Genomic DNA, 57,671 nt, shown 5'->3' on the forward strand with positions numbered 1-57,671 from the left:
TGCGGTTTTAAGAAACTCATGAAAGAGCGTTTCTTAAACCGAATTGGGGTTATTAAATTCAAAGTGTGACGACATTACGACATAAAACAGAAATAAAGATATAGGGAGTGAGGAGAATTGCTCATATTTTCTAACCTCTCTCTTCACACCTCAGCCACAATAAGCGCGCCAGCTGACGCAATAAGGCTTTCAGCTGACAGCCTTATTGTATTTGAAAACGCAATAAGGATATTTACGATCAAACCCTATATACTCCCACACTAAGATTGACTCTAATTGCATAAAGAAATGAAAATGTGACCATTTCCAAAGGAGGAAGAAGAAAGTAATATGTGTGTATGGAAATTTATTTTTACCTTTGCCGCATATTTGTCTTGATATGTTCGGAAGATTACGACACGTACTGCTCACAATCGCTTTTCTGCTCATTGGTAGCACCACTACTTGGGCCGATAAAAACTTTATTCTGGTAATCGATCCAGGTCATGGCGGACATGATGCAGGAGCAGTGGGTGGTTTCTCTAAAGAAAAGGATATAAACCTTCAAGTGGCACTCGCCTTCGGTAATTTGGTGGAGCAAAACTGCCCCGATGTAAAGGTGATTTATACGCGCAAGACGGACATTTTTATTCCGCTCGACACGCGCGCCGATATTGCGAATAACGCCAAGGCGGACCTTTTCATCTCTGTACATACCAACTCCTTACCAGCTGGACGCATAGCTTACGGCTCGGAAACTTACACTCTCGGTATGGCGCGTGCTGGAGCTAACCTCGAAGTGGCAAAACGCGAAAATAGTGTTATCACCTACGAAAAGGATTATCAGACACGCTACCAAGGTTTTGACCCCAACAAAGCGGAGAGTTATGTTATCTTCGAATTTATGCAGGACAAATTTATGCGACAGAGCATAGACTTGGCACGCTGCATCCAGAAACACTATGTACGCGCCAATCGCAAGGACAAAGGCGTGCATCAAGCGGGATTCCTCGTACTTCGCAAAACCAGTATGCCCGCTGTGCTAACAGAATTAGGCTTTATCTCAACGCCTGAAGAAGAAACGTTTCTCAACTCCAAAGAAGGAATCAACACGCTCAGTACGGCTATATATAATGGTTTTATAGACTATCGCAAGCAGCACGGATACGTAGGGAAGACTCTACCACCTCCCATCTTCAGCAACTATTCCGCAACGGAGACTACGCCGAAGGAGGATGCCACAGTGGTACAGGTTGTGCCAGTAGAAACAAGCAACACTCCCATTGTTGCTCCTCAAGAGAAAGAGGATACAGAAACAACAATCATTGCCGAGAAAAGAAATACCAAAGCTGCAGAGAATGCTCCAGCAAAGCCAACCCACAGAGAAACGGCAACGCCACGCAAAGAACCCACAAAACCGAAACCTCGCAAAGAGGAAAAACAAGTTACAACGATCAAGCCCACTCCCGCAGCAAAAACTCCAACAGGCCCAACGTATACAATCCAGTTTGCTGCTACCTCAACGGAGGTTTCGCTCAAAGATCCCACTTTCCGCGGAATGGAAGATGTGAAATGTACGAAGCGAGGTAACCTCTATATCTACACAACGGGGCACTACAATAGTAAAACCGAAGCCGAACAAGCAGCTAAGAAACTACCAGCGCGATATAAGAGTTATCTCATCGTAAAAGAAAAAGATCTGGCAGTTTCCGCACAGTCGTCCGCTAACTCGGAAAAGCATTCCGCAGCGAAAAAAGTTGAGAGAAGCGAACCTGCTAAAGAGCAAAACAAGCTCACCTTCTGCTTGCAGTTTGCCACCACGCCAACAAAACTCCCCACCACTGATGCACGCTTTAAGGGACTCCCCGATGTGCGATGCTATCACGAGGGGAAACTCTACAAATACACGTCGGGCAACTATGCCTCTCAAGCAGAAGCACGCAGCGCACTCAAAGAGCTGCAAAAGAAATATCCCGATGCTTTTATCGTCAAGTTTCAAGGTAACGAGAAAAAATAATTATACATACATTCACCCGACAATCAACACATACAGAACAATATGCGTTTTTTCACAAAAGAAGTAAAGATTGCTTTGACAGCCATTGTAGCCATCGCTGTGCTCTACGGCCTAATCAATTTCATGAAAGGTGTTAACATCTTTAAGTCGTCTAATACCTACTATGTAGAGTTTGAAAACATTCAAGGACTAACGGTCAGTAACGCCGTCTATGCCAATGGGTATCCCGTAGGCATTGTACGCAGTATTGAATACGATTACGATCGCACTAATAAGGTGGTAGTTGCTGTAGAACTCGATAAAGAAATGCGCGTCCCCAAAGGGACAAAGGCAGAACTTGAAACATCGCTCATGGGCGGTGTGACGATGAATCTCGTCCTCGGTCCTAACCCCACACAATATATAGAACGAGGCGACACGCTCAAAGGAGGTCCACACGAGGGAGCTATGTCAAAAGTGGAGCAGAGCGTTCCGCAAATGGTAGCTCTCATTCCGAAGATTGACTCTATCCTAACTAATTTCACACGCCTCACCAGCGACCCTGCTCTACAACAGATGCTACACAATGCAGCAGCTATCTCGGCAAACCTCCGCACCACGAGTGCACAACTCAACACGATGATGGGGCGCGATGTGCCACAGATGATGGCAAAACTCAACCAAGCAAGTACAAACCTGAATAAACTTAGCAAAAACTTGGCAGGCGTGGATGTACAATCCACTATGAAACAGGTGAATTCCGCACTGAATGAAGTAGAAGGTTTCTCCCGTAATATCAACAACCTGTCTGGACAGCTCAATACCAAACTCAACTCAAAAGACAACAGTTTAGGAATGCTCATGAACGATCGTGGACTTTACGATAATCTCAACCGCACTGTTCAACATGCTGACTCTCTTGTCACCGACCTCAAGGCGCATCCGAAACGCTACGTCCACTTCAGCGTGTTTGGCAGAAAAGACAAATGAGAATAGCTCCTTCGGATGCTACAAAGATAGACTAAGAAGCTACATAATGCATAGTGCCGGCCACCACACACCATGGTAGTCGGCATTTATCTGCCTCTTCCATCACCCACTAAAAAGCTAAGAATAGCAGAAGGAAAAGATACGAATACACAAGCTTAAAATTTTGCTCTTTAGGTTTTTTTTGCGAATTTTGCAACCACTTCTCTAAACAGAAGGAAGATATACATAATGAGTAACACCCATCAGCAAGACCAGTGGGAGGTTTTCCTCTCCATCCTTAAAAGAAGCATTTCCGAACAGGAATTTAGGACGTGGTTCTCTGCCGTACAGTTCGTAAGCTATGAAAGCCACGTGCTGAGAATTGGTGTTCCCAATCGTTTCCTTACAGAATATATCGAGGGGCATTTCCTTAAAGAGATGACCAGTGCGATTGAGCAAGCGTTCGGCGTTGGCACTTCGTTGCAATATACGATCATAACTTCTCCCGATGATGAAAACCAACCACAACGCCCTGCCGCACATCCCGAGCCGAAACTACCGCCTCTGGATTCGAACCTCAATCAGAATTTTACGTTCGACAATTTTGTGGAGGGACAAAGCAATAAGTTGGCACGCACTGTGGCTCTTTCCATCGCAGAGCATCCTGGAAAGACATTCAACCCTTTCTTCCTCTACGGTCCCAGCGGAGTGGGCAAAACTCACCTTATTTCTGCCGTTGGGCACAAGCTCTTGAAGCTCTATCCCGATAAGCGTGTACTCTATGTTCCTGCACATCTTTTCAAAACGCAGTTTATTGATTCTGTGCGCAATAACACTCAGAATGACTTCATACACTTCTATCAAACGATAGATGTGCTTATCATCGACGACATTCAAGAGTTTACTACCACCAAGACTCAACAAGCTTTCTTCCATATCTTCAACCACCTGCAGCTGAACGGCCGGCAGATCATCATCTCCAGCGACCGTGAACCGGCAAAGTTTGAAGGGATTGAAGAACGCATGTTAACGCGTTTCCGCGCGGGAATGATGGCTCCGATAGAACGACCTGATTTAGCTCTGCGCCGGGCTATTCTTCAGACGAAGATTCGTCGCGACGGACTCAAGTTTCCCAAAGAAGTAGTCGACTTCATTGTGACCCACGTAGATAGTAGCGTTCGCGATTTGGAAGGTATCATTAGTTCTATCATGGCCTATTCCATCGTAGATTTCTGTGGAGAAATCACACTACCTCTGGCAGAACGCATCGTTTCTCAAGCCATCAATTTGGCAAAAAAGGAACTTTCGCTCAACACCATTACGCGCCATGTTTGCACATATTTCGGCGTGAAAGAAAAAGAAGTCATGTCGAAAACTCGCAAGCAGGGCATCGTACAGGCTCGCCAAATCTCTATGTACCTCAGCCATAAATACACGGATTTGTCTTACGCCGAAATAGGACGACAAATGGGCAAGAAGGACCACTCCACTGTGCTCCACTCTTGCAGTATGGTGAAGCGTCGCTTGTCAACTGAAAAGAACTTCCGCCACCAGGTGGAAGAAATCGAAGCAGGTTTTAAGAACTAAAATCTGTTTTTATTAAGGAAAGGGCTTCTACTCATGTCTCCCCTACAAGCTCTCAAAAAATACTTTGGTTATAATAGCTTTCGCCCCAAGCAAGCCGAAATCATCGACACAGTACTTGGCGGGCGCGACTGCTTTGTGCTGATGCCTACTGGAGGCGGGAAATCGGTGTGCTATCAAATACCGGCAGCACTTCTTCCGGGTCTAACCATCGTAGTTTCCCCACTCATCTCGCTCATGAAGGACCAAGTGGAAAGTCTCTTAGAAGCAGGCATTCCCGCTTGCGCCATCAACAGTTCACTCCCGCTTGAGCAGAGCGTGCAACTCCAAGAGGCGTGTGTAAACGGGAAATACAAACTCGTCTATCTTTCCCCCGAAGCATTATTAGCTTCCTTGCACGGGTGGATTTCTCGCGCTAAAATTTCGCTCATCGCTATCGATGAAGCTCACTGCATTAGCCAGTGGGGGCACGACTTCCGCCCCGAGTATACGCAATTAGGACAAATCCGTCGCGGACTACCTGATGTCCCGATGATGGCTTTAACTGCCACGGCGGACAAGGTGACGCGTGAGGATATTCTCAAACAGCTCGGGTTGCACAACCCTTATATTTCCGTTTCCTCCTTCGATCGTCCCAATCTTTCTCTGACGGTCATTCGCGGCTTTAACGGAAGCGAAAAACTCAAAGCCATTCTCCGATTCTTGCGCGAACGCCCCGGACAAGCAGGCATTATATATTGCATGTCGCGCAAGACAACGGAGAGCGTAGCTGAAAAACTCACAGCAAAAGGCGTTCGCGCACTCTCCTACCATGCTGGACTATCAGCCGATGTTCGCGACAAAACACAAACGGCATTTATCAACGATGATGTTCAAATCATTGTTGCCACCGTAGCGTTTGGTATGGGCATCGACAAGAGCAACGTACGCTGGGTCATCCACTACAACCTCCCCAAAAGCATTGAGAGCTACTATCAGGAGATAGGACGTGCTGGGCGCGATGGCGACCCTGCCGACACACTCCTATTCTACAATTATGCCGACATCATTCAGCTTGAACGTTTCGCTCAGGATAGTGGTCAACAGAATATCAATATGGAACGCCTCAACCGCATGCGAGAATATGCCGAAGCCAGTGTCTGTCGCCGCCGCATCTTGCTCAACTATTTTGGTGAAGAAACAAGCACCGACTGCCACAACTGTGATGTTTGCAAAAATCCTCCGACACGCTTCGATGGCACTACGCTCGCGCAGAAAGCCCTCTCGGCCATCGCCCGCACCGAGGAAAGCATCGGTTTCAGCACAGTTATCGACATCTTGCGTGCCACCTATTCGCCCACTGTCCGCTCCTCCCACTATGAACAACTAAAGACATTTGGCGCAGGGCGGGACGTAACGGCTCACGACTGGCGCGACTATCTGCTACAGATGCTCCAACTCGGGCTTGTGGAGGTGGCATACAACGAGGGCGACCACCTAAAGATTACCACCTTAGGGCGCGATGTCCTCTTTGGCCGTCGCCCCATCGAATTTGCCCAAATTCAGCACGAAGATTTCCAGAGAAAGGAGAAAGAAAAAAAGGCAGCGCGCCAAAAGGAAAAAGATACCCTCTCTCTCTTCGATGCGGAAGAAATACAGCGTGGGGTCACAAACGGAGAGATGTTCGAACGCCTCAAAGATCTCCGCTTGCGCTTGGCTCGAGAACAAGGATTCCCGCCCTATGTCGTATTCAACGACCGCACACTCCACGCCATGGCAACACTCCGTCCACACACGCTGGACGATTTCGACCGCGTCCCTGGCGTTGGCGACTTCAAAAAAGCAAAGTACGGAGAGGTGTTCTTAGAAGAAATCAACAGATAGGAAGCACTCCTCCTGCAACATTCACAATCAAAGTTCTTGGCTAAATCATCACACAGATTTAGGAAAGGCTCCATTATATTTGCACCCAGAAGCAGAAAGGATACTAAAAGATAACAAAGATGAAACAAAAGGTAATTATCCTGACAGGTGCCAGTAGTGGTATAGGGTATCAAACAGCAGAAAAATTAGCTAAAGAAGGACACATCGTTTATGGCGCAGCACGCCGGATTGAAAAGATGGAAACACTAAAGGCTTTTGGTGTAAAACCTCTGTGGGTGGATGTAACATCAGAAGAAAGCATAAACAAAGCCATAGAAACAATCATTACCACAGAAGGTAAAATTGATGTATTAGTAAACAATGCTGGATATGGTTCATACGGTGCCGTTGAAGATGTCGATATAGAGGAAGCACGCAAGCAGTTTGATGTCAACTTATTCGGTGTTGCTATGCTCACCAAAAAGGTTCTCCCGTATATGCGCCAGCAAGGTAGCGGAACGATAATAAATGTAGGTTCTATGGGCGGACGCTTAACAATCTTTTTCGGAGCTTGGTATCATGCCACTAAATACGCCTTAGAGGCATTTAGTGATGCTCTACGCATGGAAACAAAGCAATTTGGAATAAATGTAGTTATTATCGAACCTGGTGGCATCAAAACACCATGGGGATACATCGCAGCCGATCATTTAGAAGAAAGTTCTAAAGGAGGAGCATACGAAAAGCAAGCTCACAAAACAGCAGAAGGAATGCGCAAACAATATAGTGGCAACATGATGAGTAACCCCAAAGTCATAGCAAATACTATCAGCAAAGCAATCAATGCGCATCGGCCTAAAGCACGCTATCTCATCGGATTCGGAGCAAAGCCTCTTGTCTTCTTACATACTATTCTCCCCACACGATGGTTCGATTGGATCATGATGCATGTTTTTCAAACTTAGGTATATACGTTCTTAGGATCTTACACTCAAAGCGTGACAACGTAACGGCAAAAAATAAAAGCTTGGGGTGAGGAAGGTGGGTGCTGTGCGACACCAGCGGTGTCGCATAACACCCACTCCTACTCATACCCATCTTCACTCATCTACGCCTGCTGTACGAGGACTCAACAAAAATCTGCAATACCAACTTAAGGATATTGCGGAAATGAACCACTCTTTTAAGAAACGGCTTTTTATCTATTTCTCTTCAAAAAGGGTGCATATTTATGCAAAAAGGAGTATTTTTACCTGCCAAATAGGTGATAGAAAAATATGACGCTTCCATTAGATTTAGCCACAGATAAATGGCAACAAAACTTCAGATCGAAGAAAAAGGAATCAGACTTTTTGATGCAAATAATAGAACAAGAATAAGTATTCTCTTTATAATAACAACCTAAACAAACACATGAAAAAAGCTACATATACCATTGGTGAGGAGTCTTTACAAGAATGGGAAAGTAAGAATGGATCTCCTGTATATATTGTCTTGACCGGCAATGTCTCTGCTGACACTTTTACCCAGTTAGCAAAAGAGTTTGACTACACTAAATATCAGCGTATCTCATTTGAAAATCTGGTTATATCTGATTATAAGTATGATAACGGCTTTACTTGGTCGTTCGAAGAGGAACTGTATAGCTACATGACGGAAGACGGCGAAAAACTTTATGTTTTATTAAAACTCTTTCTCAACTCACATCACACAAAGGATTTCGTAGTGGCAGATAATTGTGTATTCTCAGATGATCGGAAAACACTTGTTCACATTCCTGAAGCAAGGAGCGTGGTCATCCCCCCGCATGTGGAACACATTGGTGTTGGCACTTGTTGTGGCTATGAAATGATGTCTGAAATCAAACTAAACCAAGGATTGAAGAGTATAGGGAAAGGTGCGTTTATCTTAGCTGGCATAACTCAGCTATGTATGCCGGATTCCGTTGTGGAGTTAGGAGATAATGCCTTTCTGATGTCAGACCTCGAAAAGGTACGACTTTCCAACTCTTTGGTGTCCATACCATGCGGCTGCTTCAATCTCTGTTGCATAGAAAAAATTAACCTTCCTTCAAGTATCAAAACGATAGGAACCAAAGCGTTAGCAGGATTGTTATGGATTGATGAAATAGACATTCCAGAAGGCGTTGAACGAATAGACTTCGATGCTTTTGAAGCAATGTGCCGAGTGTCTCTTCCTTCTACCTTGAAAGAAATAGCACCCGACTTCTATTATGAAGAATGTATAGACAATCCTCAAGATGTTCCTTACATCACGGTGCATCCTGATAACAAAACCTTTGTATCAATAGAAGGAAGCTTATATTTTAGAGATTCGGGAGAGCTTGCTCTTGACGCTAAATATAATGATTCGGAATACTTTGATTAAGCAACAAAGGCAGCGATGATTCTACACCTAAAAGAGTTGTTACCAGTCGAGACCGCGATAAGGTTTCATTAGGTTATGATTTTCAACTTGATAAGGATTGAAGCCCTCACGCTTAGAGGCTTCAACACTCAAACCGAGCGAGAAGCTGTCGCTCACCTTCCAGTTGGCTCCCATCCCTACGCGATATTTCGCAGGAGCGTCCCAATAGTAAGGACTCCATAATAGTGCGCTTTTGGGCACTAAACTTGCCGTGGCATAGGCGTACACATCGAGTTTTTCTGTAGCTCGATAGGCTGCAAGAACACCCACTCCCAGTTCAGTACCGCCATATCCGCCCCATTTCATGTGGTTGGCGAAAACACCAGCAGCAAAGAGCAGTCGCGTACTGACAGGTTTTACATACGCCAACGCCACGTTTTGGCCAAAACCAACCCCACTGGGTGCATGTTTCCCGAAAGCTACAGAAGCACTCATGCCGAACTGTACGTTCAGGCCAGGATGTAGCGACCAGCTACCGCCCCAGAAATTGCCATAGAACGGAGAGAATGCACTATATGCGGGATTGCGCACCTCGAGAATCGGCTGCAAAGCTTCGTTTTGGGCCAGCGGTTTGTGGGCTGCGACGGCAACGGTTGTTGTATCAACAGAGAGGGATTCAACAACATCCTGTGCACTGAGAGTTTGGCACAAGAAAAACAATATCAAGAATAAACTTATCAGATGCTTCATCGGATTTGCTTTTGCTTTTGTGGCAAAGATAGAGACTTTACCTTTTTTGCGCTACTAACAAAAGCTAAAAAAACATGTAAAACTTTATCAGTTGGGATTTTCCGCGTAACTTTGAACGAAAATAATGTAATGAAAATCTCAACGATACGGCTCTTGCCACTACTTTTATTTTGCCTTTACACGGCAACAATTGGGCAAGCACAAACTTTGCGCCAACGCCCGTTGCGCGGCATTAGTGCCGACAGTGTAGTGTTCTTGAGCAAGGATCAAACAAACCTCCGAATGGCGGGCATGATTGGGACTACTCCTGCCATGCCTCGACCGCTCGCGGAATGGCGAAAGAAAGACGTGAAAGCTCTGTTGAGAACTGCCCCTACACCGCAGCAGTCTACGCTCACAGCTCCGCAATCCGTTTATGAAGCTATCAGCACCATTCAGCATTGTTTACCGCTCCTACGATGGACGGGTGAGGCGCGCTACTGCGATTCGCTCAACGAAGCTCTCTTCAATCAGCTCATGCCGGCCTTGCTAACAAAAACATTCGAGCAGCATCTGGCGCAACAAGCCGTGGTAGATGCTACACAGTGGATGTATCTCACAGACGAGCAGGGTGTTTCTATCAATCTCTATCTCAACGTCTTTGCTCGGATTGTCACACCAAAATTTGCGCTCACGCTGGATCAGACCAGTAGGATGCCGTTTGGAAGTCGGGTGCAACTGCGCATTGGTGGCTTGAAGAGTCAGACACCGCTGGAGCTCCGATTTTTCATTCCGTCGTGGCAGAAAACGATGCCACTCATTTATGTGAATGGGCGCGAGGAGTTTTGCACCATCGAAAAGGGCTACGCCGTCATTCGTCGAAAATGGAATGCAGGCGATGAAGTGTTTTTCGATTTCGATCTCACACCACGCATTGAGAGGTCGCTTCTCCGTGTGGGTTCTCTCTTTTATGTGCCAACAGCAGAACCTTCATTGCCCGCCTATCCCAGCAATGAGCTGAACCGCTATGAGCACCCTATCCTGCAAGGCAAAGGCTTTACAGCAGAACCTATTACAGACAAACCTATACTGCCATAAGAGAAAAACCCTTTGCTCCATCGAGCGCAACTGCCCCACTCTCACCTCCTTTTTTCTCTCTCTGATTCTCCACAACACATGCTTTCCCTACAACAACAAAAACAACTGCTTCAGAAAGAATATGAGTTCGAACGCAATGAGTTCCGCCGCGAAACGGAGGCGTTCGGTATCGGACGAAAGGTGAAACGTGGCGATTGTTGGTTTCCCGTAACCGTGGGGCGCAGCTATTACAACTCGCTCGATCGCTTAGTGGTGGAAATTCATCGCTCGACCGACTCTGATATTGAACACAACTTTGAATATGGTCGCTCTGTCTGCTTTTTCTCACAACAGAACGGCGATAACTTGACATACCTCAACTTTAGCGGCACAATCAGTTATGCCGAAGCCGACAGGATGGTGGTGGTTCTGCCCAACGAGCAGGCACTGTCCCAATTGCAAGCATTGGAGAATGGCGGTGTTCAACTGAATTTTGACGAGACTTCGTACAAGCTTATGAACGAAGCCCTTGATGCGGTCATCAGTGCCCGTGGAAACCGCTTGGCAGAACTGCGCGACATCATTCGCAGTAGGAATCCCGTGAGCAGAACGGAGAACCTGCTCCGTCTGAACCTACCATGGCTCAATGCCTCTCAGGAACAGGCCGTTAATGATGTGTTAGCGGCACGCGATGTTATGATAGTACACGGGCCACCGGGAACGGGAAAGACCACAACGCTTGTGGAAGCTATCATGGAGGTGATGCGGCGCGAACCACAAGTGATGGTGTGTGCTCAGAGCAACATGGCTGTCGATTGGATTTCGGAACAACTTGCTGATCGCGGAGTAAGCGTGCTTCGCATTGGTAATCCGTCGCGCGTGACAGACAAGATGTTGAGTTTCACCTACGAGCGACGCTTCGAAAGCCACCCCGACTACTCCACCCTGTGGAGCATACGCCACACCATTCGCCAACTCTACTCCACACCGCGCAAAGGTCGCAGCGAGAGTTTCCACCAAAAGATTGCGCGTCTTCGGGAGCGGGCTGACGAACTGGAACTTCGCATCCGCAATGCTCTCTTCGATCAATCACGAGTGGTGGCTTGCACCTTAGTGGGCAGTGCCAACCAACTCCTGCAAGGCATCCATTTCCATACCCTTTTCATCGACGAAGCTGCACAGGCTCTCGAACCGGCGTGTTGGATAGCGCTGCGAAAATGCGACCGCTTCGTGCTGGCAGGTGACCACTGCCAGTTGCCCCCGACTATCAAAAGCAACGCAGCGCGCTATGGAGGCTTGGATAAAACGCTCATGGAAACGCTCGCGGAGACACATCCCGAAGCTGTACGCCTACTGACGGTGCAATACCGAATGAACGAAGCACTGATGCGATTCAGTTCCGAATGGTTCTATGAGGGAAAGTTACAAGCCGCACCAGAAGTAAGCCACCGCGGCATTATGGCCGACATGGATGAGCCACTTGTGTGGGTTGATACGGCGGGAGAAGACAACGAAGGGCAAGAGGATTTTCACGAACAATTTATTGGAGCGAGCTACGGCCGTATCAACAAGGCGGAGGCACGGCTCACACTCGCCACACTCATTGACTACGCCGAGCGCATAGGGCGACAACGCCTCCTCGAAGAGCGCATCGACATCGGCATCATTTCTCCCTACAAAGCTCAAGTGCAGTATCTCCGCGCTCTGCTAAAGAAAAATTCCTATTTGCGCCCTTTGCGCAAGTCGATCACTATCAACACTGTTGACGCCTTTCAAGGGCAAGAGCGCGATGTTATCCTCGTGTCGCTCGTGAGAGCTAATGAGGCGGGCGAGATTGGTTTTCTGAACGATCTGCGCCGCATGAATGTTGCCATCACACGAGCGCGAATGAAACTCATCATTTTAGGAGCGAGCACGACGCTTTGCCGACATAAATTCTATAAGAAACTATACGATAATTGCAGCAAACTGACCATCCAGTCCCTCCGCCAAAACGAAGACTCAGCAGAAGCGCGCGCCTAAGAGGGCGATAAGAGAGAAGGAGGTTTAGCTATATCTATTGGCATCTTTCCTTTTGCTGTTTTGCAAAAGGAAAGATGCCATATCCTCCCATAAATAGCAAGACAGACTTAGAAAAGTAGAAAAGAAGAATCCTTATAGTACGATTTTTGAAACTATGGTTTGCATTCTTCGTTGTTTTGACTATTTTTGTCCAAAATTTCCCACCTAATCATTTAAAATGAAAAAAATTACTTACTTGTTATCCGCTCTGGCCTTGTCGGCAGCACCGGTGATCAGTAGTGCACAGAGCCAATTCTCTCTGCAATCACAGACGCTGACAAATTCCGACAACGAACCAGGACCGGTATTTCCGCTCCCTACCGAACGGCAACTGAAATGGAACGAAACAGAGTTCTACGCTTTCTTCCACTACGGAATGAACACCTACACCAACTTGGAATGGGGTAATGGCGACGAAGCCGAATCTATTTTTGCACCAACAGCAGCCCCCAACCCTGAACAATGGCTCAAAGCAGTACAAGCTGCCGGCATGAAGGGTGGTATTGCTGTTGTCAAGCACCACGACGGTTTCTGTCTTTGGCCTACTTCTTCGACAACCCATTCTGTTGTCAAAGCTGGTAACGCCTTTGGCCGAGAGACCAATATTCCTCGCGATTTCGCAGCAGCAGCTCAGAAATTAGGTTTGAAATATGGTTTCTACGTTTCTCCTTGGGATCGAAACTCAGCGCTTTATGGTACTGACAAATATGTGAAAGATGTTTTCCTCCGTCAGTGTGCCGAATTAGCTACTTATGGTACGGATCAGTTCGAAATGTGGTTTGACGGCGCGAATGGTGGCGACGGCTACTATGGCGGACGCAAAACAACAATTAGCGTTGACCGTGAGACATACTATGATATTCCGAACTTGCGCGACTCCATCCACAAAGTTTGTCCTAACATCATCCTCTGGGGGGTTGGCGGAGAAGCGCGCTGGATTGGTAACGAAGCTGGTTGGGCTGGTGAAACCAACTGGGCAACAGAGAACCTCGGTTATGCACCTGAGCGAAACGGTATGTACGGTACTGAAGATGGCTGGATTTGGTTCCCAGGCGAGAGTGACGCTAAGATGACCGACCAGGGATGGTTCTGGCACAGCAACGAATCGCCACTGAGCGCAGAACGCCTCTTCCAGATGTATTTGGAAACAGTGGGACGCAACGCTACACTCATTTTGAACTGCCCACCCAACAAGGCCGGTGTTTTGCCCGAAGCCGACGTAAGAGTACTCAAACAACTCGGAACGATGCTTAAGAACAGACTTGGCAACGACTTAGCTAAGAATGCACACATCGAGGTGAGCAACACACGTACGGCAGGTGCTCATCGCAACTACGAAACAGCGAACCTAACAGACGGCGATGCTAAGACATACTGGGCAACAAATGATGGTGTGAACAATGCCACTATCACACTGACTTGGGACACTCCCCAAACCGTGCGCTACGTTATGTTGCAGGAATACATCCGCCTCGGACAGCGTATCAAGAGCTTCAAGATTGAAACCTCCGCTGATGGCACAACGTGGAAAGCAGCAGCCCCCGGTGTGACCACTACCACAGTAGGTTACAAGCGTATCATTCCACTCAATGGTTCTACTGCAAATAGTTACGGCAACGGCACTTCTGTTAAAGCAGTTCGTATCACGCTGACAGATTCAAAGTCTTGCCCTACACTCTCCACCCTTTCAGTTTTCTAAGATTCCATAACAATGAAACACCCCATCATATCTGGTGCTTTACTCTGTATGGCAGCACTTCCTGCCACAGCGGTAGCACAGTCCATCAACTTTGAGACTCAGGACTATAAATCAATCGGTGTTTACGACACATGGGAGAACTCTCCTTTCCGTAAAGGCCAACTGCAAGGAAACGTAGCAGTGGTTGACAACCACCTTACTGCAATGGATTCCGTCCTTTCTATTGTTCCCAATAGCTCTGCAAAGATTCTTGGCTTCCAGCGTTCGCGCTATGGTAGCAACACGTTCGGTGCGCGCATCGACTTAAAAGAGACCTTCGAACTTACGCCAGAGACTAAGTACGTACACGTGCTCATCAATAAGCCTGTAAGTGGTCGCGTTATGCTCATTGGTTTGGGTAAACGCAAAGACCGTGCTGGTCAAAATGCTGAGACGGAACAATTCTGGGTTTTCTCCAACAATACGGTAACACCGGATCAGTGGTGCGATGCAGTATTTCCAATCAAGGGTGCTGGCGGCATAGATATTTATAGCCTTGTGGTAGTGCCCGATGCAGAGTCTTCTCACACGCGTTCGGCCGACTTTGCGTGCTACATCGACAAGATTGTCGTAAACGACAAATCGACCTCCGATATCGAGCGCGAGGATTACCCCACGAGCTTTAAGAAAGACCAAACTTACACCCGCGGAGACCGTGGCTTGAAGGCTGTAAAACTGCAAGCTTCTACGATCAATGTGGCGGCTTCTATTACAAAGGGAAAGACTCCTGTTTACTCAGATCTCACCTCTAAGCAGTTCCAGGTGAAACCAGGTCAAACAGTAACTCCTGCCTTCGACTACTCTGGTACATGGATGAGCGGTTACGTTTACCTTGACTATGGACGCGATGGAAAGTTCTCCTACGACATCCAAGCTAATGGTAAACCCGACAACTCCGACCTCGTCACTTATTCGTTCTATAAGAACAAGAACAGTAAGGGAACTTCTGTAAATAATGGTAACACTCTCGTTCAACCATCATTTACGATTCCTGCAAACCTGCCGATAGGTTTCTATCGCATGCGTTACAAAGTGGACTGGGATAATATAGACCCACGTGGTAATGCCTCACACGACAACAACATTGTGAACAACGGTGGTGCAATTGTGGATGTACGCCTCAATGTACACGGCGACAGCGTCAACGTGAACGATGCCAACCGTAATGGTGAGGTATTGGCTGCAGACGGCTCTAAACTCAACAGCTATCGCATTCCGTTCGGTAAGAGTTTCACCATCAAGATGAACCCCGAGCGCGGTTTCACTTATAGCGGTATCCGTCTGCGCCATGGTTACAACTTGGCTGGCGATTCTCTTGTCCACAGCACTCCACAATACGAAGATGTTATCTTCAGAAAGTCACAATTCAAGAAAGACGACACCTTCACTATTCCCGCAATCTATGTTGACGGTGATCTCGAGATTGAAGGGCTCTTTATCAGTAGTACAAGTACTGTTGTAAACGACTACCCCGTAAATTTTGATAAGGCCACAAAGCGTACTCGCACCGACCGCGTTCTCAACGGAGTTGGCTTGGGCGAAATAGCTCACAACGTGGCCAACACTGAACTCATGTACCACAACTTGACAAGCAAGTCTTTCATTGCTCGCCAAGGTAGTACAGTAAAGCCTTTTGTTAATTACAGTGCAGGCTGGATGAACGCCTATGTGTACCTCGATAAGGAACAAGATGGAGATTTCAACGTGGAAGAAGTAGGTGCCAAAGGAGCACTCACAGAAAGCACGGATCTCGTATCCTTTTCAGGCTTGACACTGAGCGATCAAACACGCTATAACAGTGCGGGTACTCAACTTGACAACCTGAACACTCTCAACACTCCTGCATTTAAGATTCCTGAGAACCTCGCTGACGGTTTCTATCTGATGCGCTATAAGGTGGACTGGGACAGTGCAGACCCTGCTGGCCGCATTGATGAGCAAAACAACATCGTAAACAATGGCGGTGCCATTGCAGATATTCGCGTGCTCGTCACTAAGAGAGAGAAAGTGACCGCTAAAGTTTTTAGCAATCACGGTCTACTTACTTCTTTCAATGGAAAAGATCTCAACAATGCAGAACTTCCATTAGGAAAAGGCCTCACGGTTTTGGCTAAATCTGAAAAAGGCTACAAACTGACAGGTTTACGCCTGCGCCACGGCATCCTTGGAGGAGACAGCATTGCAAACAAAGTGGCGCAATATGTCGACACATACTTCAGCGCTAACGACCTCAAAGGCGGAATACTGCAACTCAATGGTGGCTACGTTGACGGCGACCTCGAATTCTACCCTACCTTTGAACCAGCAACAGCTGCTGAAGAGGCTGCAGGAGAATACATCCTCGTTTTCGATGATGAATTCAATCAACCCAACGGTACTCAGCCCGACCCTGCACGCTGGACACGTTCTATTCGCTACGGCGCTGCTTGGAACCGCTGGATTAGCAACTCCAACGACGTCATCTTCTGCCAAGATAGCTGCCTCGTTGCTCGCGCCATCCCCAACCCCGACAAAAGCACCGACAATGTTGATATGCTTACAGGTGCTGTTGAAACGCGCGGTCTTTACAGCTTTACTTACGGCAAAGTAGAAGTTCGCCTTCGCACCAATCCTCATCGCGGCAATTTCCCCGCTGCTTGGATGATGCCACAACCACCTGCTGAAGGTTGGCCAAAGGCTGGTGAAATCGACATTTTCGAAACTATCGACACACAGAATCGCGCTTACCACACCATACATTCTAATTGGACCTACACGCTCGGAAACAAAAGTAATCCACAGTCTGGTTTCAATGAAGCCGTTAATGTGGCCGACTGGCACGTATATGGTGTAGAATGGGATGCAGAGCGCATCACGTGGACTGTAGACGGACAAGAGGTGGGTAGCTACGCAAAGAGTACCGATCAGAACGCACTCGACAATGGACAGTGGCCATTCACAAAACCGTTCTACCTCATTCTCAACCAGAGTGTGGGCAACGGTAGTTGGGCCGCTAATCCTGATGTCAACCACGTTTATGAAACTCGCTTCGACTACATTCGCGTTTATCAGAAAGTGCCTACAACGGGTATCATAGAAGTGACACCAAATACAAATAACTCAAACGTAGTTTACGACCTAAGCGGACGCCGCGTGAACAATCCCAGCAAAGGCCTCTACATCGTGAATGGAAAGAAAGTTTACATCAAGTAATTCCCATTTCCCATAATATCTTCAAAGGCTGCCTCAACAAAAGGCAGCCTTTTTTGTGCATATAAAAAAGGGATGTCCTCATCTGAGAACGAACGATTCGGACGGAACGGAGAATACCACCTCAGCCCTGTTAGACGAATCAGAGACGTCTGAGGAGGAAGTCCTCTCAATCATAATTTCCCTTATTATGTTTGCAAATACAATAAGCGCGCTGGCCAACAGCCTTATTCTGTCAGCTGACAGCCTTATTGTATTTTCAAACGCAATAAAGCTACTGACGAACACAATAAAGAGGGACAAAAATAAGCTTCTTCCACCAGAAATCCACATAGTTTTCCACAGGTTTTTCCACAGCTTTCAAATGGACATCCTTATTGTATCTCAAGGCTTTTGAGACTATTGTAGAAAACTGTTTTGAAAAAAGCAACAACCAAATAAACCTATCCGAAAAGAACCAGCAGATACATATTGACAAACACAAAAAGAAAACCGCTACAAATCTTTTGACTTGTAGCGGCTAAATTGTGTTGGGGTACTCGGATTCGAACCAAGAATGACAGGACCAGAATCTGTAGTGTTACCATTACACCATACCCCAATTCCTTTGAGCTTTCGGGCTTTCCTTCCCGATTGCGAGTGCAAAAGTAGTACTTGTTTTCATAACCACCAAATGTTCCCACAACTTTTTCTAAAAAAATTGCTGACAGCCTTATTGTATCAGCCTAAAATTTTATTTTCCTCCTTTCGGCACGCTCTTTGTTGATCAGCCAAATAAACGAAAATCGCAACGTCCTTATTTTATTCCATTATCGGCACAAGGTCGTTCGGAAAATAAGCACTAAATTTGTTCCCCAAATAATTGTACTCAAAAAAAGATGACAGAAACGACCCAACTAGTGGATTCCATCGTTCGAGGAATCCAAGAGAAGAAAGGATTTGATATTATAACAGCCAATTTAACTTCAATTGGCACAGCACCTGCCCAATATTTCGTGATTTGTACAGGCAACAATCCTCAGCAGGTGGAGGCTATCGCTGAATCGGTGGCGGATACATCCCGAAAGGAAATAGGCGAAAAACCGGCCGCTGTACAAGGAGAGCAGCAAGCCGAATGGATTGCACTGGATTATGGCACTGTCATGGTGCACGTCTTTGTGCCTTCTGCGCGCCAATATTACGACTTAGAGCATCTCTGGGAAGACAGCGAACTGACGGAGATTCCCAATTTAGACTAACACGCAAAACATGAAACAGAACGGTTCAAAAAATAAGATGCCTAAGTTCAACCTCACTTGGGTTTATCTCCTTATCGTCTTGGGGCTTAGCTATGTACTCTTCACGGGTACAGGTTTTGGCGGCTCAGCAGATAAGGACATCGACTATACTACCTTTAAAGCCTACGTTCAAAAAGGCTATGCAAAGAGTATCACGGTCAATAAGAGCGAGCAGAATGCAAAAATCCTTATTGATAGTGGTCACATCCGCGATGTGTTTGGCAAAGAGAGCGGTAAGGTTGGACAAAACCCAACGGCCACAGCTGGAATCCCCTCTACGGATGACGTACAGGGCTTCTTGGAGGCTGTCAAATATAGAGGCCCTATTCGATACGAGATATCCAATAGTTTCTTTTCAAACCTATTAACGAGCTTCCTCCCCCTGCTACTTATCATCCTTTTCTGGTTCTGGGTGTTCCGCCGCAGCAGTGGCGACGGCGGAGGAGGTGGCGGCATCTTCAACGTTGGTAAGAGCAAAGCCAAACTCTTTGAGAAAGGCGACGGCGTACACGTAACGTTCAAAGACGTTGCAGGACAAGAGGGCGCAAAACAAGAGGTGCAGGAAATTGTAGAGTTCCTCAAAAATCCGGGGCACTATACCGAATTGGGTGGTAAGATACCCAAGGGCGCGCTTCTCGTAGGACCTCCGGGCACTGGTAAGACTTTGTTGGCAAAAGCAGTAGCCGGAGAAGCCAACGTTCCCTTCTTCTCCATGTCTGGATCCGACTTCGTTGAAATGTTTGTCGGTGTTGGTGCTAGCCGTGTGCGCGACCTTTTCCGACAAGCTAAAGAGAAAGCGCCATGTATCATCTTCATCGACGAGATTGACGCCGTGGGACGTGCCCGCGGTCGCAATGCTGCGTTCGGTGGAAATGATGAGCGCGAGAATACGCTCAACCAGTTGCTCACCGAGATGGACGGCTTCGGCACTAACTCAGGTGTAATCATCTTGGCAGCTACTAACCGCGCTGACATCCTTGACCAAGCCTTGCTTCGCGCTGGCCGCTTCGACCGCCAGATACATGTAGATCTCCCCGACCTGCCCGAACGCGTGGCTATCTTTAAGGTACATCTCAGTCCGCTGAAGTACGACACCTCTCTCGATATTGAACTCTTAGCTCGTCAAACTCCTGGATTCTCTGGAGCCGATATCGCCAATGTCTGCAACGAAGCTGCACTCATCGCTGCCCGCTATAAGCACGAGTTGGTGGGCAAGCAGGATTTCCTTGATGCCATCGACCGCATCATTGGAGGTCTCGAGAAAAAAACAAAAGTGATGACGGAGGACGAAAAGAAGGTCATCGCACTCCACGAAGCTGGCCACGCCAGTGTTTCCTGGCTACTGCAATACGCTAACCCGCTCGTAAAGGTCACCATTGTCCCACGCGGTCAAGCACTCGGGGCAGCTTGGTATCTGCCCGAAGAACGTACCATCACAACGAAGGAACAAATGCTCGACGAGTTATGCTCCTTGTTGGGCGGACGTGCTGCTGAAGAACTCTTCACGGGCCACATCTCGAGCGGTGCACTCAACGATTTGGAGCGCGCCACCAAGAGTAGCTACGGTATGGTGGCTTACCTCGGTATGAGCGATGAACTTTCCAACCTCTGCTATTATAATAATGATGAATATAACTTCTCCAAGCCGTATTCAGAAAAGACGGCCGAGAGAATTGATGCTGAAGTGCATCGCATCATCAAAGAGCAATATGAGCGCGCCAAGAAGCTGCTCACCGAGAACAAGGAGAAGCACGCTCGCCTGGCCCAGTTACTCGTGGAGCGCGAGGTCATCTATCGCGAGGACGTAGAGGAAATCTTCGGTCCGCGCCCATGGAAGAGTCGCGGCGACCAGTTGCTGGAAGAGCAAGAGGCTGCCAATCGTAAAAAGGCGGAAGAAATGGCTCAACAACACGCCATGGAGAAACAGAAAGCTGCTGAAGCGGCCAACTCCCCACAGCAGGAAACACCGCCCACTCCTCCAACCACTACTGACAGTGAGCTTCCGCCCATCCCAGTAGTGCCTCCTGTCGCCGAAGAAAGTTCTTCCACTGACCATCAGGACGAAGAAAAACAATAACAAATGAGTTCCGCAGAAACGCCGTAAGGTGCTTCTGCGGGACTTCTCTATTTTATACCCATCTGCCCATAATGAACAATTTAGTTACTCGCGCCATCACTGGCACACTCTTTCTTTTAGTCGTCATCGGGTGTATCATTGGCTCGGCTCTATCTTTCACACTGCTCTTTGCCCTTATCACGGGAGTCACCGTATGGGAGTTCGGCACCAATGTCAATAACCACACGGGAGCTAACATAAACCGCCTCATCAGTACGACGGCTGGCGTTTATCTTTTCTTTAGTTTCGCCTTCGTCATGTCAGGGATAGTCGACATCAAAGCTTTCATCCCCTATCTGCTCACTATCCTCTACCTCCCCATCAGCGAACTTTATCTAAAGGACGAGAACCCGCTGCGAAATTGGGCTTATGCCTTTGCTTCTCAGCTCTATATTGCCCTGCCGTTCTCTATGCTCATCGTCTTGTCTCAATTTAGCCAAGCCATTTTTAGCGGGGATAGCACGAAGTATTGGGTACTCCCGCTGAGCGTTTTCATCTTCATCTGGACGAGCGACACTGGAGCATACTGCTGCGGAAGCCTGCTCCACAAGCGTTTTCCCGCAAAACTCTTCGAGCGTGTCTCTCCCAATAAGAGTTGGGTGGGAAGCATTGGTGGCGGAGTGTTCTGTCTCATTGCAGCCGTACTATTGAAAACAGCCTTTGGTGGTAACATGACGGTACTCCAGTGGATGGGACTTGCACTCACTGTATGCGTGTTCGGCACTTGGGGTGATCTCGTGGAGAGCCTCTTTAAGCGACAACTCGGCATCAAGGACAGCGGCAATATCCTGCCAGGACATGGCGGTATGCTCGATCGCTTCGACAGTGCCCTACTGGCCATCCCTGCCGCCACCATCTATCTCTATTCGCTCGAAGCCTTCTGCTATTGATCATTCTGAGCTTTCTCGCTCATTGAGAGCAAAGGATCTTGGCTCACCCCATAAACAACGCCACGCCTCTGATTCTTAGAATCGGAAGCGTGGCGTTTCTTTTATTTGAGAAATGGGTCGAAACGATGAGCCGAACTATTGCAACAGTCGCTTTGCGGTTTCCATCATGAAAGGCATGAGGGCCTTGTACGGAACCACAAAGTTGGGCTGTCCATCAGCATAACTACATATTTCGTAGGACTGATACTGAAACAGAACGCCCTCTTTCGTGAAAAGCGGTCCACAATGCGGCAGAGGAATAGGCCCTTCTGGATTGTCTAAGAACGCCAGACATTCGGCAAGCTCCTTATCGGTTTTCACATTGAAGTAAACTTTCAAAGAGTCGCTCATCAGTTTCTGAAATTCATCAGAATTGGTATTGAAAACATCCCACCCTATCCGACGACCGTCCGACTTACGAAATGTTGCGCCGCGCAGTACAGATAATCCGTGAGGTCCGCCAGCAAACTCATCAGACATATCAGTCATAGTCAAATACGACTTTCCTTCAGCCAACTTTTCCACAGTAATTTCTGAATAGAGTTTTATCCCATCGAGATTCCATTCGGCAGACTCTTTCACAAGTGGCTTCATTTGCTCTTTCACATAGAAAGTTGCCATTCCTTTCACATCGGAATAGTCGCCACTATAAGAACCACCCAGCTCTTCACTGATCCATTCACGCACACTCTTCGTCAATGCCTCACCTGCCCCTTTGGGCGTGCTGAGACGAACGGAGGACCAACAGATACCTGAATCCATTCGAGCAGAATCAACCACCATCTCAGTTGTATCAGCCGCTGCAAGTTCTGCACTGACTTTGTTTTCACCTTTCGGAGTACATCCGAACACCATTCCGCAGACTCCCAGCCACAGCAGAATAGGCAAACTTTTACGAATCCGTATCATCTTGTTTCAAAACTTTAGTTTGCAAAACTAAAACATATTTTCTTTTCGCCACAACACACTTATACATTCTTTTAGTATTTTTGCGAATGGATAACAAATAAACAAAATATATGATAAGTTTCGTCATCAGTTTGGTAGCTCTTATCCTCGGATATCTGCTCTATGGACGCGTTGTAGAATGCATCTTTGCCCCCGACAACCGCCCAACGCCCGCCGTGGCTCAGGCCGACGGAGTGGACTACATCGTAATGCCTTCGTGGAAGGTCTTTATGATTCAATTTCTCAACATTGCCGGAACAGGCCCCATCTTTGGCGCAATCATGGGCGCGAAGTTTGGCCCTGCCGCCTACCTCTGGATTGTTTTCGGCTGCATCTTTGCAGGTGCTGTCCACGACTATTTTTGCGGTATGCTTTCCATGCGCCATGGCGGCTCATCACTGCCCGAGCTCGTCGGCATCTACCTCGGCATTTCCGCTAAAAAGATTCTGCTTGTGTTCAGCATCATTGTGCTGCTGATGGTGGGTACTGTCTTTGTCTATTCCCCAGCTCTCATCTTGGGTGGAATGACTGCACCAGCCGCTGATGCCAAGACCTTCCACATCATGCTATGGGTAGGTATTATTTTCATTTATTACATACTGGCCACGATGCTCCCCATCGACAAAATCATTGGCAAGATTTATCCCATCTTTGCTTTCTCGCTTCTCTTCATGGCTGTGGCCTTGGGCGGTTACCTACTTGTGAAATGGCCCTCACTACCTGAAGTGTGGGACATGGCTTCAACGCCCAATCTCGACGGTTCTGCTCTCTTCCCCTGCCTTTGCATCACGATAGCCTGCGGAGCAGTCAGCGGTTTCCATGCTACGCAAAGTCCGCTCATGGCTCGTTGCATAAAATCAGAAAAGAGCGGTCGCGCCATTTTCTATGGTGCCATGATAACGGAGGGAATTGTGGCCCTGGTGTGGGCATCTGTTTCGAGCTATTTCTTCTACGATGGCGGAGCAGCTGCTGTGGGTAGCACAATGCTGGCACAAGCGCCCGAGGTGGTAACGGCTGTGAGCAAAGGTTGGTTGGGCATCGTGGGTGGCATCTTAGCTATCCTCGGCGTTGTTGCAGCTCCCATCACGAGCGGCGATACTGCATTCCGCAGCGCACGCCTCATCATTGCCGACTTCCTCAAGTTTAGCCAACGCTCCATTATCAACCGCCTCATTGTGGCTGCTCCTCTCTTTGTGGCTGCGGGCTTCTTGCTCTGGTTCAATATAGCCGATGCAAACGGTTTCAATATCATTTGGCGCTACTTCGGGTGGTCGAACCAAACGCTTGCGGTCTTCACGCTCTGGACGGCTACTGTGTATCTGGTACGCGAGCACAAGCCCTACGTCATGACGCTTGTTCCCGCACTTTTCATGACAGTGGTGTGCACTTCCTTTGCTTGCTATTCCGACACAATGCTCAACCTCGGACTGACAGCTTCCTACTGCGCTGGCGCCTTTGTTTTCGTTGTCACCACAATATGGTTCTTCTGCTGGCTCAAGAAGTATAACGCCAAGTCGGGACGATAAAAAAATTCATACTTGCATCACTGCCACCTGCACACTTTGTGTGGGTGGCAGTTTTTTTGTCTAAACACAAGGTTTTTCCTGAAAAATTGCAGGTACAAAGAGTATGTTTTACAACATATCAAGAGAGAGCAGCAGAGAAAACATACTTTGTAAAACATATTCTTACTTTTCGCTGGCGAGAATCGCACAAAAAGCGTATGGCAAGTACTGTGGATACGAAGAAAGGCAATAGGAAAAGAGACAGAATAGGACTGTTCGGAAATACAATAAGGCTATCAGCTGACTTCCTTATTGCGTTGGCAGATACAATAAGGATGCTGGCTGACAGAATAAAGATATCCACCACCAGAAATAGACTATTTTTTCCTTCAAAAAGGCTAAAACAGAGCTTTTTCTCTATGTTTTGGCACACAAAAGAGGTGGTGAACGCACAAATATTTAGGAGATAGAGCTAAGACCATCCTGTTTTTTATTTCTTTAACACCTATTTTCTCTCTTGCTATTGTAAACTATTTACGCATTAAAGAGAAAATATTTTGAGGTTATACAGATCGAAAAACACCCCAAACATACTTTTTAACGCTCCTTTATTTTCCTCTGAAAAACAAGTTTCCGCTATCATTATGTAAGTTTTTACCCCAAATTATTTTGTAACTCTAAACACTTTTCTATACTTTTGCGAAAACAGACCAAAATAAATCATCAAGCTATGGACAAGAATTTAGCGCTTAATCCGAATCGCGTAGTAAGTTTCTTGGGCAAAGATCCAAAGGAGTTTACGTTCGACGACATGATCACCTTTGTAGAAGAAAACGAAATTAAGATGATCAACTTCATGTATCCTGCTCAAGACGGACGTGTGAAGACCCTCAATTTCGTTATTAACTCGCGCGCATATCTCGAAACAATCCTAACGGAGGGCGAGCGCGTTGATGGTTCGAGCCTCTTCCCAGCCTTTGTTGAAGCAGGCAGCAGCGACCTTTATGTGATGCCGCGTTTCCGCACAGCTTTCGTTGATCCGTTCTCCGAAATCCCTACACTCTGCCTCCTTTGCTCTTTCTTCGACAAGGATGGCGAACCTTTCGATGCTGATCCGAGCCAGTTGCTGACGCGTGCCAATCGCGCTCTCCATGCTTCGACGGGACTGGATTTTGAAGCCATGGGCGAATTGGAATACTACGTTGTAGCACCAGAAAATCCCCTCTACCCCGCAGTGGATCAACATAACTATCACGAAAGTGAACCTTTTGCAAAGCTCAACGAGTTTAGGAAAGAGTGTATGATGGGTATTGCGCAAACTGGTGGACAAATCAAATATGGACATAGCGAAGTGGGAAACTTCACGCTCAACGGGAAGGTGTACGAACAAAACGAGGTGGAATTTCTGCCCTGCTCTGTCGACACCGCTGCCGACCAGTTACTACTGGCCAAGTGGGTCATCCGCAAACTGGCCTTTGAGTATGAACTCGACGTGACCTTTGCACCCAAAATCATCGTGGGCGAAGCGGGTAGCGGACTTCACATCCACATGCGCCTGATGAAGGATGGTGTCAACGCCACGCTTGGAGCCGACCGACAACTGAGCCGCGAAGCACGCCGCGCTATAGCGGGCTTGATGAAGCTGGCACCAGCCATCACGGCCTTTGGCAACAAAAACCCAACGTCCTACTTCCGCCTTGTGCCACATCAGGAAGCTCCCACCAACGTGTGCTGGGGAGATTGCAACCGCTCTGCACTCGTCCGCGTTCCGCTGGGCTGGACAAGCGGCAAGGATATGTGTGCAGTTCTCAACAACGAAGCACCGCGCAAGGACTTCCATCCTGAACTGAAACAAACCTTTGAGATGCGGTCGCCCGATGCTTCGGCCGATATTTATCAGCTCATGGCTGGACTCTGCGTGGCTTGCCGCATCGGATTGGAAATGCCTGAAGAGGAGGCTCTCAAAATCACGGCGGAGAAATACGTGGATATGGACATCCACAAGAGTGAAAACACAGAGCGTTTGGCAGCTCTCGATGCCTTACCCACTTGCTGCTCCGAATCGGCCAACTGCTTGGAAGAGCAACGCAAGGTGTTTGAACAAGCTGACGTTTTCCGTCCGCGCATGATTGATGGCATTTTGCAACAACTCCGCAGCTTCAACGATGCCCACTTACATGAGCAGGCAGACGCCGATAAGGGGTTGATGGAAAGTTTGGTGAAGCAGTATTTCTACTGTGGATGATGCACTGAGGAAATAATTTTGCATGATTTTAGTGGTAGAGTAACAAATGTGGCCAAAGACTTGGTGAGCATCTTGTAACTTTGCCACAAAATCATTTATACAATAAAAATTATGTTCCCAGATAATAAAGATTTTGAGACATGGTCCACACGTGAGTTAATCAATTACGTACTCGAATACCACCACCCCATTGGTCGCCGCCGCGGTCATGTTCTTCGCAACCAAGCGCGCACAACGCTCGAAGCTGCTGGCGCACAACGCCACATTGTGGAAAAAATCGTAGAGCAATTGGAAATTTCTATTCCCGACCTCGATAGCCATTTCGACCGCGAAGAAGCTGTTCTCTTTCCCTATCTGATTGAACTCTGCACGGCAGAAGAGAACAAACAGCGCATTGAGGCGTTCCACTGCGGTACGATTCTCAACCCGATCCATGTGATGATGAACGAACATGCTATGGAGCAGGATCGTTATAGTTTTCTGGAGAAACTAACAGATAATTTCACCGCACCAGCGGAAGCTACCGAGGAGTATCGCAACCTGCTGGCTGATTTGAAAACCTTTGTAACGGATCTGCGTGAGCACATCCGTTTGGAGAACGACTTCGTTTTCCCACAGGCTACTGAGTTAGAGGCACAATGGGCATAAATTCAGTGGGATATTTACACTGAAAAATCCTCATAGCATTTAGTATTGTTGGTAATGTTAGAAGTCCGTCAACGCTCTCAAAAGGGAGAGCGAAGCGGACTTCTAACTTATTTATTGTTTAATCTAATGGTTTTATTCGGTGTGGACTTTCCAGCCCTCACGCCCTACTCTGCAGCAGGCAAACTATTTGTTCCAGAAATGCGCGTGATAGTGACATGAGCCGCAGAGAACTCTCGAGCTGTCATCGGATTGCGACGGAAACTGGACGCGGTGGAGAAGCCATAGGAGAGCAAGCCTCCTTTCTTCACCTGAACAATCATAGAGAACGGCATCCATGATGTTTTCATCAGATTCCCCTCTATACCTTGCGTGTTGGCATCTGGCGCTAAATCCGCAAGGATTCTGCTGTTCGCTTCGCTACTGATAAAAACTCCTGGCTCAAACTCCTGTGTCTTCACTAAACTGCTATCCAAGACGGCATAAAGCGTGATGCCTTGCCCGTCCACTCGACGCATACCTTGAATCTTGTAAACACCTGGCGAAACAGCAAGCGTTTTCTGGATTTCGAAGTCTAAATTTTTACCTTCATCAGCTTCCAAGTGAAGACCTTCAACCTCCGGACAATCTTCGGCATTGTCAGAATCGTAAAGTGGATCGTCGAAAGAATCAGAAGCCTCATCCGTACCGCTCAATCTAACTACTTTCCATCCTTCACTATCGAGATAGCGCCAGCTACTATTATCGAGGAAAACGCCATTGCGCGTATTCTCCTGATGATAAACGATGCGCTGCTTCTCATTGTATTTGTCGGCAAATTCTTTTGTGCGCATCACACCTGTAATGGTTGAGAATAGAGCCAAACCAAAGGCAATGACCCAAATGATCGTTAAGGTGGCTTTTGTAGCTATCGACATTGGCGCACTATCGGGCTTGCGAAACATTGTGCGTACGAGAGTAACAAGAGGAATAACTACGAGTATCAAACCTGAAAAGAGACCAATCCATATCCACCACTTCACATCGGGCATCTGGCTCTGAAATTCGCTCAACTCTTCAAACGGCCCTCCCCAACTGGCAGATCCTACACCAGCCATTGCGGCTGCACCAAAGGCTATCATAGAGATAAGAATCGTGAGAAGTATGCTACCAAGAACCAGAATAGCGAATCCCATCACCAGGAATAGGACGATTTTCACCATAATGCCCAGACAACCTGTGGCTTGAGATTGCACATTAGGATTCGTTACAAAATCTTGAGTGGCCTTTACGCCGCGCATCACTTCGTCCCGAATGGTGGAAGGATTCACGGGTTCGCCGCGCATCTGCAAGCGTTCCTCTGCTGTGCGCGCCTCAGGAACTAATGCCCACACCACTAAATAGATGAAACCAAGTGTGGACCATGTAAAAATAACAGCCAGCACGAAAAGAATACGCCAAGGCAGCGGGTCGGTTCCTCCAAAATATTTTGTAGCACCTGAAATAACACCACCGAGCATACGGTCTTCAGGGTCGCGGAAGAAGCGACGCGTAGTGCCTCCTCCATAGATAGGGGGCGGCATAGCACCAGGAGCAGTTTCTTCGCCTTCTTCTGCATCCTCCATCTCCTGCGGATCGCCAATGCGATTGATGATGCTCTCCACCTGCTCTATCGTGATGGCCTCCACGCCTTGTTCTTTGAGTTCGGCAAAAAGCTCAGCCACGCGGTGCTCTACATCATCGGCCACTTCCTCACCTCCTTCACGACGAGAAAAGTAGCTGCGGATATTTTTCTGGTACTTCTCCAACAATTCGTAAGCATCCTCATCAATATTGTAGAGCTGTCCGAAAAGATTGATCGTTATATTCTTTTTCATAAGTAAAGATGTTTGATTGTTAAACTTGATTTTGTTTGAGCAGATCTACTGTGCGTGTCAGTTGTGCCCACGCGCTGTTGAGTTCCTGCAAGGCTGCACGACCGTCCTCGGTAAGTTCATAGTACTTTCTGGGAGGCCCTTGTGTCGACTCCTGCCACTGATAAGAGAGAAGCCCATCCTTTTTCAAGCGAGAAAGCAATGGGTAGAGCGTTCCCTCTACAACAATCAGCTCTGCCTCCTTCAACTGCGCGATGATGTCCGTCGCGTAAGAAGCTTGTCGGCTCAGGAGCAAGAGAACGCAGTATTCCAGCATCCCTTTCCGCATCTGCGATTTCGCGTTGTCTGTATTCATAAGCTCATAAGTTTATATTACCAACTTGTTTGTACTGCAAAGATATTGACTTTTATAAATACCTTGCAATACAAAGTACTTGAAATGTTTGTTTTTTAAGTTTTTTTAGAATTAAAATAGGTTATACAAAAACACAGCATCAATCTTGGTAGCTACAAACAGAATACAGAGTGAAGAAAGGTGTTAATGCATTTCAAAATCATATAAATAAACGAATGAAAGAGTATAACATGCCATTTTTTTGTATTTTTACACCGAATATTATTCAAGGCATGAACATTTTATAGCTGTCATTCCTCCATTTTACCCTAATGAAGTCAAGAACAACCATAAAACTCATTTATGCATGGACATTAGTTATAATGTACATGGCTGCCGTTGTTCTTAAAAGTTTCCACTATCACGACACAACTTATTATAACGTCAAGGCAAAGGTTTCAACTAATCATGAAGTCTCTGTAAAGCCGATTTGCTACTTGTGTGACTACATCATGCACGTGTCCACAGTTGTCGAACCAACTGTATTTATGGCCATTATAGCGGTAAGTTGGGTCGTGAAAATTGTTTTCACAGAACAGACAGTTTATCGAACTGTAGCATCAATCAATAGTCATTCTCCTCCAATAGTTGGCTGATTAACTCCTCACCACATATAGGGAGAAGTGTGTATTTACGCGTACACACAGAGCCTTATACCAACCGACATAACAATAAAAAAACAGAAAATCTTAATTGTGCACTGACCCGTGCACACAAGACCTCGTTTTCAGGATTTTACTGGTTTTTTCGTGCGAGTGAATCACAAAAAACCAACTATTGAATTTATTATCAGATTATGATGCTCAATTTTAAATTAGGTAGGCATCAGTTGACAGGCGTTTTGTGCGTATGTCTGTGCTGGTGTACACCCTCAGAAGCACAGAAGAGGCCTTCCTATAAACTTGTTCACGACTCCATAAGCCTACATGAAGCCGTGGTTTCAGGCCGCCGTCAAGTGACGGGAGCAAACCAAGTGGGCAGTCAAATTAACCAGATTACAATCTCAGAAGCCATGGGACGATCTTTGGGAGCATTGCTCGAAGGCGTCAGTGGTATGAGTTCTATCCAGACTGGAACAATCGTTTCGAAACCCGTCATACATGGAATGTATGGCAACCGTATTCTCATGGTAAGCAATGGTGCCCGACTAACCGGTCAACAATGGGGGGCAGATCATGCGCCCGAAGTAGATAAGAATAACTACAGTAACATTGGTGTGGTGAAAGGAGCAGATGCTGTTAAATATGGTTCCGAGGCACTTGGTGGTATCATTCTCTTGCAACCAGCGCCCCTACCCTATGAAAATAGTGGCTTTCGTGGCATGGTTTCAACATTTTACGGCACAAATGGCAGGCGTTTTGGTGCGTCTGGTTATATAGAGAACAGTTTCAAATGGCGCGGAAACTGGGCGTGGCGACTACATCTACACAGCGAGAATGGTGGAGATAGAAGCACAGCCCATTATCTATTGAACAACACGGGAATGCGTGAAAATAGCCTCTCAATGACTCTTGGCTACAGCCACAAGCCATGGCGATTAGAAGCAGGCTACAGTCTATTTGCACAGAAACTTGGCGTTATGCAGAGTGCACAAATGGGCAATGAGCAGTTGCTCCAGGAGCGAATAAGACTGGGGCGACCAGTTGATTTCACTCCCTTCAGTCGGCATATTGGCTATCCTTTTCAAGAAATCACCCATCACACGGCTTTTTTCAAGGCTTTTTTCAATCATCAAGCTCTCGGCAATTTCTCCTTTCAGTCTACCTTTCAGCAAGATAACCGACGGGAGAATCGCATCCGACGCATGAACCATTCTAACATTCCTACTGTCAGCCTGCATCTAAAATCATTGCAGAATGCTCTTGTCTGGAACAAAGGTTATGGACGATGGCAGAGCGAAGCAGGAACCCAAATGCTTGTCACGGACAACCATAATGAGCGTGGGACTGGCGTCGTTCCCATCATTCCCAATTATACCGAAGTGGCTTTCGGGCTCTATGCATTGCAGAAACTCACAACCAATCGCTGGGGATTTGAGGTCGGAGCACGTTTCGACGGGCAACAGACTAAAGCCGATGGCTACGACTGGACAGGACAACGATATGGTGGAAAGCGTAATTTTACAAACTTTATTTATAGCCTTGGCGCTCATTATCACATCAACAGGCAATTAAAAGTGACATCACATTTCGGTGTAGCCTGGCGGGCGCCACACGTCTATGAACTTTATAGCAACGGTAATGAACTAAGCTCTGGCATCTTTGTCAAAGGTGATTCTACACTTCGTTCCGAACAGAGTTACAAATGGATTACTTCTCTGAAGTATGCCAATAAGTATTTCAACATTCAGCTTGACGGCTATCTCCAATGGATCAACAACTACATCTACGACCAGCCGACAGGCCGAAACATCACTGTTGTATCAGGTGCTTATCCTGTGTTTCAGTATAGGCAAACACGTGCTTTCTTTAAAGGTGTAGACTTAGATGCACACATCAGCCCGATTAGTTCGCTCGACTATCACCTTGTTTCGGCCATGATATGGGCATACGAAAAACCTTCTCATGCCTTTCTGCCCTACATTCCGAGTTTCCGTCTAACGCATTCGCTGACATGGGCGTTACCTTTCTATAAAGCTTGGTCGCCCAAAATTGGTATTAGCCACCGCTTTGTGGCCAAACAAACTCGCTTCAATCCCGCCACCGACCTCATTGCTTTCACGCCCGATGCCTATCATCTCGTAGGCTTTGAAGCAAGCTTTTCCGTGCCAATGAAAGAGGGAATGTCACTACGAATAAGCCTGATGGGCGACAACATTCTTAATCGCGAGTACAAGGAATACACCAATCGCAGCCGCTATTACGCCCATGACATGGGGCGTGATGTGCGCTGCATGATTACATGGAATTTCTAATAAAAACATAACACAATGAAGACAAAGAAATTTATAAACACTTTTGTGCTTTTCATAAGCATTGTTGCAACTAGCTTCTTCATGGCCTGCAACCCTGAAAATCCTGAAAATGAGAAAAAGAACAAGCTGCACGAAGATCCAGTCCGTGCGGTATTCATCCTGCAAGAAGGTACTCTCAATGATAATGCAGCCTTCGACAACACACCCAAAATGGCTAATTTCATTCCCGCGTCTACTTCTCCACAGGTGATTGAATGGCAGACAACGAAGGGTAAGGGCTGGCACGTAACAAGTAGTACCAAGGCCTTCCAGGTGAAGAACAGCATTGACTCTCCTTCTGCTGTCTATCTCCTAAAGATGGAATACTACAACGACAAGGGCGAAATGATGAACAATCAGTTCTTTACTCTCGGTCAGGACAAGATACATCAGCACTTCTTTTCGATGTTCAAATCAGTGAATTACAACGGAGGACTGAGTTCTGTCCGCGTCACGAACAAGGCAGAATTGCCCTACGACTACCGTTATGTTGATGAGCTGAACGGCACTTTCATCGGTGATACCAACCCGATGGGCTTCCAGGGACTCATCAAATTTGTGAAACCTGGGCAACGTTTTGAACTCTCCGTCGACCTGCTTCACGCTGCAGAAAGCAAATTCGGAGACGATGGAAAACCTTCTCCTTTCTATAATCCTTCCAGAAAACTGCTCAGCACAGGACTGTGGGACATCAACGTAAAACTGCCAATCGTGATTGATGGGCAGTCAGATGAAAGTGCAGAACTCGATCCTTCACTCTTCAGACCAGCCAAAGCTGTGATTGAAATCTACAACGGACACCTGCATGGACCACATGCTTTCCATCAGAACCCTACACCGAAAGAACTCAAATATATCGGGAAGAATTACAAACTCACCTATACCCTAAATGATGGAAAGTGGATAGCTGATACCGAAAATCCCTCAAGTGTGAACCTCATGGGAAGCAGCCAAGGCTATTATGTGTCGGCTTTCGTCATTCATTATTATGACAAATCAGGAAAGGACATCACTTCACAAATCGAAGAAAACGATGAGAACAAACACTATCAACACTTTTTCCTAGCCAAGAACATCCGTCCTTCTTATGGTGGAGAAAAAGAGAGTGACGATGAAAACTCCAGCAAGTTTTTCAAGTATATCTATTGCGATACAACACCATGGGACAAAACCAATAAGCACGACGGAGCCAAATTCACCGGTGAGGAAAATCCTATCGGCCAGAAAGGTTACTTCTGCTTTCTGCACACCCACAAGCAGTTCAATCTCGAAATACGCTTGATGCGTGCCCGCAATTCCAAATTTAATGCTGGTAAGGCAAGTGAATTCTGTGCTCCTTCTGCCAGTCAGTTACAGGATGAAGCATGGATGCCGACCCTCTCTATTCCGATGAATATCTATATGGACAGCGATGAACGAGAACTCGATAGCAGCGTTTTTGATAAGGACTTTGACAAGTTGAGCAACGATGCAAAGGACTATACACAGAAAGATCTGACATCAATTCGCTCGCTCATGGAAGCTTTCAGAGTGACTGAAATCAAGACTGCTGTCCTCGATTTCTGGTGGAATTTCCACGGTGACAGTAAGCACAGCGATGCTGGTTTCTGGTTTTAAGCGGAAACCCCATACTCTCTCTTCTCTTAAGGAGGAGAGTTAATAGCACAAGACATAAAGGTTCATCCCCGAATTGTACAGGTATTTATGAGTAAAGAAAAGTGCCAACACAATTCGAGGATGAATCATTAATCTTACGAAGAGATAAGGGGATGAGTAAAAGAAAGAGCAAAGATAGCAGAGCTAACAAAACTTTCCAAATCATACTATGCACACAGTAGATAAGACTTTTAGTTTTCTCGTAATAGATAACTATATTTACAATATAAAATTAAATCATAATGGATTTAGTAAATTTATGTGATAAGCTCAAAAAAGGAACAGTTTATCTCAAAGATGACTACGAGGATATAGTGTTAAGAATGGAAGCTATTGACAATTCTACACGTTGTTTTATCAAGCGTAGAGGACGCAAGGAAACAGAGGTAGATTCAAGAGAAAAAGATATTTTTGAGTCTAAGATGAATGGCAATGAAATAAGCAAAAAAGAATATGAAAAATTTCACTAAACTTCGAGAAAGAGCTATGCAGATTGCTGAAAAAGTACATAGAGATCAGGTTGATAAAGCAGGAAAACCGTACATCGGACACCCTATTAGAGTTGAACGAATGTGCTCCAGACAAGAAGACAGACTGGTTGCATTGCTCCATGACACAGTAGAAGATGGAGATATAACATCTGAATATTTACTCATGGCTGGTTTTCCACAAGAGGTAGTAGATGCAGTCCTATCAGTGTCGAGAAAGAGAGGCGAGGATTATTTGGATTTCATTCAGCGATGCAAAACTAATCCTATCGGGCGTAGAGTGAAGATTTGCGACTTAAGAGACAACATGGATATAACAAGGCTGAATGAATTAACAGAAAAGGATATAGAGCGATTGAAGAAATACCACAAATCATATAAGATTTTAAACGAATGATACTGTCCTAAAAAATAGAAGAGACGTATGTAAGACGGCTACCGTATTTTGGGGAATGGAAATTTAGGTAAAATGGCAAAGAAATATCAACATCATTTGCACCGCCGTCATTATGGATTTTTATTAAAAACCGTATCTATTTCCACATAATTTTACTTTTGTTTGTTATATTCGCAACATATTCTAAGAAGAAGAGTTATGACAGCAAGCATAAACTTACAACCTATTCACGATCTAATTGTGCAACACCCCGTTGCTTCAGTGTTCACAGTGGCAGTCTGTCTTGTCGTTATTGCTGCTGGGCTCTTGTTCTGTACATCCGTCATTAAGGATAAATAACTATTATTCCAGTCCTGTCCCCTTTTTTGCCATTCTATATATCGCAGTATTTTTTTCGCGGTCTGGAATGTCCTCACTGGCTTTTCCTTTTGTATCGTCCCATGTCGCTCTAAACTACAGCATTGGTGAGGCCATGCTTGGAGTTTCCAACTTAGCATCCCTCGCACGTGCTCCAATGCTTTTCAGACATTACCGTCCACGATGAGCAATGGTAGTAGAAAGAGTAAGTGAACAACAAGCAAAATTTGCATCTTCTCCTTCTAACAGAAAAAGGATACTCCCGTTTTGGAGTATCCTTTTATGATATTGTAGCGTCAGAATGGTTTAGTCTTCTTTAGCTTCTTCGTCCTTTTTTATTTCTGCCTTAGCTTGTTGACGGATTGCCTTGATTTTTTCGGTAATCTCGGTCAAATCTTCCTTTAGGCGAGCCACTTTCTTCTCGATGTCAGCAACAAGCGAATTGCCAGAAGATGATTTTGCACTAAAGAACGAAAGGTTTGTTTCATAGTTCTGAATCTCGGCCTTCTTAGCTTCGAATGCAGCTTGGAGACGTGCACGCTCACGATCGAGTTCGTTACCAACCTTCTCGCTTACCTTACGACGGAAATTGTCTACATGGCGGCGACGTGCTGAGACATGAAGTTGATCATAGAGCTTATCGCAGATAGCGCGGTACTGCTGGTAGATTTCCTCTTTCTTACGGAAAGGAACATGGCCTACCTCATTCCAACGTGCTTGCAAATCGCGCACCTTTTGCAATAGGTCATCGCCAGTTTCAGTGAGCAAGTTGGTAAGTTCAGCTATGATAGAGTTCTTCTTTTCGAGATTTGCTTCTTCTTCGCGGCGCTGGTCGCCAGTGGCTTCGTTCTTTTTGTCGAAGAAATAATTGCAAGCTTCGTTGAAGCGTTTCCAAATGGCCTCGCTCACCTTGTGGGGTACAGGACCAGATTCTTTCCATTGCTTTTGCAGTGCAATGAGTTTGTTAGTCGTAGCAGCCCAATCTGTACTCTCTTTGAGGGCTTCAGCAGCCTCTGCCAATTTGTTTTTCACTTCGATGTTGGCACTAAACTTCTCGCGCTGTGTCTTGAAGTGTTCGGCCTTACGCTGGAAGAAACGATCGCAGGCGGCGCGGAAACGTTCGAAGATTTGCGTATTGTCCTTTTTCGGAGTAAAACCAATAGTGCGCCATTCAGCTTGCACCTCCAGTACGCTCTTGGTGAGTTTGTCCCAGTCGGTGTTACCCTTCACATTATCAACGTCGATAGCTTCCACTTTTTCGCAGAGCGCGGTCTTGAGTTTGAGATTTTCTTCTTCCTTCTCTTTGAGTGCTGTGAAATGGTCTTGATGACGCTTGTTCACCACTGTTGAAGCCTCCTTGAATCTATTCCAAACTTCCTCGCGGTGCTCTTTATCAACAGGACCTACCTCGCGAAACTCTTGGTGGTATTGCTGGAGCTGATGGAAGGCAGAAATCACATCAGATTCTTCTGCTAATTTTTCCGCAGCCTCACAGAGGCGCAATTTTGCTTCGAGATTCTTTTTAAAGTCGTATTGGCGTGCTTCATAGTTGAGATGGAGCTGATCATAGAACTGCTCACAGTAGAGCTGATAAGTCTTCCACAACTCAGTAGCATTCTCAGCCGGAACCTGCTTAATCTCTTTCCATTCAGCTTGAAGCTGTTTTACTTTTTCATAGTTCTTGTCGGCCTCTTCAGGAGAAGCGGCAGCCGTTTTGATTTCCTCAATGATGGCTTGTTTGCGCTTAAGGTTTTCCTGTTTTTCAGCCTCCTCTTCAGCAGCCGATTTGGCGCGAAGTTCGCGAATCAGGTTGTATTCTGCCTTAAAGGTTTCTTCATCGGCATCGGGAGCTGGCTTGAAATCTTCAGCAGCACCGCCGTTTTTAACAAACTCCTCGCGAGCAGCCACAACTTCTGCGCTGTGATAGCGATAGTAAGCCTGCTTGAGGGCTTCGAGGTCGGGGCGACGGATGTTACCACCTTCTTGGGCTATTTCTTTCAGACGCTCCAAGACTTCTGCCTTAGTGGCGGGGGCGGGGCGTTCGGATTCAGCAACTTGGGCTTGCGCCTCAACAGCTTCTGCCGCTACGGGGGCAGTTTCCTTAGATTGAGCCTCTACAGACTCGTTCTTTACTTCTTCAGTAGTCTTGTTTTCGTCCATTGTAACAACGTATAAACAATTTAATGTGAGAGAGATGTAAATTTTCTTCCGATGTATATACTTTAACAAGGGGACATAGCATCGGACACTTCTTTTTTATCGTTGCAAAAAAAGTTATTTTTTATGTATTGGCAAAGTTTTTTCAAATCTTTTTGCCTTTTACGAGCCGAGGCAAGAAAAAAACGGACAGTTTTCATAAAAAAGGTGCAGAGACAGTTACACTTTCTGCTTGTTTTCTCAACAAGAGTAGAAAAACTGTCTTTGCACCTTGCTTTTATATATAATATAGGTATGGAATTGACCCCACCTTATGGCATCAAATCCATGTGCGCTTGCGGAACAACCAATAGAAAATTCCAGTGACAACGAGCGAAGCTAACACCACTATGGGGAAGCCCCATGCCCAAAGCTCCATGCCGTTGATGAGGTTCATACCAAACAAACTGGCGATAAGCGTAGGGAACATCAAGATAATGCTGACGCTGGTCATCTGCTTCATCACGTCCGACATATTATTGTTAATAATGTTGGCGTAAGTATCCATCGTCGAATCAAGAATGTTTGAGTAGATATTGGTGGTTTCCCGTGCCTGATTCATCTCAATGTTGACATCCTCGATGAGGTCGGCGTCCAACTCATCTACAGGGAGCTTGAACTTCAGTTTACTCAGCAGTGTTTCGTTACCACGAATGGAGGTGATGAAGTAGGTCAAACTATCTTGTAGACGGCTCAAACCAATGAGGTCCTCATTGTCGATGCTATGATCGAGGTTGCGCTTGGCGTCTTCAATCAGCACGTTGATTTGTTTCAGGCGTTTCAGATACCACACCGCACTGGAAAGGAACAGTCGGAATACGAGATCGACGGAGTCGGTAAAGCCACTATTGCGTTTTTGCTGATAGCTGACGAAATCAATCATCATATTGGTTTCGTAGTTACACACCGTCACGCAAATGCCTTTGTTGATAATGATACCAAGCGGAATTGTGGTGTGCGGCGTACGGCTTCGCACTTCCTTCACATAAGGGATACGAAGGATAATCAGTGTCCAACCCTCGTCATATTCGTAGCGAGAGCGCTCATCCTTATCTCGGATGTCGTCAAGAAAGTAAGTAGGGATTTCAAGTTCGTTGAAGAGAAAATCTTCATCATCGGGAGAGGGACACGTCACTTGTGTCCAGCAGTTTGGTTCCCATTTCTCAATCGTGCGCAGGCCTTGATTGATATTCCAGAATGTTCGCATTAGGCTTTCCTCCAAGTTTGTTACGACGGGGAAACACCTTAGAGCGAATCCCTGTCTTGTCAATCGTTATTTTCCGCGTGATAATCGTCCATTTGTGGTCGGTAGAGAAGCGATGCAAGCTCCAAAATTGATATTTCTTTCTGCTTTTTAGAGGCCATTATAGAAACATCGGAGCTGGGCACAAGCGCCACAGAGCATTGTCTTCGTCTGTAATTTGATTTTAGTGCCACAAAAGTAATACTTACGGATTGAAATAGCAAACGAAAGGCTGGAAAACCGCTATTTCTCTGAGCTGCATCAACTTTTCTTTTATCTCCACTTACCACCCTTTATCTTTACAATCTACTTTTCTCAGATAGAATCGAAAAAATTAAAGAGTTCTTCAAAAACAGCTGGGTAGCCACAAAAAAGAGTATTTGTCGAAAACTTTACCTCCAATTTTCAGAGGGAAAAGCGGGAAATGCACCTATTTCCTACAAATTTAGTGCTCAACACGTGCCAAAAGGCCTCTTTTTTCCTTATTCTGTCAGCCAGCACAATAAGGGTGTCAGCTGATAGCCTTATTGCGTTTCCAAATTCCCTTATTGTATCTATTGAAAGCCTTATCAGACAGGTCAGATCTATAGGACACTCCAAACGATTCCCTTACTTCAAGTTGCATTTCGAGCGATTCTCGGAATCATAAAACACGAAGATTCTTGACGAAAACTTTCAAAAACACGAACATATTATCGCTACTTCCGAAACAGGTAAAGACATTGCTAATGGAGAATGCTCCTATTGGGCAAAAAACTGTCCGCAACACATATTACTATGAGTTGCAGACAGAGAGGGAGGAGATGTTTATATCTTTTTAGCAAGTAGAGATTATTTGTATCTCAACCATTTTATCATCTCTTTGAGAGAGGGTTTCTTACCATACATCAAGATGCCAACACGATAAATCTTGGCGCCCACCCATACCATGCCGATGGCTGAAGCATAGAGAATCACGATGCTGAGAGCTTCCTGCCAAAGAGGAACACCGAAGGGGATGCGCACCATCATAACGATGGGAGATGTCAGCGGAAAGATACTTGCCCAGAAAGCTAAGGGACCGTCCGTATTGTTAACGCTATACATGGCGGCATAAAGTCCGAAAACCATGATAAGCGTGACGGGCAGCACGAACTGGCTACTATCTTCTTGCTCATTAACGCTTGCACCTACAGCAGCAAAGAAACTTGCATAGAGCAGGTAGCCTCCGATGAAGTAGAGCACGAACATCAACATCAGTTCCAGATAAGGCAGATTCTTCAAGGCGGAGAGAATCTCAACAGTATCGCCCGACACTTCGCTCATAGGCATCTGCGATGCTGCTCCCATCATTGGCTGAGTCGCAGCTGCCGACTGCGTGACTTCAGGACCAAAGATAGCTGTGGCTACAGTGAGGATAATCGTGAACAAAATACCCCAAATGATGAGTTGAACAAAGCCAACGAGGGCTATACCTATGATTTTTCCCATCATGAGCTGGAATGGTTTGACGCTGCTCACCATGAGTTCTACAATGCGATTGGTTTTTTCTTCGATCACACTTTGCATCACCATACCGCCATAAGCCATGACAAACATATAGATGAGGAAAGTGAAGATGAAACCTGCTCCGATAGCTATTTCAGTATTGGAGGAGGTAGCTTGTCCCTCTTTGTCCCACTTCACTGTGGAAATACTAATATCTCGATCTATGTCGTCGATGATTTTGTCCAATTCTGGCACACCAGAGGCGGCAAGTTTGTCCTTGCGCACTTGCTCATTGATTTGCGACTCTACATAGGAGAGCAGCCCTCCCGAAACTTCTTTCCGACTGAAAATGGTGATAGCGTTCGGGTTCTTACTCAGATCGGCCGTTATGTTCACAACGGCTTCAAAAGAAGAGCTGTCGGACTTCATATCGGGAAGGACTTTGGGCATCAACACAAAATGGAACGTTTGCGTGTCCTTCAGCACGGGGAAATAGTGGCCCGTATTGTCGACAACGGCAATGTTGGACTGCTCATCGTTCTCGATAGTGGAAAGCCACAACGGCACCATAACGAGTGCGGCCAGAATAAACGGCATCAAAATCGTGAGTACGATGAAACTCTTCTTCTTTACGCGCTTCAGAAATTCGCGCTGGATGATAATCAGAATTTTATTCATGATGATGCTTGCTTATTTATTTTCAATTTGTTGATCAGCCCAAGTGGCGTCTTGGCCTACTACGTTGAGGAACACATCGTTCATCGTGGGCATTTGCTCGGCAAAACTGCGGATTTCAACTTGGCGCGCCAAAGCTTCCACCAGTTGGTTGTTGTCCACAGCTTCTGCTTTGCGCAGCGAATAGCGATGAACGCCGGAAATGCTTCTGTTGCCGATGATGCTAAACACGCCGTCGACAGGTTGGAGAGATGCGCTGGTGGTCACGAGGTCGTAAAGCCCAGTGCGGAACTGACTCTTCACTTCTTGCACATTGCCTTTGAGCACCACCTGGGAGTGGTTGATGAGCGCGATGGTGTCGCAGATTTCTTCCACACTACTCATATTGTGAGTGGAGAAGATAATGGTGTGGCCCTTCTCCTTGAGTTCGAGGATTTCCTGCTTAAGCTGCTCGGCATTGACGGGGTCGAAACCAGAAAAAGGCTCGTCGAAAATGAGCAAATCGGGTTCGTGGAGCACCGTGATAATGAACTGCACTTTCTGAGCCATACCCTTGGAGAGTTCCTCTAATTTCTTGTTCCACCAAGGCATGATGTCGAACTTCTCAAACCAGGTGCGGAGGCGCATCTCGGCTTCGCTGCGCGAGAGGCCTTTGAGCTGTGCCAAATAAATAGCTTGTTCGCCCACTTTCATTTTCTTGTAGAGTCCGCGCTCCTCTGGCAGATAACCTATGCGCTGCACGTCGGTGGGCTCTTGCAGTCGGCCATCAAAAAAGACTTCTCCCTGATCGGGAGCTGTTATGCGGTTGAGGATGCGGATAAGGGTGGTCTTTCCCGCACCATTCGGACCTAAGAGTCCGAAGATTTGGCCGCGAGGTACTTCCACACTCACATCGTTGAGTGCCGTATGTTTGGCAAAACGCTTCACGATGTGACGGGCTTCCAAAAAGTTTTCCATAAATAAATGAATGCTTATATATTGTTATTGTATAGGCGTACCCTTGTAGAAATCAAGGATGATGTTGCGAAACACGTATTCGTACTGAGCATTGATGCGGTTGGTCTGTGCGTTGGCATACTTTGTCTTTTGCTCGTTATATTCTGTGGCATTGGCCTTCCCGTATTCAAACTTTTTTGTCATCATCACGAAACTCTCGTGAGCCACTTCTTCTGCGCTGCGCGAAGCTTCGTATTTCTTCTGTGCTGCAACGGCGTTGTACCAAGCTGTTTGTATCTCTTTGTACAATTCCTTCTGCACCTGATCGAACTGCACACGCTGTCCCTCGTAGTTGATCTTAGCCATGCGGATATTATTGCGAGTTTGGAAGTGGTCGAAGATAGGAATGTTTAAAGATATACCTATACTCTTGTTGAAGTTGTCTTTGAACTGACGCCCAAAAGCGGGATTTGTGCCTCCATTGACATGGTAATAAGAAGTACCTATACCGCCGTTGAGAGAAAGAGTTGGCCAATAGCCTGCACGGGCTATATCGATGCTTTTCTGCGCGCTTTCGATACGCAACTTCTGTGCGCGGATGGCGGGTTTACTCATGACGGCTTCTTCAAATATCGCCTCGGGATTTCCACCTACTGGCTGTGGTTGCATCATTGCGGGCGCGATGACGTCGAGAGAGTCGGGCGTGCTCATCTCTATGAGTTGACTCAAATCGAGCAGTGCCAATTTGTAGTTATTCTCATTCTGAACCAGAGCGAGTTCGTCCTGCGCCACAGTGTTCTTGGCTTCGTTCACCTCCAGTCCGCTTGCTTTTTGTGCTTCATACACTCTCTGAATGCGGCTGTACTGAAAGCGGCTGAGCGAGAGTTGTTCTTTTGCCACACTGATCATTTCTTTCTGATAGAGTGCCTGCAAATAGGCTTGGACAATCTGCACACTCAAATCCTCACGCACTTTCTCTAAGTCGGCCGTAGCAGCTTGGAGATTGAGTTCGGCTTGCTTCTTCTGGTTGGGAAGACGAAAACCTGTAAAGAGTGGCAGAGAAGCACTTACGCTTACGCCTGTGCTGGCCGTGTTGCGGCTCACATAGGTGTTTTGTGCCGTCAGACCGCGCCCGAAACTAAAGCTCTGATTTGCGCCGCCGCTCACTTCGGGCAATCGAGCATTCTTGGCCGTCGAGAGGTTCACTTCTTCCTGCTGCCGTTGTAGCGCACTCTGTTTCACCTGCACGTTGCGATTGAGCGCATAATCTATACACTCACGCAGCGTCATAGGTTTCTGAGCAACTGCCGTTAGGGACAGCAAACTCAGTATGGATAGGATGGTTCGTTTCATTAGTCTTGGATTTTAAGCATGAGCTTCAACTTATGAACTATACTTTATTTTTCGTCAGTTCCTTTACTGGCTTGGATGGATTCTTGCGCTTTCTGATTGCCACGCACTTTCTCTCCTTTCTTCAAACCGGAAAGAATCTGGATATACATACCATCACTCACACCAGTCTTTACCTCTCGTTTAGCAAACGTTTGCGGTGTGGCTGCCGTAAGCACCTGCACATAGGCGCGTCCGTTCTCATAAGTCACTGCACCTTCAGGAACAGAGAGCACATTGGTCAGACGATCCAGCACAATCTCGGCATTAGCGCTGTAGCCTGAACGAATGTTGACTCCGTGGGGCATCTTCACCGCTGCCTTGATTTCAAACTTGTTGGCGCTGGATGTAGTGGCTGCTTCCACCTTCGGAGAGATGTATTCCAAAGTGGCCGTAAATGATTGGTCTTGCAGAGCGCCCACTGTAATCTTCATAGGCATTCCCGTGTGAACGCGCCCCACCTCGGTCTCGTCTATCTGACCTTTGAAAATAAGGTCGCCCATGTTGGCAACAGTGGCAATCGTCGTACCATCATTGAAGGAGTTCGACATAATTACGCTGGTTCCGACTTTCACAGGAATGTCGAGAATCAGACCGTTCACAGTGGAGCGGATGAGCGTGGTGCTCATCTGTGCTTGAGAGCGGGACACGCCGTTCTTTGCAATCTCGTAGTTGTCGTTGGCTGCTAACAATTCCTCCTTGGCTTGTCGGTAGGTCTGGCGTACTTTGTCGTATTCATCGGCCGATACCAACTGCTCATCATAAAGTTTCTTTTCACGCTGATAGTCTACCTTTGCTTGTTCCAGATTAACTGTAGCTAAACGCACTCGGCTTTCGGCAGAAGCGAGCGACTGCATATCGGGGATTACCTTTACTTTAGCGATGATTTCGCCTGCTTTCACTTCTTCGCCTGCCTGCTTGCAAAGCTCATAGATAACGCCCGAAATTTGCGGTTTAACAAGGACTTCGTCGCGCGGCTCTATATCACCGGTGAGCACACTGGTTTTCTCGAGTGTTCGCTCCTGCACATCGTAAGTTTCATACTCTATGACTTCAGGCTTCGACTTCTGATAGAGGAATACGAACGTTCCGATGAACAATACCACTGCTACAACCAAGAGCAGGATTTTAAAGAACTTCTTCATAATATCTTTTGTTTGTTATTTACTGTATTAAAATGATGGATTTGTATCATTCGTCCGTCAGAGCCTCAATGGGCTTGATGGCTAAAGCACGCAAACTGGGAGCTACACCGGCCAGAGTGCCGAGCATCATTAAGACGCCAAAGGCAGACAAGGCCATACCAAATGATAACTGAAACTTAGCTTCGACGCCCGTACTGGCAGCAATGCCCATCTCCACTCCTTGCAAAATCAGAACGGAGATAACGATTCCCGAAAGGCCTGCCAGCAGGGTGAGCACCATGCTCTCGGCCATTATCTGCCAGAGAATGTTGGAGGGGCGGGCACCAATGGCGCGACGAATACCTATTTCAGTGGTGCGCTCCTTCACAGTGACCATCATAATATTGGAAACTCCAATTGTACCTGAGATAAGCGTACCGATACCAATGAGCCAAACGAGGAAACGAATGCCAGCGAAGAGATTGTCAATGACTTGGAACAACTTCTCTAAGTTGATAGAGAAAAGCGCTTGATCGTCATCGGGTGCAATAAGGTGTTCTTCTTTTATCACTGTATTCACCGCTTCTTCAATCTCTGTAACGGTGTGTCCAGGAGCTGCGGTGTAGACTAACATATCGGCGCGGTCGCCTTTCTGGTAGATTTTCTGCGCCGTAGTAAAGGGAAGCATAATGGTTTGCTGCGAATTACCACCGCCCGTACCAACGTTCGACTTCATATTACTCACGCCCACCACTTCATAATAGATAGAATCCATCTCAATAAACTTCCCGCAGGGGTTGGGCGTATCGGGAAACAGTTCCTCGCGTACGCGCATACCAATGACACAAACCTTTCGCCCCTGATCACAATCCGTCTGATTGATAAAGCGCCCATATATTATATGAGGATTCTCCATAGCAGCATATTCAGGGTTCACGCCCTTCACTGTTCCATATGTAGTTTTATCCTTGTAACGAGGTGTTGGATTCTCTCCCAATATCACTGGTTCACAGAGGCCTATTCCCTTCACTCTATGTTTGAGCATTTGGGCATCAGCAGCACGCAAATTCCACTGACGTCCGCTCTGCAAACCTTTATAAGTCTTCGTTGTCTGCCTAGGAATGAGAAAGCAAGAATTTTGTGCAATTCCTTCAAAGTTTTTCGCCATCAAACTTTCCAGTCCCTGGCCTCCACCCATCAGCAGCGAAAACATAAACAGTCCCCAGAATATACCAAAAGCCGTCAGGAAACTTCGCGACTTATTGCGCATCAACGTTTCGAACGTCTCCGACCATTTGTCTAAATCGAATATTCTCATAATTTTAATGTGCATTAAGTGCTTCAATCGGTTTCACTCTCACAGCTTTCCACGCAGGAAAGAAACCTGCCACCAATCCAGCAACAATCAACACGAACAAAGCCTCTATTGCCACAGTCATATTGACCGTTGGATTGAGAAAAGTGTACATAGTTTGGTCGGCAACAGTCATCGTTTCCTGTCCTGCCGTAGCGTTGAGATATTCCGTCATCAGAATTCCGCACACAAGGCCTATATAGCCCGAGATAGCTGTGATGATAACACTTTCGAGCAAGACGCTGCGCAGAATGCTCCACGAACGTGCCCCCAGCGCTTTGCGAATGCCGAATTCATGGGTGCGCTCTTTCACTGTGATAAGCATAATATTAGAAATGCCCACTACTCCGCTGAGCAAGGTCAAGAGACCGATGACCCAAAGGGCGGTGTTGAGATACCCCATAGCTTTGTCGGTTTCTTCTGCTCCAACAGCCGTATTAAACATCCATATTGCTCCTTCATCAGTGGGAGAAAATGAGTGAATCCCTGCTTCTGCCTTTTTGAAATCGCGTTGGAAAATACTGTCGCTGGCTGCATCGGAGATATTGCGCGTTTGGAGCGTCAACTGATCCACCTTTTGCCCAGTCTTATAGATGAGTTGCAACGTTGTGAAAGGGATGTGTCCTTCCATTCCTCCGAAGCGGCCTTCATCGCTAAAGATGCCTACTACAGCATATACGTTACCGTCCACGCGCAACGACTTTCCGATGGCGTCGGAAACAATCGGGAAAAACTGCTTTGCCGTTTTCTCGCTCAGCACAATAACCTTGCGGCGCTCTTCCATATCTTTGTTGTTGATATAACGCCCATAAATCATTTTGAGTTTATTGATATGCTCATTGGCAGGATAATAGCCTCCGAGCGAAGCTGAGAAAGAGCGGTCGCCATAACTCATCGTTCCACCGCTGAGCGAAATCTGTCCAGCGGCTTCCCTCACACGGTCGCTGAATTGTCCGCTGGCCATACGGATGTCGCGGTTGTCGAGTTGAATTTCTCTACCCTTTTCCCAACCACCATACGCTTCGTCTGTTATTCCAGGATACACCTTCACAACATCCATAGCCATTCCGCCTTGATTGGCTTTGAAAGCATTGATAAGTCCGTTGCCCGAACCCAGCAGCGTGATGAGCAGGAAGATTCCTACACTGACGGAGAGTCCCGTCAGGGCTGTACGCAACTTATTAAGCTTCAGATGCGTCCATATTTCTCCTAAATCGTCAAACACAATCGTTTTGTTTTTAGATGAATACTTCCTTATTTCAGATAGGGCTGACCTTCCATTCTCTCGTTCTCTTCAATCTTTCCGATAATGCCGTCCTTGATATGAATCACCTTATGCGTGCGATAGGCCACTCCGCTTTCGTGGGTCACCACCACGATGGTCATGCCCTCTTTCTCATTGAGGTCGCGCAGCAGCTGCATCACTTCCTCGCTCGTCTTTGAGTCGAGTGCGCCGGTGGGCTCATCGGCCAGAATTATCTGGGGATGAGTGATGATGGCGCGGGCAATGGCCACACGCTGCTTCTGACCGCCGGAGAGTTCGCTGGGCAAATGGTGCGCCCACTCCTTCAAGCCCAGACGCTCGAGGTATTCCAGTGCCAGCGCATTGCGCTTGCGACGACTCACACCTTGATAGTAGAGCGGAAGAGCCACATTCTCCATAGCATTCTTAAAGGGAATGAGATTGAACGATTGGAAGATAAAACCAATCATGCGGTTGCGATAATCGGCAGCCTTCGTCTCGCTGAGGTTTTTCATCAACACGCCGTTGAGCAGGTATTCTCCTTCGTCGTAGTTGTCGAGGATTCCCAAGATATTGAGCAAGGTAGATTTGCCGCTACCACTGGCTCCCATGATGGACACGAACTCTCCTTTCTTTATGTCAAGAGAGATACCTTTCAACACGTGAAGGGGCTGTGCACCTTGATAGGTCTTATGGATTCCGTCAAGGTGTATCATCGTAGTTTGTTCCATTCTGTTTGAATTTGATTAAACTCTATTCCGAGCAACTTCATTTGTCGGAACACTTCGGGTAAGGTTTCGTCCATGAATTGCTTGCGGTTGGATTCGCGGATATGCTCTATCGCGTCGGGCGACACGAAATAGCCCATACCGCGCTTATTATATATTACGCCTTGGTTAGACAAATAATCGTAAGCCTTAACGGCGGTGTTGATATTCACCTCCAAGAGCGCGCTATATTCGCGAACGCTGGGAATACGCTCGTTGGAAGAAAACTTTCCAGCAAGGATCTCTTCGGATATTCGCTCAGCTATCTGCAAATATATGGGATTTGCGTCTTTGAAATTCATAAAACAATCATTTTTTCCTACATTTTTTAGCTCAGGGCGTGGCTCTCAAGGAGCAGCACTACTGGCAAAAATTTAGAAGTAGCGATACTGAATGACCTGCTTGCGGCAGAAAAGCCAGTAGCTAAGGGAGAAGAACACCGCTGCACTGAGGGCTTGCAAACCCAGAACAACAAGAGCTACATATTGATACGAGATGTGTCTCGGTATATACAGCCAAAAATAAGGACTCACCAAAGAGAAGGCTACAACCACTACTCCTACAATAAATTGAATGATGAAGCCCAACAAAATAATCTTCATAAAGGGATGCTTATTGAAGAGCGCACTGGCAAACATATTTAAGGCTATCCCGTTGAGAATAGAGAGAAAAATATACAACGTTGGAACTATGCTCGGAAAAGTATAGCCTCCTTCATCGAAATTCATTTGAATAAATGTCAGTGTCAAAGAGGTCCAGTTCAAGAGCAAGCTGGGATAATCTTTTCCTAACATCCAACCCAAGAGTAGCCACAGACCGTCGGTGATAAGATACAGAATAATAGCAAAAAAGATATACCCAAATGTCAGAATAATAAAGCGAGAGACAAAACGCTCGGCATTGGTTGCTGGCAGCATACCTGCAGCTATACGCCCACCCCGTGTTGTCTGGTCGGCACACAATCCAGCACACACATAGGAGAGACCGGAAAGTGTGATATAATAAATAAAGATATTCAAGGAGGCTGCCAGTGCCGCAGGATTATCAGAGGAGGATACTACACCACGACCAAACCAAACTACAAACATATAGAGGGAGAAGAGCACACCAAGGGTGATCATATATCCTTTTTTGTTCTGACCAAGATCGCGCTTGATAAGCAGGCCGAGGCGCTGAAAACTGAATGATTGCATATTTGTATTGTTTAAGTTGAAAAGTTTGTTTTTGACTATGTAGGATCTGCTGCCGATTCTTTCAGGCGCGCAAATGCTTCAACAAGTCTTTTTAAGCATAAAGGCATTGAAAAGTAGTTCCAGATTGATGGGCGTATCCTTTGTTCCATCGTTCGGAACTACCACAGCCACGCCTTGCAACGAGGGCTGAGCATAGAGAGCATCGTCTACGGAGGCACCCATCGGGCGGAACTCGAAAGCCAACTGTTGCGTAATCTCAGCCACGGAGGCATTGAGGAAAACTTGCGAATTGTCCATGATAATGATATGGTCGAGTAGCGAATCGATGTCGCGCACTTGATGAGTGGAAATCACTATCGTTTGCTCCTCACTCATGTTGGAGGAAACCACCTTGCGGAAAATGCTTTTCGAGGGAATATCTAAACCGTTAGTAGGCTCATCCATCAGAATGAGACGCACCTGCGTGGCGAGCGCAAAACTCATAAAGGCTTTTTTGCGCTGCCCCATGGAGAGCTGGTCGAGGCGCAAATCATCGGTGAGTTCAAAATCGGACAAACATTGCTGCAACACCTCTTGAGAGAAGCGCGGATAGAAGGGAACGTTCAGTTTGACATAGTCGCGAAGGCATACAGCAGGCAACTCCACTTCTTCGGGTACGAGAAATATCTCGCCAATAATCTGGGGCTGATGCGCACGAGGGTTGCCGCCCATCACCTCAACCGTGCCGCCTTGCGGCTGCAACAAACCACACATTATATATAATAGTGTGCTCTTTCCCGTACCGTTCTTTCCGAGCAGACCATAAATGCAGCCTGGCTTTAGTGAGATGGAGAAATCCGTAAACACTGGGCGATACTTCCTCCCATAACTAAACTGAAGATTCTCTATATTTACCATAGTAGTTTGAGTATAATAGTGTACTACTTTAATATTACACTGCAAAACTAAATACTTGTTTTGAACTCTGCAACTATTTAGAGATATTTTTTTCAAAAAACTTTTTGCGGCACAACTGAGATGGTCTTCAACCGCGCAAAGAAAAGGGCCGCTTTCCTTGATTTTGTCTAAAAACTTCTGAATCTACGCGGCCGAGAATCGCTTGAAATTCAACTCAGAATAGAGATGCACGCAAAGAAGCATGGCAGATCCATTCACCCAATAAGGTTGCCGACAAATACAATAAGGCTGTCATCGAACATCCTTATTGTGCAGGCTGACAGGATAAGGAAACCGACGATGAAGATTCTACCTTTTGCTCAACAAAAGCAACAATAAAGACCAACGCAATAAGGAAAACTGAAAATTCCAACGGAAAAATAAGAATTGAAAAGCTGAAAATTTTAGGCACATACCACTCCTTTTAGAAACAATCCCTCTTTTAACATTTAGAAGAGCAAGGCCGTATGTAAACAGAATAGGCAGTAAGCATAGCCATCTATATATACGCGCGCGTGAGAACTAAAGCAGGAAAACCACAGAAGAAAGAAAAAAATTAGGTCGCATACGATTTTTTTCGGCAGAATACTTGCACGGTTCAAAATAAGTATGTAATTTTGCACCAGTTTTAAAATTGTAACGATTACAAATAATAAATCATGTCAAATAAGCAAGAAACATACGACTACCTCCTCAAGCACGGCATCAAGCCCAGCATCCAGCGCTTGGCAGTGATGGGCTACTTGCTTGAACATCGTACGCATCCTGCTGTTGATGAGATTTACAACGCACTGAAAGCAGAAGTCCCCACCCTTTCTAAGACTACAGTTTACAACACACTGCGTCTGCTCGTGGACAACGGGGCTGCCATGATGCTCCACATTGATGAAACAAAATCTTACTTTGATAGTAACATGGAGCCTCATGCACATTTCTACTGCACACAGTGTGGGCGCATCTACGACATCCCAGCCACTACGCGACGGATGCGCAACAGCGCCGACCTCCCACAAGGTTTTTCGGTAGCAGAAACGGAGCTGACCTTCCGAGGTGTATGCCCCCACTGCGAAGAAACAAAAGCATAACATAACAATTTAAAGATTTACTACATTATGAAGAAAAAATTCGTTTGTACCGTTTGTGGCTATGTTCACGAAGGTAATGAAGCACCGGCAGAATGCCCCGTATGTCACGTTAAAGCTGACAAGTTCAAGGAAGTAAAGGAAGACGAACTGAACTTTGTTGTTGAGCACAAGATTGGTGTTGCAGCTGACTGCGACGAGGAGATGAAGAAAGACTTAAATGCTCATTGGATGGGTGAATGCAGTGAGGTAGGTATGTACCTTGCTATGAGCCGCCAGGCCGACCGTGAAGGCTATCCCGAAATTGCTGAAGCTTTCAAGCGCTACGCTTTTGAGGAGGCTGACCACGCTTCAAGATTCTGCGAACTGCTCGGCGACAATGTTTGGGATACTAAGACCAACCTTTACAAGCGTATGATAGCAGAGTCTGGCGCATGTGAAGATAAGAACCGCATTGCTAAGCGCGCTAAAGAACTCGGCTTAGATGCTATCCACGACACAGTTCATGAAATGGCACGCGACGAAGCTCGCCACGGACGCGGCTTCGCTGGTCTCTACAAGCGTTACTTCGATAAATAAATTCCATTTGAATTCCGACGACTGCCACCTGATGTCTCACAGGTGGCAGTTTTCTTTTTCTGCTTTCCAAACACAGAACCACTATCCTCTGCCGCGCAGTCGTCATATTTATTAGGAAGAAATATTCCCCATTATGGGGAGAAATCAATATCTTTGCGAAAAATTATTGTACAACTATGGCACAAGGAAAAGTTGACGCCCTGCTGGGCATTGTCTTTGGTGACGAAGGCAAAGGAAAAGTTGTAGACTACTTCACACCGAAGTATGACGTCGTTGCACGCTTTGCAGGAGGCCCTAACGCTGGTCACACCATCATCTTCGAAGGGAAAAAATTTGTTCTCCGTTCTATACCCTCAGGTATCTTTGATGAAAACAAGGTGAACATTATCGGCAACGGCTGCGTAATTGCTCCCGATCTCTTCATGGCCGAGGCAAACGAACTCGAAACAGCTGGATACTCGCTCACAAACCGTCTGCACATCAGCAAGCGCGCACATCTCATCCTGCCAACCCATCGCGTGCTCGACCGCGCTTATGAAGCGGCAAAAGGCGAAGCAAAAGTGGGAACAACGGGTAAGGGTATCGGCCCGACTTATTCAGATAAAGCTGCCCGTGTGGGACTTCGCGTTGGCGACATCCTCGACAATTTCCAAGAGAAATACGAAAAGCTGAAAGCACGCCATATCCAAATCCTCAACGACTTACACTTCACCGACTACGACATTACGGAAGAAGAGAAGCGCTGGATGGAAGGCGTGGAATACTTAAAGAAATTCCAACTCTCAGATACTGAAATCGAAATCAACCGCCTCTTGGAAGAGGGCAAAAACGTCTTGGCAGAAGGCGCACAAGGTTCGCTGCTCGACATAGACCACGGAACTTACCCCTTTGTTAGTTCGTCGTCAACCACAGCAGGTGGTGTTTGCTCGGGTCTGGGTGTTGCTCCTCGCCACATCCATCGCGTTTTCGGCATTTTCAAGGCCTACTCCACGCGCGTTGGCTCAGGTCCGTTCCCCGTTGAGCTCTTCGACAAAACTGGAGATACCATCCGCCACATTGGCAACGAGTACGGCGCAGTTACAGGCCGCAACCGCCGCTGCGGATGGGTTGACCTCGTGGCTCTGAAGTATGCCATCATGATCAACGGCGTGACAGATCTCGTTATGATGAAGGGAGATGTACTCGACAGTTTTGAAACCATCCGTGTGTGTACAGCTTACAAGAAGGGCAACGAACAAACTACCACGATGCCTTACGATACGGAAGGCTGGGAGGCAGTTTATGAAGATCTTCCTGGTTGGAAAACATCGCTTACCGAAATTCGCGACGAGCGCGACTTCCCTGCAGCTTTCCAGTCCTATATCGACTATTTGGAGCGCGAACTCAAAACGCGCATTTCTATTGTCAGCGTAGGCCCAGATCGAGAGGCTACAATCATCAGAAAGTAAAAAGCGACTCACTCCCCCATTGCGTTTCAACGCAAACGGGAAGTAAGCACCACTATAATAAGGACAGCCACAAGTTCACAAGAACCTTGTGGCTGTCCTGCCTTTCTGGTGGTCAATATCCCTTATCCGTACTTTTGTTGTCACACTGTTGTCACGGATATAATACTTACTCTTTCAAACAGTTAAGTCCTAATCGTGACGATGTGACGACGTGACAACAAAAAAATAACTTCTGGAGAGGAGAAAGTATGCTCCTATTTATACATTCTCTCGTAGTATTCCTGATAATCTTCCCCACTCACGTCTTCAATCCAATCATGGTGTTCGAGATTCCAGCGAATGGTTTTCTCTATGCCTACTTCAAAGGTCGTTTCGGGGAACCAACCTAAGTCGGCCTTTATTTTGCTGGGATCTATGCCATAGCGCTGGTCGTGGCCCAAGCGATCTTTCACAAAACTAATAAGGTCGTCGTTGATCCACTCAAGACCATCTTGACGCTTCAGCAGAACGTGGAACTGCGGGTTCTCTTCCATCAAGCGGCGAATAGTGCGGATGATGATTTTCACAATCTGGATATTCTGTCGCTCATTGTGACCACCTACGTTGTATATACTTCCGTCTTTGCCCTTCGTAACCACGAGGTCAATAGCCTTACAGTGGTCTTCCACATACAGCCAGTCGCGAACATTTGTTCCTTGCCCATAAACAGGAAGTTGCTTACCCTCAAGGATATTATTGATAATCAGCGGAATCAGCTTTTCGGGGAATTGATAAGGTCCATAATTATTGGAGCAACGCGTAATGCTAACGGGCATTTTGTAAGTGTCGTGGTAAGCACACACTACGAGGTCGGCACTTGTCTTTGAGGCACTGTAAGGGCTGTGCGGTTGCAGCGGAGTTTCTTCTGTGAAGAATCCCTCATCGCCCAGTGAGCCGTAGACCTCATCAGTAGAAACCTGATGAAAGCGAACACCAGACTGCCAAGTGGGATAGCCCTGCTTATCTTTTCCCGTCACCCACGCGCGGCGAGCACAATCGAGCAAATTCTGCGTTCCGAGAATATTGGTCTGAAGAAAGAGCTGCGGATTCTCAATAGAGCGATCCACATGGCTCTCTGCGGCAAAGTTTACCACCACATCAAAGCGATATTTCGTAAAGAGCTCATCCACCAACTGACGGTTGCCGATGTCGCCACGCACAAATTCGCACCTGTCGTGGTCGATATCCTCAGCAATTGTGCCGAGATAGCCCGCATAGGTCAGCAGGTCAAGAACAACCACACGAACATCCTCATATTTTTTGAGAATATACTTCAAATAGTTTGCGCCGATAAAGCCGGCAGCTCCTGTCACTAAATAAGTCTTCATAAAATCTTTTTTATTTATAGACAAAAGTAACATTGTAATATGACAACTACAACTATATTCGTTGAAAACAAACTTTTCTCACCAACTTATACCCGTTGAACGCTCATTTTGCAGGCGAAAGTCATACTTTTATCTCTCGAAAATATACTGCTCTGCCTCGTGGAGAATCTCACAAAAAGTCTTTATTTCTTTTTCCTTTCACGGCAAAAGCCTACCTTTGCGCCTGCTTCAGGATTCTATAGTGATCTGAACCCTTCTTGCTCTTTACTTTTACAAAGAGATTTATAGCAATAAATCGTATCTCAACTCCGCGCATCGCTGATATTAATTTGCGTGTGCTACACATACAAACAGATTTTAATACAAAGCGAAAAGAGGCCAAAATAATAAGAACAATTCACCTCCACATAAACAAAACGTTTCGCAACAAGAATTAATACATAAATGAAAGCCTACAAAAAGCCCCAGAACAGAGTGATAAACATAAGCACAAGAAGCACGTTCGCCGATTTCATTATATCCAGCCAAGAAAGTTACGAGCAATGGTCACGCCAGCAGGATACGCATGGCGAGATCCTTGAAGGAGAAACTGAAAGCTCCAACTTTCAGCCCTACACCTCGTGGGAAGGACTGGACTAACGGCTCATAGATATTTTCAACCTATTTCTATCAACAGCGGAAAGCTCCCGAAGAAGCTTTCCGCTGTTGGTATTTTCAGATGCAACACTTCTGCTCCACAACGCAAGAGGAGCTTTCCTTTATTGCTTATTTTGAATCGCATAAAGAAATATTGCACACAATAATGTAACTTTGCAAAAAATCAAGACTATTATGGGACTTATTCAATTCGACAAGCTGCCAGTCAACAACCTCGTAGGTGCCGACTGGAACACTTATAAGGAGATTCTTCAAGACCGTGAAATCGACAAGAACTATCGTGGGAAATATCGCCTCACTACTGCCGTTTGCCGATTGCTATCCACGCTTGCACCCATACAAGAAAGGCGTTACCAAAAACGTTTGGCCAACCAACCGCTGAAGCACGATCCCGTGTTCATTTTGGGGCATTGGCGGTCAGGAACGACCTTTGTCCACAATGTTTTGTCCTGCGATAAGCACTTTGGCTATAATACGACCTATCAAACGGTATTCCCCCACCTCATGATGTTTGGGCAACCATTCTTCAAGAAAAATATGTCGTGGCTCATGCCGAGCCATCGCCCAACGGACAACATGGACTTGGCTGTTGACCTGCCGCAGGAAGAGGAATTTGCTATGACAAATTCCATGCCCTACACCTATTATAATATGTGGTACTTGCCGAAGTACTGGCAGGAATATGCCGATAAGTATTTGCTCTTCAAGGACATCACGTCGGAAGAACTCAAACGCTTCGAGGAGGAGTTTATCAAAGTCATCAAGATAGCCCTTTGGAACACCAGCGGCACGCAGTTTCTCTCCAAGAACCCGCCCCACACGGGCCGTGTAAAGGAACTGGTCAAGATGTTCCCAAATGCCAAGTTTATCTACTTGATGCGAAATCCCTACACCGTATTTGAATCCACACGCTCTTTCTTCACCAACACCATCCAGCCTCTCAAGTTGCAAGACATCTCGGAGGAAGAAATCGTGAAGAATATCCTGACGACTTACACGAAGCTCTACGACAAATACCAAGCCGACAAAGTTTATATTCCGGAGGGAAATCTCATCGAAGTGAAGTTTGAAGACTTCGAACAAGACGCTCTTGCCATGACGGAGAATATTTACTCCTCTTTACAAATCCCAGGTTGGAACGAGGCACATACGGCCATCGAACAATACGTTAATGCAAAGAAGGGCTACAAGAAGAACAAATATGCTTACAAACCCGAGACCGTCCGCTTGGTCAATGAAAACTGGGGACACGCCATTGACGACTGGGACTATGAGCGACTCTAAGCCTCAGCTTCCCTCACAGAAGCTACAACGCAATTAGAAATAAAGATCATCATGAGAGTTCCGCCCTACAATATCTCCGTAGGGTGGAACTCTTGCTTTTATCAAATCAGTGGCAAAAACCGTATGCGCAATGACGCGACAATGCTAAGAAAACTGCCCTTTAATTTGACAACACGCTTTTTCGTTCCAGAAAAACACATCTTAAGATTCTTACGAAAAAACGTTGAGCCGTTCGAAAAAAGAAAGGAACAAACCATTTTTTCTCTTTGTTTTTTGCGAAAAAAGGTGGGAAAAGTGCTTTTTTCAGATAATTTCGGCCATCAACACGTGCCGATAATCCGTGTTTTTCCTTATTGTGTCAGTCTGCGCAATAAGGAAATTTTCAAACGCAATAAGGCTGTCAGCTGACAGCCTTATTGCATTCTCCAACAACCTTATAGAACAGGTCGAGCAGATTGGAGGAGTCTGAACACAAGTCTACTTCAATTTAATTTTGAAGCCACTCTCGGGAGTACAGACTGCGAACTATTTTTACAGAATATAAGGGCGTTAAATCCTCGAAGGATTTAACTGATTTCTTTTTCAATCCGATTGGTCAGCTCCACAAACTCGTCCACGCTCAACTGCTCCGGACGCTTCGTCAGCTCTGGGTGAGCCAAGAACTCCGTATGGTCGCGATTGGGTGAAGTTTGTGCAAAAAACGGTTTGAGCGACACGCGCAACATTTTGCGGCGTTGCTGGAACACGGCCTTTACTACTTTCTTGAGCAGCACCTCGTTGCAGCCGCATTCGTGTATATCGTTGCGCGTCATGCGTACCACCGCGCTGCGCACCTTTGGAGGAGGATTGAACACACCAGGCTCAACGGTGAAGAGGTACTCAATATCGTACCAACGCTGCAGCAACACGCTCAAAATGCCATAGGACTTTGTGCCGGGACGTGCCGCAATACGTTCGGCCATCTCTTTCTGAATCATTCCCGTGCAGCAGGGAATAAGCTCTTTGTAGTCGAGCATTTTGAAAAATATCTGACTGGAGATGTCGTAAGGATAATTGCCCGTGAGTACAAAAGGCTGACCATCGAACACACGATTGAGATCCATACGGAGAAAGTCCTCGCCCAGGATGTTATCCCGCAATTCGGGCCAACGTTCAAGTAGGTAAGCCACACTTTCGCGGTCGATCTCCACCACCTTCACCTCCCTGTCCTTGGGCAAGAGGTATTGTGTCAGCACGCCCATACCAGGGCCTACTTCAAGAACGGGCAACTGCGGGCAGGCATCTACGGTGTCGGCGATGCGCTCAGCCACATGGAGGTCGGTCAGAAAGTGCTGACCGAGATTTTTCTTAGGTCTTACTGATTTCAACATATCGGAATTGTTACCGGAAAGGAACCACGCGAACGTAGGTTACTCTGATTGTGCAAAAATTGAAGAC

General features: G+C 46.5%; 42 protein-coding genes and 1 tRNA gene. 24 read left to right on the forward strand and 19 right to left on the reverse strand.

The features are described from left to right. Positions 1–379 precede the first annotated feature (379 nt). The 6 genes from ACO4R2_RS00325 (at position 380) to ACO4R2_RS00350 (ending at position 8,758) form a co-directional block, all read left to right on the forward strand. Positions 380–1,996 carry an N-acetylmuramoyl-L-alanine amidase gene (locus ACO4R2_RS00325; RefSeq protein ID WP_484768741.1) on the forward strand — a complete coding sequence of 539 codons (1,617 nt, stop codon included), beginning with the start codon at positions 380–382 and terminating at the stop codon, positions 1,994–1,996. A gap of 42 nt (positions 1,997–2,038) precedes the next feature. Further along, positions 2,039–2,965 (forward strand): MlaD family protein, encoded by a 927-nt coding sequence (locus ACO4R2_RS00330; RefSeq protein WP_311490207.1) that lies wholly within the window; start codon positions 2,039–2,041, stop codon positions 2,963–2,965. A 228-nt stretch (positions 2,966–3,193) separates the two neighbouring features. After that, positions 3,194–4,531, forward strand: coding sequence for a chromosomal replication initiator protein DnaA (dnaA, locus tag ACO4R2_RS00335; protein WP_311490208.1), 1,338 nt, complete (start codon positions 3,194–3,196; stop codon positions 4,529–4,531). Between the two features lie 33 nt (positions 4,532–4,564). After that, positions 4,565–6,391: a DNA helicase RecQ gene (recQ, locus tag ACO4R2_RS00340; RefSeq protein ID WP_484768742.1), complete on the forward strand. Its 1,827-nt coding sequence runs from the start codon at positions 4,565–4,567 to the stop codon at positions 6,389–6,391. Positions 6,392–6,510: 119 nt separating this feature from the next. Beyond that, positions 6,511–7,335 carry an oxidoreductase gene (locus ACO4R2_RS00345; protein WP_484768743.1) on the forward strand — a complete coding sequence of 275 codons (825 nt, stop codon included), beginning with the start codon at positions 6,511–6,513 and terminating at the stop codon, positions 7,333–7,335. A 448-nt stretch (positions 7,336–7,783) separates the two neighbouring features. Further along, positions 7,784–8,758, forward strand: a complete 975-nt coding sequence (locus ACO4R2_RS00350; protein ID WP_484768744.1) for a leucine-rich repeat domain-containing protein — start codon at positions 7,784–7,786, stop codon at positions 8,756–8,758. A 39-nt stretch (positions 8,759–8,797) separates the two neighbouring features. On the opposite strand, the gene ACO4R2_RS00355 is transcribed toward ACO4R2_RS00350, so the two are convergent. Further along, entirely contained in the window at positions 8,798–9,487 is a 690-nt protein-coding gene (locus ACO4R2_RS00355; protein WP_311490212.1) for a hypothetical protein, read from the reverse strand. Between the two features lie 129 nt (positions 9,488–9,616). Here ACO4R2_RS00355 and ACO4R2_RS00360 point away from each other — a divergent pair, with 129 nt between their 5' ends. From ACO4R2_RS00360 to ACO4R2_RS00375, 4 genes are all read left to right on the forward strand, one after another. Then, complete coding sequence (locus ACO4R2_RS00360) at positions 9,617–10,564, forward strand: hypothetical protein (RefSeq protein ID WP_484768745.1); 948 nt, start codon at positions 9,617–9,619, stop codon at positions 10,562–10,564. 78 nt (positions 10,565–10,642) lie between these two features. Then, a complete protein-coding gene (locus ACO4R2_RS00365; protein ID WP_484768746.1) occupies positions 10,643–12,565 on the forward strand; it encodes an AAA domain-containing protein in 1,923 nt (640 codons plus the stop codon). 217 nt (positions 12,566–12,782) lie between these two features. Continuing rightward, positions 12,783–14,303 (forward strand): alpha-L-fucosidase, encoded by a 1,521-nt coding sequence (locus ACO4R2_RS00370; protein ID WP_484768747.1) that lies wholly within the window; start codon positions 12,783–12,785, stop codon positions 14,301–14,303. Positions 14,304–14,315: 12 nt separating this feature from the next. Next, positions 14,316–17,534, forward strand: a complete 3,219-nt coding sequence (locus ACO4R2_RS00375) for a glycoside hydrolase family 16 protein (protein ID WP_484768748.1) — start codon at positions 14,316–14,318, stop codon at positions 17,532–17,534. A gap of 527 nt (positions 17,535–18,061) precedes the next feature. Here ACO4R2_RS00375 and ACO4R2_RS00380 read toward each other — a convergent pair. Next, a tRNA-Gln gene (locus tag ACO4R2_RS00380) sits at positions 18,062–18,132 on the reverse strand. A 277-nt stretch (positions 18,133–18,409) separates the two neighbouring features. Here ACO4R2_RS00380 and rsfS point away from each other — a divergent pair. The 3 genes from rsfS to ACO4R2_RS00395 all read left to right on the forward strand — a co-directional run bounded on the left by rsfS (position 18,410) and on the right by ACO4R2_RS00395 (position 21,814). Next, positions 18,410–18,769 carry a ribosome silencing factor gene (gene rsfS / locus ACO4R2_RS00385; protein WP_311490218.1) on the forward strand — a complete coding sequence of 120 codons (360 nt, stop codon included), beginning with the start codon at positions 18,410–18,412 and terminating at the stop codon, positions 18,767–18,769. A 10-nt stretch (positions 18,770–18,779) separates the two neighbouring features. After that, the gene (ftsH, locus tag ACO4R2_RS00390; RefSeq protein ID WP_484768749.1) at positions 18,780–20,885 is read left to right on the forward strand and encodes an ATP-dependent zinc metalloprotease FtsH; all 2,106 of its coding nucleotides are present in this window, start codon (positions 18,780–18,782) and stop codon (positions 20,883–20,885) included. A 71-nt stretch (positions 20,886–20,956) separates the two neighbouring features. Continuing rightward, the gene (locus tag ACO4R2_RS00395; protein WP_484768750.1) at positions 20,957–21,814 is read left to right on the forward strand and encodes a phosphatidate cytidylyltransferase; all 858 of its coding nucleotides are present in this window, start codon (positions 20,957–20,959) and stop codon (positions 21,812–21,814) included. Positions 21,815–21,949: 135 nt separating this feature from the next. Here ACO4R2_RS00395 and ACO4R2_RS00400 read toward each other — a convergent pair whose 3' ends face one another. Further along, positions 21,950–22,762 carry an RsiV family protein gene (locus tag ACO4R2_RS00400; RefSeq protein WP_484768751.1) on the reverse strand — a complete coding sequence of 271 codons (813 nt, stop codon included), beginning with the start codon at positions 22,760–22,762 and terminating at the stop codon, positions 21,950–21,952. Between the two features lie 110 nt (positions 22,763–22,872). Here ACO4R2_RS00400 and ACO4R2_RS00405 point away from each other — a divergent pair, with 110 nt between their 5' ends. The 3 genes from ACO4R2_RS00405 (at position 22,873) to ACO4R2_RS00415 (ending at position 27,199) form a co-directional block, all read left to right on the forward strand. Beyond that, positions 22,873–24,327, forward strand: coding sequence for a carbon starvation CstA family protein (locus ACO4R2_RS00405; RefSeq protein WP_484768752.1), 1,455 nt, complete (start codon positions 22,873–22,875; stop codon positions 24,325–24,327). 709 nt (positions 24,328–25,036) lie between these two features. Beyond that, positions 25,037–26,551, forward strand: coding sequence for a glutamine synthetase family protein (locus ACO4R2_RS00410; RefSeq protein WP_484768753.1), 1,515 nt, complete (start codon positions 25,037–25,039; stop codon positions 26,549–26,551). Between the two features lie 111 nt (positions 26,552–26,662). Continuing rightward, a complete protein-coding gene (locus tag ACO4R2_RS00415; protein ID WP_484768754.1) occupies positions 26,663–27,199 on the forward strand; it encodes a hemerythrin domain-containing protein in 537 nt (178 codons plus the stop codon). 164 nt (positions 27,200–27,363) lie between these two features. Here ACO4R2_RS00415 and ACO4R2_RS00420 read toward each other — a convergent pair whose 3' ends face one another. Both ACO4R2_RS00420 and ACO4R2_RS00425 read right to left on the reverse strand, forming a co-directional pair. Continuing rightward, positions 27,364–29,052 (reverse strand): PspC domain-containing protein, encoded by a 1,689-nt coding sequence (locus tag ACO4R2_RS00420; RefSeq protein WP_484768755.1) that lies wholly within the window; start codon positions 29,050–29,052, stop codon positions 27,364–27,366. A gap of 19 nt (positions 29,053–29,071) precedes the next feature. Beyond that, positions 29,072–29,404 carry a PadR family transcriptional regulator gene (locus ACO4R2_RS00425; protein ID WP_311490226.1) on the reverse strand — a complete coding sequence of 111 codons (333 nt, stop codon included), beginning with the start codon at positions 29,402–29,404 and terminating at the stop codon, positions 29,072–29,074. 835 nt (positions 29,405–30,239) lie between these two features. Between ACO4R2_RS00425 and ACO4R2_RS00430 the strand changes: the two genes are divergently transcribed. From ACO4R2_RS00430 to ACO4R2_RS00445, 4 genes are all read left to right on the forward strand, one after another. Next, complete coding sequence (locus ACO4R2_RS00430; RefSeq protein WP_484768756.1) at positions 30,240–32,357, forward strand: TonB-dependent receptor; 2,118 nt, start codon at positions 30,240–30,242, stop codon at positions 32,355–32,357. Positions 32,358–32,372: 15 nt separating this feature from the next. Beyond that, positions 32,373–34,013 (forward strand): hypothetical protein, encoded by a 1,641-nt coding sequence (locus ACO4R2_RS00435; protein ID WP_484768757.1) that lies wholly within the window; start codon positions 32,373–32,375, stop codon positions 34,011–34,013. Positions 34,014–34,294: 281 nt separating this feature from the next. Then, positions 34,295–34,522 carry a hypothetical protein gene (locus tag ACO4R2_RS00440; protein ID WP_484768758.1) on the forward strand — a complete coding sequence of 76 codons (228 nt, stop codon included), beginning with the start codon at positions 34,295–34,297 and terminating at the stop codon, positions 34,520–34,522. Further along, on the forward strand, positions 34,506–34,937 hold the full coding sequence (locus tag ACO4R2_RS00445) for a phosphohydrolase (protein ID WP_484768759.1): 432 nt from the start codon (positions 34,506–34,508) through the stop codon (positions 34,935–34,937). Before ACO4R2_RS00440 ends, ACO4R2_RS00445 begins: the two co-directional genes overlap by 17 nt. Before the next feature lie 663 nt (positions 34,938–35,600). Here ACO4R2_RS00445 and ACO4R2_RS00450 read toward each other — a convergent pair. From ACO4R2_RS00450 to ACO4R2_RS00505, 12 genes are all read right to left on the reverse strand, one after another. Then, positions 35,601–37,454 carry a DUF349 domain-containing protein gene (locus ACO4R2_RS00450; protein WP_484768760.1) on the reverse strand — a complete coding sequence of 618 codons (1,854 nt, stop codon included), beginning with the start codon at positions 37,452–37,454 and terminating at the stop codon, positions 35,601–35,603. Positions 37,455–37,770: 316 nt separating this feature from the next. Then, positions 37,771–38,697, reverse strand: a complete 927-nt coding sequence (locus ACO4R2_RS00455; protein WP_484768761.1) for a magnesium transporter CorA family protein — start codon at positions 38,695–38,697, stop codon at positions 37,771–37,773. An 867-nt stretch (positions 38,698–39,564) separates the two neighbouring features. Further along, entirely contained in the window at positions 39,565–40,878 is a 1,314-nt protein-coding gene (locus tag ACO4R2_RS00460; protein WP_484768762.1) for an ABC transporter permease, read from the reverse strand. A gap of 12 nt (positions 40,879–40,890) precedes the next feature. Next, on the reverse strand, positions 40,891–41,832 hold the full coding sequence (locus tag ACO4R2_RS00465; RefSeq protein WP_311490233.1) for an ABC transporter ATP-binding protein: 942 nt from the start codon (positions 41,830–41,832) through the stop codon (positions 40,891–40,893). 24 nt (positions 41,833–41,856) lie between these two features. After that, positions 41,857–43,164 (reverse strand): TolC family protein, encoded by a 1,308-nt coding sequence (locus tag ACO4R2_RS00470; RefSeq protein WP_484768763.1) that lies wholly within the window; start codon positions 43,162–43,164, stop codon positions 41,857–41,859. 44 nt (positions 43,165–43,208) lie between these two features. After that, entirely contained in the window at positions 43,209–44,345 is a 1,137-nt protein-coding gene (locus tag ACO4R2_RS00475) for an efflux RND transporter periplasmic adaptor subunit (protein ID WP_311490235.1), read from the reverse strand. 46 nt (positions 44,346–44,391) lie between these two features. Then, a complete protein-coding gene (locus tag ACO4R2_RS00480) occupies positions 44,392–45,642 on the reverse strand; it encodes an ABC transporter permease (RefSeq protein ID WP_484768764.1) in 1,251 nt (416 codons plus the stop codon). A 4-nt stretch (positions 45,643–45,646) separates the two neighbouring features. Continuing rightward, positions 45,647–46,903, reverse strand: coding sequence for an ABC transporter permease (locus ACO4R2_RS00485; RefSeq protein ID WP_484768765.1), 1,257 nt, complete (start codon positions 46,901–46,903; stop codon positions 45,647–45,649). A 29-nt stretch (positions 46,904–46,932) separates the two neighbouring features. Further along, entirely contained in the window at positions 46,933–47,637 is a 705-nt protein-coding gene (locus tag ACO4R2_RS00490) for an ABC transporter ATP-binding protein (RefSeq protein ID WP_484768848.1), read from the reverse strand. Beyond that, a complete protein-coding gene (locus ACO4R2_RS00495; RefSeq protein WP_009347314.1) occupies positions 47,634–47,990 on the reverse strand; it encodes a GntR family transcriptional regulator in 357 nt (118 codons plus the stop codon). Before ACO4R2_RS00495 ends, ACO4R2_RS00490 begins: the two co-directional genes overlap by 4 nt. 72 nt (positions 47,991–48,062) lie before the next feature. Next, positions 48,063–48,881: a hypothetical protein gene (locus tag ACO4R2_RS00500; RefSeq protein ID WP_484768766.1), complete on the reverse strand. Its 819-nt coding sequence runs from the start codon at positions 48,879–48,881 to the stop codon at positions 48,063–48,065. Between the two features lie 78 nt (positions 48,882–48,959). Beyond that, on the reverse strand, positions 48,960–49,778 hold the full coding sequence (locus ACO4R2_RS00505) for an ABC transporter ATP-binding protein (RefSeq protein ID WP_484768767.1): 819 nt from the start codon (positions 49,776–49,778) through the stop codon (positions 48,960–48,962). 698 nt (positions 49,779–50,476) lie between these two features. On the opposite strand from ACO4R2_RS00505, the gene ACO4R2_RS00510 reads away from it, so the two are divergent. The 3 genes from ACO4R2_RS00510 to ACO4R2_RS00520 all read left to right on the forward strand — a co-directional run bounded on the left by ACO4R2_RS00510 (position 50,477) and on the right by ACO4R2_RS00520 (position 52,926). Next, the gene (locus ACO4R2_RS00510) at positions 50,477–50,902 is read left to right on the forward strand and encodes a Fur family transcriptional regulator (protein ID WP_311491342.1); all 426 of its coding nucleotides are present in this window, start codon (positions 50,477–50,479) and stop codon (positions 50,900–50,902) included. Between the two features lie 27 nt (positions 50,903–50,929). Beyond that, the gene (locus ACO4R2_RS00515; protein ID WP_183693776.1) at positions 50,930–51,478 is read left to right on the forward strand and encodes an NADH peroxidase; all 549 of its coding nucleotides are present in this window, start codon (positions 50,930–50,932) and stop codon (positions 51,476–51,478) included. 176 nt (positions 51,479–51,654) lie between these two features. Then, positions 51,655–52,926: an adenylosuccinate synthase gene (locus tag ACO4R2_RS00520; RefSeq protein ID WP_484768768.1), complete on the forward strand. Its 1,272-nt coding sequence runs from the start codon at positions 51,655–51,657 to the stop codon at positions 52,924–52,926. A 254-nt stretch (positions 52,927–53,180) separates the two neighbouring features. On the opposite strand, the gene rfbB is transcribed toward ACO4R2_RS00520, so the two are convergent. Next, the gene (gene rfbB, locus ACO4R2_RS00525; RefSeq protein ID WP_484768769.1) at positions 53,181–54,293 is read right to left on the reverse strand and encodes a dTDP-glucose 4,6-dehydratase; all 1,113 of its coding nucleotides are present in this window, start codon (positions 54,291–54,293) and stop codon (positions 53,181–53,183) included. An 831-nt stretch (positions 54,294–55,124) separates the two neighbouring features. On the opposite strand from rfbB, the gene ACO4R2_RS00530 reads away from it, so the two are divergent. Beyond that, a complete protein-coding gene (locus ACO4R2_RS00530; protein WP_484768770.1) occupies positions 55,125–56,234 on the forward strand; it encodes a cholesterol-responsive sulfotransferase in 1,110 nt (369 codons plus the stop codon). Positions 56,235–56,800: 566 nt separating this feature from the next. Here the strand turns inward: ACO4R2_RS00530 and rsmA are convergent. Continuing rightward, positions 56,801–57,601, reverse strand: a complete 801-nt coding sequence (rsmA, locus tag ACO4R2_RS00535; protein ID WP_484768849.1) for a 16S rRNA (adenine(1518)-N(6)/adenine(1519)-N(6))-dimethyltransferase RsmA — start codon at positions 57,599–57,601, stop codon at positions 56,801–56,803. Between the last annotated feature and the right edge of the window lie 70 nt (positions 57,602–57,671).

Source organism: Alloprevotella sp., from assembly GCF_057240785.1.

What these genes read in the sequence shown, in the direction of transcription:
- ACO4R2_RS00515 (WP_183693776.1), top strand. Translation starts at nt 50,930, where the DNA reads ATGAAGAAAAAATTCGTTTGTACCGTTTGTGGCTATGTTCACGAAGGT.
- ACO4R2_RS00330 (WP_311490207.1), top strand. Translation starts at nt 2,039, where the DNA reads ATGCGTTTTTTCACAAAAGAAGTAAAGATTGCTTTGACAGCCATTGTA.
- ACO4R2_RS00325 (WP_484768741.1), top strand. Translation starts at nt 380, where the DNA reads ATGTTCGGAAGATTACGACACGTACTGCTCACAATCGCTTTTCTGCTC.
- ACO4R2_RS00420 (WP_484768755.1), bottom strand. Translation starts at nt 29,052, where the DNA reads ATGAAAAAGAATATAACGATCAATCTTTTCGGACAGCTCTACAATATT.
- ACO4R2_RS00530 (WP_484768770.1), top strand. Translation starts at nt 55,125, where the DNA reads ATGGGACTTATTCAATTCGACAAGCTGCCAGTCAACAACCTCGTAGGT.
- ACO4R2_RS00375 (WP_484768748.1), top strand. Translation starts at nt 14,316, where the DNA reads ATGAAACACCCCATCATATCTGGTGCTTTACTCTGTATGGCAGCACTT.
- rsfS (WP_311490218.1), top strand. Translation starts at nt 18,410, where the DNA reads ATGACAGAAACGACCCAACTAGTGGATTCCATCGTTCGAGGAATCCAA.
- ACO4R2_RS00435 (WP_484768757.1), top strand. Translation starts at nt 32,373, where the DNA reads ATGAAGACAAAGAAATTTATAAACACTTTTGTGCTTTTCATAAGCATT.
- ACO4R2_RS00455 (WP_484768761.1), bottom strand. Translation starts at nt 38,697, where the DNA reads ATGCGAACATTCTGGAATATCAATCAAGGCCTGCGCACGATTGAGAAA.
- ftsH (WP_484768749.1), top strand. Translation starts at nt 18,780, where the DNA reads ATGAAACAGAACGGTTCAAAAAATAAGATGCCTAAGTTCAACCTCACT.
- ACO4R2_RS00500 (WP_484768766.1), bottom strand. Translation starts at nt 48,881, where the DNA reads ATGCAATCATTCAGTTTTCAGCGCCTCGGCCTGCTTATCAAGCGCGAT.
- ACO4R2_RS00425 (WP_311490226.1), bottom strand. Translation starts at nt 29,404, where the DNA reads ATGAATACAGACAACGCGAAATCGCAGATGCGGAAAGGGATGCTGGAA.
- ACO4R2_RS00445 (WP_484768759.1), top strand. Translation starts at nt 34,506, where the DNA reads ATGAAAAATTTCACTAAACTTCGAGAAAGAGCTATGCAGATTGCTGAA.
- dnaA (WP_311490208.1), top strand. Translation starts at nt 3,194, where the DNA reads ATGAGTAACACCCATCAGCAAGACCAGTGGGAGGTTTTCCTCTCCATC.
- ACO4R2_RS00520 (WP_484768768.1), top strand. Translation starts at nt 51,655, where the DNA reads ATGGCACAAGGAAAAGTTGACGCCCTGCTGGGCATTGTCTTTGGTGAC.
- ACO4R2_RS00365 (WP_484768746.1), top strand. Translation starts at nt 10,643, where the DNA reads ATGCTTTCCCTACAACAACAAAAACAACTGCTTCAGAAAGAATATGAG.
- ACO4R2_RS00355 (WP_311490212.1), bottom strand. Translation starts at nt 9,487, where the DNA reads ATGAAGCATCTGATAAGTTTATTCTTGATATTGTTTTTCTTGTGCCAA.
- ACO4R2_RS00460 (WP_484768762.1), bottom strand. Translation starts at nt 40,878, where the DNA reads ATGAATAAAATTCTGATTATCATCCAGCGCGAATTTCTGAAGCGCGTA.
- ACO4R2_RS00410 (WP_484768753.1), top strand. Translation starts at nt 25,037, where the DNA reads ATGGACAAGAATTTAGCGCTTAATCCGAATCGCGTAGTAAGTTTCTTG.
- ACO4R2_RS00510 (WP_311491342.1), top strand. Translation starts at nt 50,477, where the DNA reads ATGTCAAATAAGCAAGAAACATACGACTACCTCCTCAAGCACGGCATC.
- ACO4R2_RS00350 (WP_484768744.1), top strand. Translation starts at nt 7,784, where the DNA reads ATGAAAAAAGCTACATATACCATTGGTGAGGAGTCTTTACAAGAATGG.
- ACO4R2_RS00400 (WP_484768751.1), bottom strand. Translation starts at nt 22,762, where the DNA reads ATGATACGGATTCGTAAAAGTTTGCCTATTCTGCTGTGGCTGGGAGTC.
- ACO4R2_RS00395 (WP_484768750.1), top strand. Translation starts at nt 20,957, where the DNA reads ATGAACAATTTAGTTACTCGCGCCATCACTGGCACACTCTTTCTTTTA.
- ACO4R2_RS00490 (WP_484768848.1), bottom strand. Translation starts at nt 47,637, where the DNA reads ATGATACACCTTGACGGAATCCATAAGACCTATCAAGGTGCACAGCCC.
- ACO4R2_RS00450 (WP_484768760.1), bottom strand. Translation starts at nt 37,454, where the DNA reads ATGGACGAAAACAAGACTACTGAAGAAGTAAAGAACGAGTCTGTAGAG.
- recQ (WP_484768742.1), top strand. Translation starts at nt 4,565, where the DNA reads ATGTCTCCCCTACAAGCTCTCAAAAAATACTTTGGTTATAATAGCTTT.
- ACO4R2_RS00360 (WP_484768745.1), top strand. Translation starts at nt 9,617, where the DNA reads ATGAAAATCTCAACGATACGGCTCTTGCCACTACTTTTATTTTGCCTT.
- ACO4R2_RS00440 (WP_484768758.1), top strand. Translation starts at nt 34,295, where the DNA reads ATGGATTTAGTAAATTTATGTGATAAGCTCAAAAAAGGAACAGTTTAT.
- ACO4R2_RS00415 (WP_484768754.1), top strand. Translation starts at nt 26,663, where the DNA reads ATGTTCCCAGATAATAAAGATTTTGAGACATGGTCCACACGTGAGTTA.
- ACO4R2_RS00345 (WP_484768743.1), top strand. Translation starts at nt 6,511, where the DNA reads ATGAAACAAAAGGTAATTATCCTGACAGGTGCCAGTAGTGGTATAGGG.
- ACO4R2_RS00495 (WP_009347314.1), bottom strand. Translation starts at nt 47,990, where the DNA reads ATGAATTTCAAAGACGCAAATCCCATATATTTGCAGATAGCTGAGCGA.
- rfbB (WP_484768769.1), bottom strand. Translation starts at nt 54,293, where the DNA reads ATGAAGACTTATTTAGTGACAGGAGCTGCCGGCTTTATCGGCGCAAAC.
- ACO4R2_RS00405 (WP_484768752.1), top strand. Translation starts at nt 22,873, where the DNA reads ATGATAAGTTTCGTCATCAGTTTGGTAGCTCTTATCCTCGGATATCTG.
- ACO4R2_RS00470 (WP_484768763.1), bottom strand. Translation starts at nt 43,164, where the DNA reads ATGAAACGAACCATCCTATCCATACTGAGTTTGCTGTCCCTAACGGCA.
- ACO4R2_RS00430 (WP_484768756.1), top strand. Translation starts at nt 30,240, where the DNA reads ATGATGCTCAATTTTAAATTAGGTAGGCATCAGTTGACAGGCGTTTTG.
- ACO4R2_RS00475 (WP_311490235.1), bottom strand. Translation starts at nt 44,345, where the DNA reads ATGAAGAAGTTCTTTAAAATCCTGCTCTTGGTTGTAGCAGTGGTATTG.
- ACO4R2_RS00465 (WP_311490233.1), bottom strand. Translation starts at nt 41,832, where the DNA reads ATGGAAAACTTTTTGGAAGCCCGTCACATCGTGAAGCGTTTTGCCAAA.
- ACO4R2_RS00505 (WP_484768767.1), bottom strand. Translation starts at nt 49,778, where the DNA reads ATGGTAAATATAGAGAATCTTCAGTTTAGTTATGGGAGGAAGTATCGC.
- ACO4R2_RS00480 (WP_484768764.1), bottom strand. Translation starts at nt 45,642, where the DNA reads ATGAGAATATTCGATTTAGACAAATGGTCGGAGACGTTCGAAACGTTG.
- ACO4R2_RS00370 (WP_484768747.1), top strand. Translation starts at nt 12,783, where the DNA reads ATGAAAAAAATTACTTACTTGTTATCCGCTCTGGCCTTGTCGGCAGCA.